Source organism: Methylocystis sp. sgz306128, assembly GCF_056032725.1.
In genome coordinates, this window is record NZ_JBVYWO010000001.1 from 1 (window position 1) to 57,671 (window position 57,671).

The 57,671-nt window shown below is 61.5% G+C and carries 48 protein-coding genes and 2 tRNA genes; 25 read left to right on the forward strand and 25 right to left on the reverse strand.

From position 1 onward, the window contains the following. The 3 genes from AC0N03_RS00005 to AC0N03_RS00015 all read left to right on the forward strand — a co-directional run. On the forward strand, window positions 1–119 hold a 119-nt coding region (locus tag AC0N03_RS00005; RefSeq protein WP_474287189.1), incomplete at its 5' end, for an IS3 family transposase. 123 nt (window positions 120–242) lie between these two features. Further along, the gene (locus AC0N03_RS00010; protein ID WP_474286306.1) at window positions 243–1,028 is read left to right on the forward strand and encodes a DUF2924 domain-containing protein; all 786 of its coding nucleotides are present in this window, start codon (window positions 243–245) and stop codon (window positions 1,026–1,028) included. A 347-nt stretch (window positions 1,029–1,375) separates the two neighbouring features. Continuing rightward, a complete protein-coding gene (locus AC0N03_RS00015; RefSeq protein WP_474286307.1) occupies window positions 1,376–2,980 on the forward strand; it encodes a recombinase family protein in 1,605 nt (534 codons plus the stop codon). A 623-nt stretch (window positions 2,981–3,603) separates the two neighbouring features. Here AC0N03_RS00015 and AC0N03_RS00020 read toward each other — a convergent pair. Beyond that, window positions 3,604–3,679, reverse strand: a tRNA-Ala gene (locus tag AC0N03_RS00020). Between the two features lie 157 nt (window positions 3,680–3,836). Beyond that, window positions 3,837–4,208, reverse strand: a complete 372-nt coding sequence (locus AC0N03_RS00025; RefSeq protein ID WP_474286308.1) for a TIGR02300 family protein — start codon at window positions 4,206–4,208, stop codon at window positions 3,837–3,839. A gap of 151 nt (window positions 4,209–4,359) precedes the next feature. On the opposite strand from AC0N03_RS00025, the gene aroA reads away from it, so the two are divergent. Together aroA and cmk are read left to right on the forward strand one after the other, a co-directional pair. Continuing rightward, the gene (aroA, locus tag AC0N03_RS00030) at window positions 4,360–5,703 is read left to right on the forward strand and encodes a 3-phosphoshikimate 1-carboxyvinyltransferase (RefSeq protein WP_474286309.1); all 1,344 of its coding nucleotides are present in this window, start codon (window positions 4,360–4,362) and stop codon (window positions 5,701–5,703) included. A 4-nt stretch (window positions 5,704–5,707) separates the two neighbouring features. After that, window positions 5,708–6,346, forward strand: a complete 639-nt coding sequence (gene cmk, locus AC0N03_RS00035) for a (d)CMP kinase (RefSeq protein ID WP_474286310.1) — start codon at window positions 5,708–5,710, stop codon at window positions 6,344–6,346. A 6-nt stretch (window positions 6,347–6,352) separates the two neighbouring features. Here cmk and AC0N03_RS00040 read toward each other — a convergent pair whose 3' ends face one another. Then, complete coding sequence (locus tag AC0N03_RS00040) at window positions 6,353–7,435, reverse strand: diguanylate cyclase domain-containing protein (RefSeq protein ID WP_474286311.1); 1,083 nt, start codon at window positions 7,433–7,435, stop codon at window positions 6,353–6,355. 402 nt (window positions 7,436–7,837) lie between these two features. On the opposite strand from AC0N03_RS00040, the gene rpsA reads away from it, so the two are divergent. The 11 genes from rpsA to AC0N03_RS00095 all read left to right on the forward strand — a co-directional run bounded on the left by rpsA (window position 7,838) and on the right by AC0N03_RS00095 (window position 18,625). Continuing rightward, window positions 7,838–9,571, forward strand: coding sequence for a 30S ribosomal protein S1 (gene rpsA, locus AC0N03_RS00045; protein WP_474286312.1), 1,734 nt, complete (start codon window positions 7,838–7,840; stop codon window positions 9,569–9,571). A 211-nt stretch (window positions 9,572–9,782) separates the two neighbouring features. Next, window positions 9,783–11,048: an Hsp70 family protein gene (locus AC0N03_RS00050; protein ID WP_474286314.1), complete on the forward strand. Its 1,266-nt coding sequence runs from the start codon at window positions 9,783–9,785 to the stop codon at window positions 11,046–11,048. A 68-nt stretch (window positions 11,049–11,116) separates the two neighbouring features. Next, window positions 11,117–12,079, forward strand: a complete 963-nt coding sequence (gene sppA / locus AC0N03_RS00055) for a signal peptide peptidase SppA (protein WP_474286315.1) — start codon at window positions 11,117–11,119, stop codon at window positions 12,077–12,079. Between the two features lie 19 nt (window positions 12,080–12,098). Further along, window positions 12,099–12,395 (forward strand): integration host factor subunit beta, encoded by a 297-nt coding sequence (gene ihfB, locus AC0N03_RS00060; protein WP_474286316.1) that lies wholly within the window; start codon window positions 12,099–12,101, stop codon window positions 12,393–12,395. 41 nt (window positions 12,396–12,436) lie between these two features. Next, window positions 12,437–12,754, forward strand: coding sequence for a LapA family protein (locus AC0N03_RS00065; RefSeq protein ID WP_474286317.1), 318 nt, complete (start codon window positions 12,437–12,439; stop codon window positions 12,752–12,754). Beyond that, window positions 12,751–13,695 carry a bifunctional Delta(1)-pyrroline-2-carboxylate/Delta(1)-piperideine-2-carboxylate reductase gene (gene lhpI / locus AC0N03_RS00070; RefSeq protein ID WP_474286318.1) on the forward strand — a complete coding sequence of 315 codons (945 nt, stop codon included), beginning with the start codon at window positions 12,751–12,753 and terminating at the stop codon, window positions 13,693–13,695. The genes AC0N03_RS00065 and lhpI overlap by 4 nt, the downstream gene beginning before the upstream one ends. A gap of 31 nt (window positions 13,696–13,726) precedes the next feature. Continuing rightward, window positions 13,727–14,413: a phosphoribosylanthranilate isomerase gene (locus AC0N03_RS00075; protein ID WP_474287190.1), complete on the forward strand. Its 687-nt coding sequence runs from the start codon at window positions 13,727–13,729 to the stop codon at window positions 14,411–14,413. Next, window positions 14,410–15,621 carry a tryptophan synthase subunit beta gene (gene trpB, locus AC0N03_RS00080; protein ID WP_474286319.1) on the forward strand — a complete coding sequence of 404 codons (1,212 nt, stop codon included), beginning with the start codon at window positions 14,410–14,412 and terminating at the stop codon, window positions 15,619–15,621. The genes AC0N03_RS00075 and trpB overlap by 4 nt, the downstream gene beginning before the upstream one ends. Then, entirely contained in the window at window positions 15,621–16,448 is an 828-nt protein-coding gene (trpA, locus tag AC0N03_RS00085) for a tryptophan synthase subunit alpha (RefSeq protein WP_474286320.1), read from the forward strand. Before trpB ends, trpA begins: the two co-directional genes overlap by 1 nt. A 9-nt stretch (window positions 16,449–16,457) precedes the next feature. Next, the gene (gene accD, locus AC0N03_RS00090) at window positions 16,458–17,315 is read left to right on the forward strand and encodes an acetyl-CoA carboxylase, carboxyltransferase subunit beta (RefSeq protein WP_474286321.1); all 858 of its coding nucleotides are present in this window, start codon (window positions 16,458–16,460) and stop codon (window positions 17,313–17,315) included. Beyond that, complete coding sequence (locus tag AC0N03_RS00095; protein ID WP_474286322.1) at window positions 17,312–18,625, forward strand: bifunctional folylpolyglutamate synthase/dihydrofolate synthase; 1,314 nt, start codon at window positions 17,312–17,314, stop codon at window positions 18,623–18,625. The genes accD and AC0N03_RS00095 overlap by 4 nt, the downstream gene beginning before the upstream one ends. Window positions 18,626–18,701: 76 nt before the next feature. Here AC0N03_RS00095 and trxA read toward each other — a convergent pair whose 3' ends face one another. The 7 genes from trxA to ahcY all read right to left on the reverse strand — a co-directional run bounded on the left by trxA (window position 18,702) and on the right by ahcY (window position 32,176). Continuing rightward, window positions 18,702–19,022 (reverse strand): thioredoxin, encoded by a 321-nt coding sequence (gene trxA / locus AC0N03_RS00100; protein ID WP_474286323.1) that lies wholly within the window; start codon window positions 19,020–19,022, stop codon window positions 18,702–18,704. Between the two features lie 121 nt (window positions 19,023–19,143). Beyond that, complete coding sequence (gene addA, locus AC0N03_RS00105; protein ID WP_474286324.1) at window positions 19,144–22,566, reverse strand: double-strand break repair helicase AddA; 3,423 nt, start codon at window positions 22,564–22,566, stop codon at window positions 19,144–19,146. After that, the gene (gene addB / locus AC0N03_RS00110; RefSeq protein WP_474286325.1) at window positions 22,563–25,637 is read right to left on the reverse strand and encodes a double-strand break repair protein AddB; all 3,075 of its coding nucleotides are present in this window, start codon (window positions 25,635–25,637) and stop codon (window positions 22,563–22,565) included. Before addB ends, addA begins: the two co-directional genes overlap by 4 nt. A gap of 17 nt (window positions 25,638–25,654) precedes the next feature. Next, entirely contained in the window at window positions 25,655–26,392 is a 738-nt protein-coding gene (locus tag AC0N03_RS00115) for a nucleotidyltransferase family protein (RefSeq protein WP_474286326.1), read from the reverse strand. Further along, entirely contained in the window at window positions 26,389–27,933 is a 1,545-nt protein-coding gene (tsaE, locus tag AC0N03_RS00120) for a tRNA (adenosine(37)-N6)-threonylcarbamoyltransferase complex ATPase subunit type 1 TsaE (RefSeq protein ID WP_474286327.1), read from the reverse strand. Before tsaE ends, AC0N03_RS00115 begins: the two co-directional genes overlap by 4 nt. Before the next feature lie 44 nt (window positions 27,934–27,977). Next, the gene (locus AC0N03_RS00125) at window positions 27,978–30,551 is read right to left on the reverse strand and encodes an ATP-binding protein (protein WP_474286329.1); all 2,574 of its coding nucleotides are present in this window, start codon (window positions 30,549–30,551) and stop codon (window positions 27,978–27,980) included. 227 nt (window positions 30,552–30,778) lie between these two features. Then, entirely contained in the window at window positions 30,779–32,176 is a 1,398-nt protein-coding gene (gene ahcY, locus AC0N03_RS00130) for an adenosylhomocysteinase (protein ID WP_474286330.1), read from the reverse strand. A gap of 192 nt (window positions 32,177–32,368) precedes the next feature. Here ahcY and AC0N03_RS00135 point away from each other — a divergent pair, with 192 nt between their 5' ends. The 5 genes from AC0N03_RS00135 to AC0N03_RS00155 all read left to right on the forward strand — a co-directional run bounded on the left by AC0N03_RS00135 (window position 32,369) and on the right by AC0N03_RS00155 (window position 38,881). Next, on the forward strand, window positions 32,369–33,238 hold the full coding sequence (locus AC0N03_RS00135; protein WP_474286331.1) for an acyl-CoA thioesterase: 870 nt from the start codon (window positions 32,369–32,371) through the stop codon (window positions 33,236–33,238). 263 nt (window positions 33,239–33,501) lie between these two features. Next, window positions 33,502–33,840, forward strand: a complete 339-nt coding sequence (locus tag AC0N03_RS00140) for a P-II family nitrogen regulator (protein WP_474286332.1) — start codon at window positions 33,502–33,504, stop codon at window positions 33,838–33,840. An 85-nt stretch (window positions 33,841–33,925) separates the two neighbouring features. Next, complete coding sequence (locus AC0N03_RS00145) at window positions 33,926–35,359, forward strand: ammonium transporter (RefSeq protein ID WP_474287191.1); 1,434 nt, start codon at window positions 33,926–33,928, stop codon at window positions 35,357–35,359. A 180-nt stretch (window positions 35,360–35,539) separates the two neighbouring features. Continuing rightward, complete coding sequence (locus AC0N03_RS00150; RefSeq protein ID WP_474286333.1) at window positions 35,540–38,101, forward strand: DNA translocase FtsK; 2,562 nt, start codon at window positions 35,540–35,542, stop codon at window positions 38,099–38,101. A gap of 57 nt (window positions 38,102–38,158) precedes the next feature. After that, a complete protein-coding gene (locus AC0N03_RS00155; RefSeq protein WP_474286334.1) occupies window positions 38,159–38,881 on the forward strand; it encodes a LolA family protein in 723 nt (240 codons plus the stop codon). 50 nt (window positions 38,882–38,931) lie between these two features. Here the strand turns inward: AC0N03_RS00155 and AC0N03_RS00160 are convergent, their stop codons facing one another. After that, the gene (locus tag AC0N03_RS00160) at window positions 38,932–39,438 is read right to left on the reverse strand and encodes an N-acetyltransferase family protein (RefSeq protein WP_474286335.1); all 507 of its coding nucleotides are present in this window, start codon (window positions 39,436–39,438) and stop codon (window positions 38,932–38,934) included. Between the two features lie 70 nt (window positions 39,439–39,508). Between AC0N03_RS00160 and xth the strand changes: the two genes are divergently transcribed. After that, window positions 39,509–40,312, forward strand: a complete 804-nt coding sequence (gene xth / locus AC0N03_RS00165) for an exodeoxyribonuclease III (RefSeq protein ID WP_474286336.1) — start codon at window positions 39,509–39,511, stop codon at window positions 40,310–40,312. A gap of 126 nt (window positions 40,313–40,438) precedes the next feature. Here the strand turns inward: xth and AC0N03_RS00170 are convergent, their stop codons facing one another. Genes AC0N03_RS00170 through AC0N03_RS00180 form a run of 3 tightly spaced genes read right to left on the reverse strand, consistent with a single transcriptional unit; the run spans window position 40,439 to window position 43,801 of the window. Then, a complete protein-coding gene (locus tag AC0N03_RS00170) occupies window positions 40,439–41,425 on the reverse strand; it encodes a bifunctional riboflavin kinase/FAD synthetase (protein ID WP_474286337.1) in 987 nt (328 codons plus the stop codon). Window positions 41,426–41,434: 9 nt separating this feature from the next. Then, the gene (locus tag AC0N03_RS00175; protein ID WP_474286338.1) at window positions 41,435–42,523 is read right to left on the reverse strand and encodes an ATP-dependent DNA helicase; all 1,089 of its coding nucleotides are present in this window, start codon (window positions 42,521–42,523) and stop codon (window positions 41,435–41,437) included. 33 nt (window positions 42,524–42,556) lie between these two features. After that, complete coding sequence (locus AC0N03_RS00180) at window positions 42,557–43,801, reverse strand: TIGR03862 family flavoprotein (protein ID WP_474286340.1); 1,245 nt, start codon at window positions 43,799–43,801, stop codon at window positions 42,557–42,559. Between the two features lie 130 nt (window positions 43,802–43,931). On the opposite strand from AC0N03_RS00180, the gene AC0N03_RS00185 reads away from it, so the two are divergent. Then, window positions 43,932–45,053 carry an RluA family pseudouridine synthase gene (locus tag AC0N03_RS00185; RefSeq protein WP_474286341.1) on the forward strand — a complete coding sequence of 374 codons (1,122 nt, stop codon included), beginning with the start codon at window positions 43,932–43,934 and terminating at the stop codon, window positions 45,051–45,053. 218 nt (window positions 45,054–45,271) lie between these two features. On the opposite strand, the gene AC0N03_RS00190 is transcribed toward AC0N03_RS00185, so the two are convergent. Further along, window positions 45,272–46,519 carry an argininosuccinate synthase gene (locus AC0N03_RS00190; protein ID WP_474286342.1) on the reverse strand — a complete coding sequence of 416 codons (1,248 nt, stop codon included), beginning with the start codon at window positions 46,517–46,519 and terminating at the stop codon, window positions 45,272–45,274. Between the two features lie 67 nt (window positions 46,520–46,586). Next, window positions 46,587–47,249, reverse strand: coding sequence for a phosphatase PAP2 family protein (locus AC0N03_RS00195; protein ID WP_474286343.1), 663 nt, complete (start codon window positions 47,247–47,249; stop codon window positions 46,587–46,589). A gap of 175 nt (window positions 47,250–47,424) precedes the next feature. Here AC0N03_RS00195 and AC0N03_RS00200 point away from each other — a divergent pair, with 175 nt between their 5' ends. Continuing rightward, window positions 47,425–48,231, forward strand: a complete 807-nt coding sequence (locus AC0N03_RS00200) for a HesA/MoeB/ThiF family protein (RefSeq protein WP_474286344.1) — start codon at window positions 47,425–47,427, stop codon at window positions 48,229–48,231. Window positions 48,232–48,269: 38 nt separating this feature from the next. Here the strand turns inward: AC0N03_RS00200 and AC0N03_RS00205 are convergent, their stop codons facing one another. The 9 genes from AC0N03_RS00205 to AC0N03_RS00245 all read right to left on the reverse strand — a co-directional run bounded on the left by AC0N03_RS00205 (window position 48,270) and on the right by AC0N03_RS00245 (window position 56,166). Continuing rightward, window positions 48,270–50,090, reverse strand: a complete 1,821-nt coding sequence (locus AC0N03_RS00205; RefSeq protein WP_474286346.1) for a chloride channel protein — start codon at window positions 50,088–50,090, stop codon at window positions 48,270–48,272. A 94-nt stretch (window positions 50,091–50,184) separates the two neighbouring features. Beyond that, a complete protein-coding gene (ptsN, locus tag AC0N03_RS00210) occupies window positions 50,185–50,649 on the reverse strand; it encodes a PTS IIA-like nitrogen regulatory protein PtsN (RefSeq protein ID WP_474286347.1) in 465 nt (154 codons plus the stop codon). Window positions 50,650–50,732: 83 nt separating this feature from the next. Further along, a complete protein-coding gene (gene hpf / locus AC0N03_RS00215; protein WP_474286348.1) occupies window positions 50,733–51,305 on the reverse strand; it encodes a ribosome hibernation-promoting factor, HPF/YfiA family in 573 nt (190 codons plus the stop codon). A 255-nt stretch (window positions 51,306–51,560) separates the two neighbouring features. Next, window positions 51,561–53,072, reverse strand: a complete 1,512-nt coding sequence (gene rpoN / locus AC0N03_RS00220) for an RNA polymerase factor sigma-54 (protein WP_474286349.1) — start codon at window positions 53,070–53,072, stop codon at window positions 51,561–51,563. A gap of 122 nt (window positions 53,073–53,194) precedes the next feature. After that, the gene (gene lptB, locus AC0N03_RS00225; RefSeq protein ID WP_474287192.1) at window positions 53,195–54,049 is read right to left on the reverse strand and encodes an LPS export ABC transporter ATP-binding protein; all 855 of its coding nucleotides are present in this window, start codon (window positions 54,047–54,049) and stop codon (window positions 53,195–53,197) included. A gap of 47 nt (window positions 54,050–54,096) precedes the next feature. Beyond that, window positions 54,097–54,654, reverse strand: coding sequence for an LptA/OstA family protein (locus tag AC0N03_RS00230; protein WP_474286350.1), 558 nt, complete (start codon window positions 54,652–54,654; stop codon window positions 54,097–54,099). Continuing rightward, complete coding sequence (gene lptC / locus AC0N03_RS00235) at window positions 54,651–55,346, reverse strand: LPS export ABC transporter periplasmic protein LptC (RefSeq protein ID WP_474286351.1); 696 nt, start codon at window positions 55,344–55,346, stop codon at window positions 54,651–54,653. The genes AC0N03_RS00230 and lptC overlap by 4 nt, the downstream gene beginning before the upstream one ends. 64 nt (window positions 55,347–55,410) lie before the next feature. Then, on the reverse strand, window positions 55,411–56,025 hold the full coding sequence (locus AC0N03_RS00240) for a ribonuclease D (RefSeq protein WP_474286352.1): 615 nt from the start codon (window positions 56,023–56,025) through the stop codon (window positions 55,411–55,413). 54 nt (window positions 56,026–56,079) lie between these two features. Continuing rightward, a tRNA-Leu gene (locus AC0N03_RS00245) sits at window positions 56,080–56,166 on the reverse strand. 137 nt (window positions 56,167–56,303) lie between these two features. Between AC0N03_RS00245 and AC0N03_RS00250 the strand changes: the two genes are divergently transcribed. After that, window positions 56,304–57,614, forward strand: coding sequence for an ActS/PrrB/RegB family redox-sensitive histidine kinase (locus AC0N03_RS00250; protein ID WP_474286353.1), 1,311 nt, complete (start codon window positions 56,304–56,306; stop codon window positions 57,612–57,614). The last annotated feature ends 57 nt before the right edge of the window (window positions 57,615–57,671 follow it).

Here is a 57,671-nt window from a genome sequence, read left to right on the forward strand (position 1 = left end):
AGGATGTGTTCGACTACATCGAGATGTTCTATAACCCGCAACGTAAGCATGTCAGAAACGGCATGCTGTCACCGGCTGACTTCGAGCAGCAGCAAAAATTGAAACTGCAAGGTGTCTAGAAAACTCGGGGCTATTCAGACGGGTTTACGTAAACGCGGGTTTGTCCTGGAGCGAACCCATGCAGAGGGCCGTGGCACGATCTATCGGATCGCGGGAACTTGTCGTGCCGAAGAGGCCGCCTGATGCGCCGCGACGTCCCTGATCACGATGCGCTGCGCTCCGAATGGTCGCGGATTGCCGGTCTGCCGGCAGACGAGCTGCGGGCGCTCTGGCAGCGCAGCTTCAAACAGCCAGCACCCGCCGCGCTCAAAGGCAATCTGCTGCTGCGGGCCTATGCACAGGCGCTGCAGGAGCAGAGTCATGGTCCCTTGCCGCTCGCCCTCAGAAACAGACTGCAAGCCGCTTTGAAAGGCGGGGGCCAGCGAGGCGGCGGATCAAAGGCAGATGGGCCTGATATTGCAGTTTGCGGAATGAAGGGCCGGTCCGGGATCGAACCGGGCCATCCTTCGAGTGACCATCAGGCTGAGATCAAAGACCGGGGCAACCGGATCCTGCCGGCTGGCACAAGGCTGATCCGCGAATGGCAGGGCATGCATCATGAAGTGATCGTCCTGCCGGATGGGTTTCTCTGGCAGGGGCAGATCCATGCCTCGCTGCCGGTGATCGCCCACAAGATGACCGGTACCCGATGGAACGGCTGGATCTTCTTCGGGCTCAAGCGACGCACGGCTCGGCCGAGGGCCGCAGCCGGTGATACAGCGGCGGCGAAAGACGGGGCAGACGTCAGAGCCGATGATGCCCTCCTGCTCGTATCCGCCAGTCGCACCAGCAAGCGAGGGGAGGTCGGCAGCTCCGCGGCGGCGATTCCCTTGCCGTCGGCCCGCTCCAACTCCCTCACGCGCACAAGCGGGCAGAATACGATGTTGAAGCCTGGCCGGCGGAGAGGGGAGGAGCGTCATGGCGGATAAATCGTGGCCAGCTTCAAAACTGCAACAGGTGGTTCAAGGAGAACGGCCCGTTGTGCTCCAGGCACAGAAGGGCTCTGACAGGCTGTTGGCGCCTGAACATCAAGCCAGGGCAAACGGAGACAACAGCGCGGCGCCGACGCTCCATATGCAGCCCATCAGCGTTCATTCGGCTGGAATCATTTCGAACAGAACCAAGGGTAGAACAACGGCCTCTTACCCTGCACCTCGGATCGGACAGCGTCATGCCGATTAAATCGCGCGGCACATATCCTCATAATTTGGCGCTCCGCAATCCAGAGCGATCGCGAACCTCAGGTCCTGCATCTGGCAAGACTCCCTCGCTTCCTATGCGCCGCTGTGCCATCTACACGCGGAAATCGTCGGATGAAGGCCTCGATCAGGATTTCAACTCGCTGCAGGCGCAGCGAGAAGCCTGCGAAGCCTATGTGGCCTCGCAGCGCCATGAGGGCTGGGTGCTGCATCCCGCGCTCTTCGATGACGGCGGCTATTCGGGCGGCAGCATGGAGCGACCCGGCCTGCAGGCACTGATGGCCGAGGTGGGCAAAGGCCGGATTGATATCGTCGTGGTTTACAAGGTCGATCGGCTGACACGCTCGCTGACCGACTTTGCCCGGATCGTCGATCAGTTCGATACGTTCAATGTGTCGTTTGTTTCGGTGACGCAGGCGTTCAACACCACCACCTCGATGGGACGACTGACACTCAATGTCTTGCTCTCCTTTGCCCAGTTCGAGCGGGAGGTCACGACCGAGCGTATCCGCGACAAGATCGCCGCGTCCAAGCGCAAAGGCATATTCATGGGCGGGCCGGTGCCGCTCGGCTATAAGGTGGAGCAGCGCAAGCTGGTGATTGTCGAAGCGGAAGCCGAAACCGTCCGGCTGATCTTCGCGCTCTATGCCCAATACAAATCCATTCTGGCGGTCAAACGCGAACTCGACGTTCGCCAGATCCGCACCAAGCTCCGACAGGGGAGCAAGGGCGAGGCCTGTGGCGGCATTCCCTTCCGCATCGGCACACTCTCGGCGCTGCTGTGCAACCGCATCTATATCGGCGAGATCGTGCATAAGGGGCAATATTTTGCCGGTGAACATCAGGCCATTCTGACTGAGGAGGAATTCACCTCGGTCCAAGCGATTCTGGCCGCCAATCTGAACGGCAAGATGCGCACCCGCCATCGGATGCAATCTCTGTTGACCGGCAAGATTTATGATTCGAAAGGCAACCGGATGCGGCCGTCGAGTTCGAGCAAGAATGGCTTGCGCTATCAATATTATTGCTCGCGGGCCTTGATCGACAGGACACGCAACGATGTCGGCGATCCGGCCCGAATATCGGCCCCGAAGATCGAGGCTCTTGTTGTGGAGGCGCTGCGCCAACGCCAGCTGCAGTTGCCCAAAAATGCTCTGGGACGAGCTGGAAACGATGCGGCTCTGGTCGAGGTTCTTCTCGATCGGGTCGAGGTCTATCCTCTTCATATCCTGTTGACCTTCACGTCTGATGCCGATCATCCGAACGAGGATTTGCCGCGCCGGATCGAAATCGGATGGACCGCGACAAAGCCTAGCCTGGCGCAGGTGATCGCAGCGCCCGACACAAGCGGACAAACGAGCGGGGCCGAAAGCCATTCGGAGCCAGACCTGCATTATTCGCAGCGCGGCAACGGCGAGCGTCTGATCAAGGCCATTGCCCGGGCCCATGTCTGGGTCGATGATCTCAAGAAGGGCAGGGTGCCGGATCTCGAGACCATTGCCAGAACCGAACAGAAAAGCCTGCGCAACATCCGGATGATGATCAATCTGGCTTTTCTGGCGCCCGACATCGTCAGGGCGGCTTTTGATGGCACGTTGCCCGATTCGCTCAACGCCACCGAGATCGCCCAGACCCTGCCACTCGACTGGAGCGAGCAGCGCCGTCTGGTCGGGCTTGGATAATCGATCCCAAGGATTGCCGGTTGATGGCCATCAGATTGGTCTGTCGAAATAAGCCGAGCAATGAATCACGCGAAGCCGGTAGTAAAATGCATCGGCTGTAAAAATGGCTCCGGGGCGAATCCGTGACATCGTTATCAGGAGCTCAATGACCGGACGTCGAATCTCGTGTCGCCTGGCTCGCCATGGCGATTGGGGTCCAAACTTGTCTGCTCAAAATCACGCCGCAACCCATCGAGACTTGCGCTTCGTCGTTCGCGGATCTGGACGGCGTTCGACGATGTTGCCAGTCCATCTCATCTTCATGGTGAAAGAAACCGAGCCCTTTTGCCTGCGGGAATTTCCCGCGTAAACCCGACGACCGAAGGCCATGAACCCTGCCAGAGACACGGTTGCCTCGTCCGCGTGCCGCCCTCCGGAAATATGCGAACCGGCGTCTGCGCCAAAAAATATCTTCAAAGCACGGAAATTGAAGAAAAGGCCTCAGAGACACCGGCCATACTGGCACTGAAAGAACCGCATAACCTGCGTCTCCGCCAATACTTCTGCCGAACTTACGTCGCAAGCTACGGAAATGACGAGGGAATTTACCCTCATATCAAAATATGGATTTTGCTAGAAAGGAATGGTGGAGCCAAGCGGAGTCGAACCGCTGACCTCTTCAATGCCATTGAAGCGCTCTACCAACTGAGCTATGACCCCATCTTCCTGCCCGTTGGTGGCTGGGCAGTGCGTCTGTTGATGCGCCGCTGAAGGGCAACCGCACCAAAGTGGGCGGTGTATAGCTTCAAGCGCCGGATTGCACAAGCCTCAAAATGAATTCCAAGGCAAAAAATCTTGGCTCCGGCGCCGGTCCCTGTTACGACTCTTCGTCTGTCTCGATATCGCCGTCGATCAGCCCGGCGACATCGTCGTCGCCTTCTTCTTCCTCTTCGAGGAACGTATCGTCCTCGTCGCCATCATCCTCGATTTCGATTTCGTCGTCAGGGATCACAACGGCGGTGGCGTCGGCTGCGTCGGCATCCTCAAGCGGCACCATGGCGGCGGCCACCGGATCAATCTCGATTTCGTCATCCTGCGCGGCGGCGGCGGCGCGGGCGGCGGCGCGCGGCAGGGCCACCTGGAAAATGGTGCCGCAGCGCGGGCAGACGATCGGATCCTTGTTCAGGTCGAAAAACTTAGCGCTGCAGCTTTGGCACTGGCGCTTGTTGCCAAGATCGGGTTTTGCCACGGGTCTGTCCTCGGAGCGAGTTTAAAATTCAGATGGGTTCGGTTAGTCGCGCGCGCGCCACATGTCAAATGGGAAATTGCACTTTCGCCACGCGAAGGGTGACAGGCGGCGCTTTCGCGTGCTACGAGGCAGCAAAAAGGGATTGGATCACATGTCATCTTCCATGCACGCGCCCGCGCAACCTCTGACCTCGCGCCGCTCAGGCGCTCTCAAGGGCCGCCTTAAACCGCCGGGCGACAAGAGCATTTCGCATCGTTCGCTGATTTTTGGCCTTCTGACAGTCGGACGGACGGAAATTGAAGGTTTGCTCGAAGGAGATGACGTGCTGCGCACCGGCGAGGCCTGCCGCGCTCTCGGCGCCCGCGTCACGCGCCATGCCGAGGGACGCTGGAGTGTCGAAGGGGCGGGGCTCGGGTCTCTGCTCCAGCCGGAGCATGTGCTCGATTTCGGCAATGCCGGAACCGGCTCGCGCCTGATGATGGGGGTTGTCGGCGGCCATGGCATAACAGCGACCTTTGATGGCGATGCCTCGCTGCGCAAGCGTCCGATGCGCCGTATCCTCGATCCGCTGCAGCTTATGGGCGTCAGCGTCGTTTCGCAGGCCGAGGGCGGCCGCTGCCCGCTGGTCATCCGCGGCACGTCTGAGCCCGCACCCGTCGAATATCGCACGCCGGTGGCCTCTGCGCAGATCAAATCGGCGATTCTGCTGGCCGGCCTGAACTCGCCGGGCCGCACCGTGGTCATTGAACAGGAGGCCTCGCGCGACCACACCGAAAAAATGCTTGCCTATTTCGGTGCAAAAGTGACGTCCGTTCCGGAAGGTGAGCATGGGCGGCGCATCACGCTCGAGGGGCGTCCCGAACTCAGGCCGCAGCATGTGATTGTCCCGGCCGATCCGTCCTCGGCGGCCTTTCCGATGGTGGCGGCGCTGATCGTCGCCGGCTCGGATATCGTCATTGAAGGCGTGATGATGAACCCGCTGCGCACCGGCCTGCTCACAACGCTGCTGGAGATGGGCGCGGCAATCGAGGTGCTCAATCCGCGTCTTGAAGGCGGCGAGGATGTTGCCGACCTGCGCGTGCGCGCTTCGAATTTGCTCGGCGTCGATGTGCCGGCCAGCCGTACACCCAGCATGATCGACGAATATCCCATCCTCGCGGTGGCGGCGTCATTTGCCATCGGCGAGACGCGGATGCGCGGCCTGCAGGAATTGCGTGTCAAGGAATCTGACCGCCTCGAGGCGGTGGCAGCCGGGCTTCGTGTGGCCGGGGTCGATTGCGCGATCGAAGGCGATGACCTCATTGTCCGCGGCAAGGGCCATGTTCCGGGCGGCGGCACGGTGGAAACGCATCTCGATCACCGCATCGCCATGAGCTTTCTTGTGATGGGCCTTGCCTCAGACGCGCCGATGACAGTGGACGACGAGACGATGATCGCGACATCCTTTCCGACGTTCAAGCCGCTCATGGCCGCGCTTGGCGCCAAATTCGGGTGAGGACATGATCATTGCCATAGATGGGCCGGCCGCTTCCGGCAAAGGCACGCTCGCACGCAGGCTGGCGGCACATTTTGGCATTTCGCATCTTGATACGGGGCTTTTGTACCGGGCAACGGCACGGGCTCTGATGGATGCCGACAAGCCGCTGAGCGACGAGGCTGCGGCCGTTTCCGCTGCACGCGGGCTTGCACTGACGGATTTCGATGAATCGGCCTTGCGCGGCGCCCAGATGGGCGAGGCCGCGTCTGTTGTAGCCGCCATGCCAGCGGTTCGCGCGGCGCTCAACGACATGCAGCGCAGTTTTGCCGGACGTCCCGGCGGCGCAGTGCTGGATGGGCGCGATATCGGCACGGTCATCTGTCCTGATGCCGATGTGAAGATTTTCGTCACGGCCAGCCCCGAGGCGCGCGCCCAGCGCCGGGCGCTTGAACTTCGCCAGCGCGGCGAAAAGGTTGAATATGCGGAGATTCTCGAGGATATCCGCAAGCGCGACGCGCGCGATGCCGCGCGCTCGGCGGCGCCGCTGCGCGCTGCCGACGATGCTGCGATCCTCGACACCACCCATCTGTCGATCGAGGCGGCCTTTGATGCGGCTCTTGATATTGTGGCGGCGCGGCGCGGCGTCTCTTCGCGGGTATAACCGGCCTCAGGCGCTCTTCACCCCGCGCTTGGCGCGATACATGTCCTGATCGGCCATGTCGAGCAGATGCGCTTTATGGCTGACCCGTGTCGGGTAAATCGTATGGCCGATGCTGACGCCGACGTGCAGCGTCTTGCCATCGACAATGATCGGCTCGGCCATGATCTCGCTGAGTCGGTCCATCAGCAAGATGATTTCGTCTTCGCCATGCTGAAGCTCGAGAAGAATGCCAAATTCGTCGCCGCCGAGGCGGCCCACAACATCTTCGATGCGCAAGGCGCTGCGCAGCCGCGAGCCGATAATACGCAGAAGGTTATCGCCTGCAGCATGGCCGAATGTGTCATTGACCAGCTTGAAGTCGTTAAGGTCGAGATAAAGCACGGCGAGCATCCCGCCGTTGCGGTCGATGCGGGCGCAGGCCTGATCGAGCCGGCGCAGGAAATAGCGCGCGTTCGGCAGGCCGGTGACGAGATCCTGATTGGCCTGTGTGGCGAGGCGTTCGCGCTCTTTTTCGAAATATTCGCGCGCGATGCTGTTGGCGCGTGCATAGAGAATGATTGCCATGACCGTTGCCATGTAGATCAGGCCCAGCGCGAATGTATCGTCATAGCGCCGGATCATGCTCGCGCGCAGATCGGGCAGGCGGAGCCAGCCCATATTCGTCAGGAACCATTGCATAAGACACAGAACAGGAAATAAAATGCCGACGGCGACGCTGCCTTTCGTGCCATAGACGATGTAGAACAGTGTCGGCGGGATCATCAGCAGCGGCGCGGCCGGCGATTGAGGAAACCCGCCTGTCAGCACAATTCCCAGAAAGATGATAAGGATCACAATGTTGCAGGCAATGTCGCGCGCAAGATCGAACCGGCCGCGCATCAGCAGCGCCAGCGCACTCATGAAGGCAAGCGAAGCGGCCAGCAGAGCCGCGCTGAAATGCAGGCGATAATCGGAAACGACGAATGAAACTGCGGGATGGGCGCAAGCCAGCATAAGAGCGAAGAAAATTCCTGCAAAGGCCGATAAGGAATAGAACAACACTTGCGCAGGTGCGTCATTATCCGAATCTTCGGGCAAATTCTTGCGCATTTTGATGATGATGCGATTTAACAACAGCCAGCCTTTCGCTATTCCGATATATTTTCTGCCAGAAAAAATATGCGGGCGCCTTAAGCAATTGTCTAAAATTATTCCATATATCTCAAAATTGATTTTCTGCGGGCGCGGGCGCGGAGTGGCTCCGGGCGCAGTCCTCCCGCCGCCGCGACGGCCGCATGTCGCGCGTATAAATCAAGCCTTGCTCAATTTGCGCTGTTCTGATAGGGGAAAGCGGCGTTATGACTGCGTCATGACGTGGTTTCTGTTTGCCGATCCGCGCTGGCCTGCTTCAAGAGCAGGATTTCGGGCAATTTCCCCGAAGACTTGGCAAACCGGGAGCCCTTGTCAACTCAAACCGCCAGCGCTGCCCTACCGGGCTTTTTAGGAGAATAAATGTCCGCAAACGCTAACAAGCTCGCGCCCTCGCGCGAGGATTTCGCCGCTCTTCTGCAGGAAACCTACGGCGATTCAGAAGCATTCGAAGGTTCGGTCGTCAAGGGAACCGTCGTTGCCATTGAAAAAGACATGGCTGTGATCGACATCGGTCTGAAGACCGAGGGTCGCGTTGCCCTGAAGGAATTTGCCGGCCCCAACCGCGACCAGACGATCAGCGTCGGCGATGTGGTCGAAGTTTATCTGGAGCGCGTTGAAAATGCGCTCGGCGAAGCTGTCATCTCGCGCGACAAGGCGCGCCGCGAGGAAAGCTGGGTCAAGCTTGAAAAGGCTTTCGAGGCTCAGGAGAAGGTGGATGGCATCATCTTCAATCAGGTCAAGGGCGGCTTCACTGTCGATCTTGACGGCGCCGTGGCCTTCCTGCCCCGCAGCCAGGTTGATATCCGCCCGATCCGCGATGTTGCTCCGCTCATGGATATCGTCCAGCCCTTCATCATTCTGAAGATGGATCGCCGCCGCGGCAATATTGTCGTTTCGCGCCGCGCCGTGCTTGAAGAGAGCCGCGCTGAGCAGCGTCACGTCATCGTGGCCAACCTTGAAGAAGGTCAGGTCATTGAAGGCACCGTCAAGAATATCACCGATTACGGCGCGTTCGTCGATCTCGGCGGTATTGACGGCCTGCTGCATGTCACGGACATCGCATGGCGCCGCGTCAATCATCCGACCGAAGTGCTCAATGTCGGCCAGACCGTCAAGGTGCGCATCATCAAGATCAACCATGACACGCACCGCATCTCGCTGGGCATGAAGCAGCTTCAGGATGATCCGTGGCAGGCAATCGAAGCCAAATATCCGCTCAACACCACGTTCCACGGCCGCGTGACCAACATCACCGACTACGGCGCGTTCGTTGAACTGGAGCCGGGCATCGAAGGCCTCATCCACGTCTCGGAAATGTCCTGGACCAAGAAGAACGTCCATCCCGGCAAGATCGTCTCCACCAGCCAGGAAGTCGATGTCCAGATTCTGGAAGTCGATGCTTCCAAGCGCCGCATCTCGCTCGGTCTCAAGCAGACCCTGCAGAATCCGTGGGAAGCTTTCGCCGAGAAATATCCGGTGGGCAGCGTGGTCGAAGGCGAGGTCAAGAACAAGACCGAATTCGGCCTGTTCATCGGTCTCGACGGCGACGTCGACGGCATGGTTCATCTTTCCGATCTCGACTGGAACCGTCCGGGCGAGCAGGTGATGGAAGAATACAAGAAGGGCGATACCGTCAAGGCTGTCGTGCTCGACATCGACCAGGAGAAGGAGCGCATCTCGCTCGGCATCAAGCAGCTGGCTTCCGATCCGTTCTCGGCCAAGGCCGGTGCTGAAGAGGGCGGCGACAACCTCAAGAAGGGCGCTGTCGTGACCTGCGAGGTCGTGGCCGTCAATGACGGCGGCATCGAAGTGAAGCTGGCCGGCACCGATCTGACCACCTTCATCAAGCGCAGCGAACTCGCCCGCGACCGCGGCGACCAGCGTCCTGAGCGCTTTGCCGTCGGCGAGAAGGTCGATGCCCGCATCGTCCAGTTCGACCGCCGCGCCCGCAAGGTGGCTGTCTCGATCAAGGCCCTCGAAATGGCCGAAGAGAAGGAAGCCATTGCCCAGTACGGTTCGGCCGACTCGGGCGCTTCGCTCGGCGATATTCTTGGTGCAGCTCTCAAGGCCGCCAAGAAGAAGGAAGCCGAATAAGGCTTTCTGCGCCGCCTTTGGCGCAGTCGTATCATTCTGGCCCGCGCGGGTTCCCTCGCGCGGGTTTTCTTTTGACCGCCGTATGCACAGCCAGCCGGAACAGCAGGTTCCGCCGCCGCGCCGCATCATGCTGGCATGGAGGCGCGCCCGACCGGCCGGGCCCGGATCATGACAGAGTTTTGGAAGGTTTAATTTGTCCAGGATCGTTTCAGTGGGTATCGATTTCGGTACCACCAATTCCGTCGTCGCACTGGTGGACGAGGCAGGCGAAGTGCACAGCCTGACATGGCCGACAGCGGCGGGCGTGACGGATACGTTCCGCACGGCGCTGCTGTTCTGGCCCGAGGGGCGCTCTGTGCGCCATGTCTGCGGCCCGCAGGCGCTGGCGGCGAAGCTGGCGGATGACACGGATCACCGCTTCATTCAGTCGATCAAGACGCATCTGGCCAGCCGGCTTTTCAGCGACACGCGCCTGTTTGGCCATAAATTCACGATTGAACAGCTGATATCGACATTTCTGCAGGATCTGGTCGCGGGCAGGGCGACGGACATCGTCTCCGGCGGCCTGCCGATCGCAGCCGGGCGGCCGGTTGTGTTTGCCGGCGAGCGCCCGGACGAGGAACTGGCGGTGACGCGCCTCAATGCGGCTTTCGCGGCGGCCGGCATGGCCGGGGTGCAACTGGCCTATGAGCCGCTCGGTGCGGCATATTATTACGCGCGCGGTCTGCAGCGCGACGAAACCGTGCTTGTCGCCGATTTCGGCGGCGGCACCAGCGACTTCTCGCTGATACGATTTTCTGTGCAGGGCGGCGCGCTGCAGGCCCGGCCGCTTGCCCACAGCGGCGTCGGTATTGCCGGGGACACGTTCGATTACCGGCTGATCGACAAGCTCGTTGCGCCGCGCCTTGGCAAGGGCTCGCTTTATCGCTCGGGCGACAAGCGCCTGCCGCTGCCCGCCTATTATCATGCGGCCTTTGCACAATGGCATCAGCTTTCCTGGCTGAAAACACCCAGAACGCTGGCGGAACTGCGCAAGCTGGTGCGGGACAGCGAGGCACCGGATGCGCTGGAAGATCTCATCACGATGATCGAATCTGATGCCGGGTTTGACCTCTATCAGGCGATAAGCGGGCTCAAAGCGCGGCTATCCAGCGCCGAGGAGGCCGAATTGCACTTCACGCGCGAGGGCGTGGATATCCGTGCAAAGGTCACACGCGGCGAATTCGAGAGCTGGATCGCGGATGATCTGGCGCGGATCGAGGCCGGCATGCTGCAGGCCCTTGTGCAGGCCGGTTTGTCGGCGCAGGATGTCGATGCCGTCTTTCTTACAGGCGGTACGTCGCTGGTGCCGAGGGTGCAGGCTATGTTCGGCGCGCATTTCGGCGCAGAGAAGCTGCATGTCGGCGACGCGTTCCAATCGGTGGCGGCAGGGCTGGCGCTTTATGCCCGCGACATGACGTCTGAGAAAACAGCTTGAATCTCTTGTTCTCAAGCTTTGCTGAATGATCTAGAGTTGCGCCCGCTTCGTCGACAAAGAGAGAGTCTATGTCGTTTCCTTCTGCAGATTACATAGTGGACCGGCGCAAGTTGCGTCGCTCGGTTACATTCTGGCGTGTTCTCGCCTTTTTGGCTGTTTTTGTCGCCATTCTGGGCTTTGCTGTCAGTTTCTCGAAACGTGACGGCTGGATACCGGGTCGTCCGGCCATTGCTCGGATCGCTATCAGCGGTCTGATTGTCGGAGACAAGGCCACGGTTGATCTGATCAACGACGTTGCAAAGTCCAATGCTGCGGCTGTCATCGTCAATCTCGACAGTCCCGGCGGCACCACGACGGGGTCGGAGCGGATTTATGACGCGCTGCGCAAGCTGGCCGCCAAGAAGCCGGTTGTCGGCGTCGTCGATAATCTGGCCGCATCCGGCGCCTATATAGCCGCGCTCGGCACCGACCACATTGTCGCGAGCGGCAATTCGCTTGTCGGCTCCATCGGCGTGCTGATTCAGTTCCCAAATGTTTCCAGGCTGCTCGATACGATCGGCGTGAAGGTGGAGGAGGTCAAGTCCACGCCTCTGAAGGCCGCGCCGAACGGTCTTGAGCCCACAAGTCCCGAAGCGCGCGCTGCACTTGCCGCGCTTGTTTCCGATTCATATGACTGGTTCAAATCGCTGGTGAAGAACCGGCGCGCCATGAATGACGAAGAACTGGCGAAGGTGGTGGACGGACGTGTCTTCACGGGCCGTCAGGCCATTGATCTCAAGCTCATCGATGAACTTGGCGGCGAAGAGCAGGCCGTGGCCTGGCTCGTCAAGCAGCGCAAGGTTCCCAAGGATCTGCCGATCCGCGACTGGCGTAAGCCTGCGGCCTTCGGGCGGCTGAATATATTTGGCGCCGCCAGCATGGCGGCCGGCTGGTTCGGCTTTGACGCGGTAAGCCGTGCTTTATCGCATCAGGCCGACGCCAGCGAGGCGGCCGCGCTTGACGGATTGGTATCGATTTGGCAAATAGACTAAACTTTTCAGGGGTTCTCACGTGATCAAATCAGAACTGGTGGTGCGTATCGCCGAACGCAACCCGCATCTTTATCAGCGCGACGTCGAAAATATCGTCAATGCGATCCTGGGTGAGATAACTTCGGCCCTTTCCCGCGGTGACAGAGTGGAGCTTCGCGGCTTTGGCGCCTTCTCCGCCAAGGTGCGCCGCGCCCGTCAGGGCCGCAATCCACGCACCGGTACGCAGGTCGCCGTTGACGAAAAGGCCGTGCCTTTTTTCAAGGCCGGCAAGGAAATGCGGATGCGCTTGAACGGCGGCGTCGACTCGGACGCCTGATCGCGCCGGATCGCCGCCGAAACACGTTGCGGGAGCCATGAATGCGCAAAATCCTTCGTTATATCGTTGTTCTGCCGATAGCACTGATCTTGCTGGCACTGGCAGTGGCCAACCGGCAGGCAGTGGGGCTGCACCTCGATCCTTTTGCGGGGCCGGATGATGCGCCCTTCGTGGAGCTGCCGCTGTTTCTGCTGATCATCGGCGTGCTGGTTCTTGGGCTGGCGCTTGGCGGCATCTTTGTCTGGATCGCGCAGGGAAAACACCGCCGTGCGGCGCGCGCCGCCCAGCGGGAGGCCGAACGCCTGCGTCAGGAAGCGGCCCGCATGGCTGCGGCTCCTCCGGCGCGCGTGCATCCATGAAACTGATCGAAGCGGCGGAACTCGGCCAAATCCTTGATTATCCGGCGCTTGTCGCCGCGTTGCGTGCGGCTTTCGCCGGCGATTATGTCGTGCCGGTGCGCCACCATCATGAGATTTCCGGACGCGCCACCCACCTGATCATGCCTGCCTGGAGCAGCAGTGCGCCAAAAGCAGGGGCTTATCTCGGCACCAAACTGGTCAATGTCTTTCAGGATAATGCGGCTCTGGGCCTGCCGGCCATTGCCGGTGTCTATGTCCTCCAGTCGGGTGAAACGGGCGTACCACTCTGCATCATGGACGGGGCGGCGCTCACAGCCATGCGCACGGCGGCGGTTTCGGCGCTGGCTGCGGATTATCTTGCCCGCAAGGATGCCGCCCATCATCTGATGGTGGGCGCAGGCGCGCTTGCGCCCTGCCTCATCCGCGCCCACAGAGCCATTCGCCCCATCACGCGGGTGAGCCTGTGGAACCGCAAGCGCGAAAGCAGCCTGCGTCTGCAGGGCCAGCTTGCGCAAGCCGGAATCGCGGCGGATGTCGCCGACGATCTGGAGAGCGCGGTCCGGGCAGCCGATATCGTCAGCACGGCCACTCTGGCGCGTGAGCCGCTTGTTTTGGGGCGCTGGCTCAGACCCGGCACACACCTCGACCTCGTCGGCGCCTTTAACCTGCACATGCGCGAGAGCGACGACGAAGCCTTGCGGCGCGCGCGCATCTTCGTCGATTCGCCTGCCGCGCGGACGGAAGGCGGCGACGTCGCGGTGGCGCTGCGCGACGGCGCGCTCCCGCAGGATGCTGTTCTGGCGGATCTGTCCGCTCTTGCGCGGGGCCGGCATCCGGGCCGGGGCGGCGCCGATGAAATAACTCTGTTCAAGTCGGTCGGCACGGCTGTCTCTGATCTCGCCGCTGCCGTGCTGGCCTGGCAGCGCGTGCAAAAATCCTAGACATCGGGCGTGGTCTGTGCCAACCAAGCGCATGAATTTCAGTGTGAAGATTTGCGGCCTTTCGACGCCGGAGACGCTTGAGGCGGCGCTCGTCAGCGGCGCGGATATGGTCGGCTTTGTCTTCTTCCCGAAGAGCCCGCGCCACATTTCCTTCGAAGCAGCCAGGACGCTTGGCCTTTTGGCCGACAAGCGCGCGCTCAAGGTGGCGCTCAGCGTCAACGCCGACAACGGCCTGCTGGAAACGATCATCGAACATCTCAGGCCCGACATGCTGCAATTGCACGGCGACGAAACGCCGGAGCGTGTCGCGCAGATCCGCGCGCAATTCGGCCTTCCCGTCATCAAGGCGCTTGGCATCGTCGGCGCGGCGGATCTTGACGCGGCCCGCGCCTATGAGGGCGTGGCTGACTGGCTGCTGTTTGACGCGAAGCCCTCGCCCGATGCCCGGCATCCCGGCGGCAACGGCATTCCCTTTGACTGGAATGTGCTGGCGGGGCGCAGGTTCGCGCGTCCGGTGCTGCTTTCCGGCGGACTTGATCCCGGCAATGTCGCCGAGGCGGTCCGCATTGCGGCGCCCGACGGCGTCGATGTGTCGTCCGGCGTTGAACGCGCGCCGGGCGTGAAGGATATTGACAAGATCACAGCTTTCGTCACACAGGCGCGCATGGCAGCGCTGGCCAATGCGAAGGCGGTCCCCGCAAGGAGTAAGAACCCATGAATGAAGCAACCCCCAATTCCTACCGGACAGGGCCGGACGAAACAGGCCATTTTGGTATTTTTGGCGGTCGGTTCGTCGCGGAAACGCTGATGCCGCTCATTCTCGATCTTGAACAGGCCTATAATCACGCCAAGAGCGACCCCAGCTTCAAGGCAGAGCTCGATGGCCTGCTCAAGCATTATGTCGGGCGTCCGAGCCCGCTCTATTTGGCCGAGCGCATGACGGAGCATCTGGGCGGCGCGAAAATCTATTTCAAGCGCGACGAACTCAACCACACCGGCGCGCACAAGATCAACAATGTGCTGGGCCAGATTCTGCTGGCGCGGCGCATGGGCAAGAAGCGCATCATCGCCGAGACCGGGGCTGGTCAGCATGGCGTTGCCACGGCCACGGCCTGCGCCAAATACGGCCTTGAATGCATCGTCTATATGGGCGCGGTGGATGTCGAGCGCCAGAAGCCGAATGTCTTCCGCATGAAAATGCTGGGTGCCAAGGTTGTGCCTGTCCAGTCCGGCTCGAAAACGCTCAAGGACGCCATGAACGAAGCCCTGCGCGATTGGGTGACCAATGTGGCCGACACATTCTATTGCATCGGCACGGCGGCTGGCCCGCATCCCTATCCGGCCATGGTGCGCGATTTTCAGTGCGTCATCGGCAATGAGGCCAAGGCGCAGATGCTGGAGGCCGAGGGCCGCCTGCCGGATTCGCTGATCGCCTGCATTGGCGGGGGCTCCAATGCCATTGGCCTGTTCCATCCGTTTCTGGATGATCGTTCAGTGCAGATTTTTGGTGTCGAGGCTGCGGGCCACGGGCTGGATAAGGAGCATGCGGCCTCGCTGGCCGGTGGACGTCCGGGCGTGCTGCACGGCAACCGCACCTATCTGCTGATGGATGGCGACGGCCAGATCATCGAGGGCCATTCGATTTCCGCCGGTCTCGATTATCCCGGCATCGGCCCGGAACATGCCTGGCTCAAGGAATCGGGCCGCGTCACCTATCTGTCTGCCACGGACGACGAGGCGCTGAACGCGTTTCAGCTCTGCTGCAGGCTGGAAGGCATCATTCCGGCGCTTGAGCCCAGCCATGCTCTGGCCAAGGTGATCGAGCTTGCGCCCCGACTGCCCAAGGATCATCTGATGGTGATGAACCTGTGCGGGCGCGGCGACAAGGATATTTTCACCGTCGCCGATCATCTGGGGGGAATGTAATGACCCGTATCGATACCCGTTTTGCGGCGCTGAAAGCCGAGGGCCGCGCCGCGCTCGTCACCTTCGTCATGGCCGGCGATCCCGATCCCGCTGCCTCGCTTGAAATCGTCAAGGCTTTGCCCGCAGCCGGCGCCGACATTATCGAGCTTGGCATGCCCTTCACCGATCCGATGGCCGATGGCCCGACCATTCAGGCCGCAGGGCTGCGCGCGCTTCATGCGGGCATGACGCTGAAAAAGACGCTTGATCTGGTTCGCGCCTTCCGGGCAGGGGACAATGAGACGCCGCTGGTGCTAATGGGCTATTACAACCCGATTTATGTTTACGGCGTCGAGCGCTTTCTCACCGATGCGCGCGAAGCCGGCGTCGATGGCCTGATCGTGGTTGATCTGCCGCCCGAGGAAGACGCCGAATTGTGCCTGCCTGCTCTGAAGGCCGGTCTCAATTTCATCCGTCTTGCCACGCCGACAACAGATGACAAGCGCCTGCCAACCGTATTGTCCAATACATCCGGCTTTGTCTATTACGTCTCCATCACCGGCATCACCGGCATGGCCATTCCTGATTACAGCCTTGTCGGCGCGGCGGTGCAGCGCATCAAGCGCCATACGAATCTGCCGGTCGCAGTCGGATTTGGCGTGCGCAATGCCGCCAATGCCGCGTCCATCGCCAGATATGCCGATGGCGTCGTGGTGGGTACGGCGTTGATTGACGTGATCAAGGGCAGCCTTGATATTGACAACAAGGCGACGCAAAAGACGGTGCAGGTTGTCACGAGCCTCGTTTCGGAGCTGGCCTCCGGCGTGCGCACGGCGAAAAGGGTATAGGAGACATTCATGAACTGGATTTCCAATGTCGTTCCGCCGAAGATCCGTTCGTTCCTGCGGCGCGACACGCCTGAGAATCTCTGGGTCAAATGCCCCGAGAGCGGGCAGCTTGTCTTCCACAAGGATCTTGAGGCCAATCTCTATGTCGTGCCGGGCTCAGGCTATCACATGCGCATGGCCACCAAGGATCGTCTGGCGACCACGTTCGACAATGGCAAATGGGATGACGTGGCCGTGCCGGAAGTGCCGCTCGATCCGCTCAAATTCCGCGACGAGAAACGTTATACGGATAAACTGAAGGAAGCGCGCGCCAAGACCGGCCTGCAGGACGCGGTCAAGGTTGCCGCCGGGACCATTGAAGCCGTACCTGTTGTCGTGGCGGTGCAGGATTTTGATTTCATCGGCGGTTCACTTGGCATGGCGGCGGGCGAGGGCATCATTGCCGGTCTTACCGAAGCGCTGAAGCGCAAGACCCCGTTCATTCTCTTTGCCGCTTCGGGCGGCGCGCGCATGCAGGAAGGCATGTTCTCGCTGATGCAGATGCCGCGCACCACTGTGGCCGTGCAGCGTCTGCGCGAGGCAGGCCTGCCCTATATCGTCGTTCTCACCAATCCGACCACCGGCGGCGTCACGGCCTCCTATGCCATGCTGGGCGACATTCATATCGCCGAGCCGGGCGCGCTCATCGGTTTTGCCGGGCCGCGCGTCATCGAGCAGACCGTGCGCGAGAAGCTGCCTGTCGGTTTCCAGCGCGCCGAATATCTCAAGACACATGGAATGGTGGATATGGTGGTGCCGCGCGGTGAGATGCGCGCGACGCTGGCGCGCATCTGCCGCATTCTCACCCATACGCCCGCCGCAGCATGAGCGCGCCAGCCGTTGCGGATTATTTCGCGCGGTTCATGGCGCTGCATCCGAAGAAGATCGACCTTTCGCTGGGGCGGATGGAAGATCTTCTTGCGAAGCTGGGCCATCCCGAGCGCCGCCTTCCGCCTGTCATTCATGTTGCGGGCACCAATGGCAAGGGCTCGACCGTGGCCTTCCTGCGCGCGATGCTGGAGGCTGCTGGCAAAAGCGTGCATGTCTATACATCGCCGCATCTTGTACGGTTCAACGAGCGCATCCGTCTGGCCGGAGCGCTGGTCTCCGACCGGCAGCTGATCGAGGCGTTCGAGGCCTGCGAACAGGCCAATGCCGGCGCACCCATCACCGTGTTTGAAATGACGACCGCTGCCGCCTTTTGGCTGTTTTCGCGCGTTCCGGCGGATATATTGCTGCTGGAGGTCGGACTTGGCGGGCGTCTCGATGCAACGAATGTGATTGAAGCGCCGCTGGTCAGCGTGATCACACCTGTCTCATTCGACCATCCCGAATTTCTTGGAACCGAACTTGCGGGCATTGCCGCTGAGAAGGCCGGAATTATAAAGCCCGGCTGCCCGGTGATTGTCGCGCAGCAATCAGAAGAAACAACCGGCGTGATTGCGCGGCAGGCGGCGCGCCAGCGCGCGCCCATCGCCACGGGCGGGCAGGATTTTGCCGGACGCGCCGAGAACGGTCGCCTGCTCTTCGAAGATGAGGCGGGGCTGCTTGATCTGCCGCTGCCACGCCTGCCGGGGCGGCATCAGATATCGAATGCCGCCACGGCCATTGCCGCCCTGCGCCGGGCATTTCCAGATTTTTCCGCCGATGCGATTGCCGAAGGGTTGCGCAGGGCCGTCTGGCCGGCGCGCCTGCAGCGCCTGTCCCGAGGGGCTTTGCTGGAACATGCGCCAGCAGGCGCCGAACTCTGGCTCGACGGCGGCCATAATGTCGATGGCGGGCGGGTGCTTTCCGAAGCCATGGCCGATTTCGAGGAACATGCGCCGCGTCCGCTGGTGCTGATCTGCGGAATGCTGACCACCAAGGACAGCGCCGCCTTCCTGCGCTGTTTCGAGGGGCTGGCCCAGCGTCTGATCGCCCTGCCCATCGCCCATGCGCCCGAATCTTCGAGGACGCCGGAGGAACTGGCCGGCATTGCCGCGCAGCTTGGCATGAAGGCCGGCATTGCAGGGGATTGCACCTCGGCTCTGGAGGCGCTTGCCCGCGAATCCTGGCCTGTGCCGCCGCGCATTCTGTTTTGCGGCTCGCTCTATCTGGCCGGTGAAATTCTTGAAAAGAACGACACTTTGCCGGATTGAGTTCCTGGCGCGGGCCACAAACGGAAAGGCCGGGCATCAGCCCGGCCAGTTTTGTTTTCAAAGATGATGTGCCAGCTCAGATTGCGCCGTTGATCCAGCTCACCAGAGCGCTCTTCGGCGCGGCGCCCACCTTCTGGGCCGCGAGTTTGCCGTCCTTGAACAGCAGCAGCGCCGGAATTCCGCGAATGCCGAGCTTGGCCGGAACAGACTGGTTCTCATCGACGTTCATTTTCACAATCTTGACCTTGCCGGCCATTTCATTGGAAATTTCTTCGAGCGACGGGCCGATCATCTTGCACGGGCCGCACCATTCCGCCCAGAAATCAACCACCACCGGCTGGCTGGACTTCAGGACATCGGCTTCAAAGCTGGCATCGGTAACTTTTGTAGTGGCCATAATTGCCTCTCTTGCAGCGGGCGGGAAATCTGCGCCCTTTCATGGATGAATAGGTAAGAAGCGCCCGCCCTATCGTCAAGGCGTTTGTGGACATTGAAAACAGGATTGTCACCGCAGGTTCTCAGGCAGGCAGATAAGCCTGCAATGCCTCCTCCAGTCTTTCGGCTGTCAGGAATTCAATGGCGGTCTCGTCCGTCCAGATCAGCGCCACACGGATTTTATGCGCAGGGTAGATCTGGCGCAGCAGCGCCCAGTAGAGCGCCATCTGTCCGGCATAACTCGCTTGTCGCGCGCCGGTCTTGAAATCGACGATCAGAATGTCGCTTCTTGTGACCAGAAGCCGGTCGATGCGGCCCATGACCGGAATAGCTGTTTCCGGTTCAAGCCGGATATCGCCCGCAATCTCGACTTCCGCGCGGCCGTCGGCGCTGAAAAGAGCGGAAAGCTCGGGGTGCTCGAGGATGCCGAAAGCCTGCCGGAGCAGTTCATCGCGTTGGGCGGGGGACAATTGTGCGCCATTCTGGTCGAGATAGCGGATCGCCGCTGACCTGCGGCTTTCGGGCGGCAGATCGGGCAGATATTGCAGCAACTGATGCATCAACGTGCCGCGCAGCAACCCGAGGCGACGCAAGGACGTCTCCGGCGTTGCGGCCTGCGCCGCCGCTCCGGCGGGCTGGCTCGGACGCACGGGTGCCGGGCGCGTCAGCTCGCGCGGTGCGGGCTCATGCAGCCAGCCGGGCAATTCAGGCGCAGCAGGCAATGCGGGTCGGTTCGCAAGGGGCAAGGTCACCGGCGCACTTTGCAGACGGAAAGGGCTTTCCTGCATAATGCAGCCTGCGGGCGGGGTCTTCATGTTCTCGCTCGCCAGAGCGATCATGTCGTACCAGTTGAGATGCACGCCGTCGTTGGTTCCCGGCTCGTGATGTCCGGCAATATAGAGGCGCTGCTCGGCGCGCGTCATGGCGACATAGAGCAGGCGGCGATGTTCCTCAAAGGCCCGCTCCAGCGCTCCGGCCCGCGCGGCAGCCGATGCAGTACAATCCTCATCCTTGCGCGGCGCCCAGATGATGAACGGCGGTGCCTGCACATGCCCGGGCCGCTGGAGCAGGAAGAGCTTTTCCGCCTTTTTGCCGTCCGGCTTGCCGCCTGTGTCCGGCAGGAAGACGATTTTGGCCTCAAGCCCCTTTGCGGCATGCACCGTCATGATGCGCACCATATCGCCTGCCTGATCAAGATCGCGCTTTATGGGCCGCTCGGAGCTTTCCATCTCGGCGATGAAACGCACCAGCGAAGGGGCTCCCCGCGACTCATGGGTGAGTGCGGCGCTGAGGAATTCATCGAGAACGTCGGCGGCCTCCTCGCCGATCCGCGCCAGAATTTTGTGCCGTGCGCGCTCCTCGCTCAGGATTCGCATGTAAAATTCAAAGGGCGACAATGTCCGGGCCATGTCCTGCCAGCCGCGTATCCGCATGGCTGCGGCGCGATGGCTTTCGGTCGCCTCCAGCGCTTCGAGCAGAGAGCCGGTGCGTTGCGGCGCCAGCAGGATGAGATCGTCGTCGTCAAGGCCGAATATCGGCGATTTCAGGACGCAGGCGAGGCTGTAATCGTCGGTGGGCAGCAGCGCGACGCGGCCTATGGCGAGAAGATCCAGCGTGGCGATGTGGTCGTTGAGCTTGAGCCGGTCAGCGCCTGCAACCGGAATATTGCGGCTCTTGAGCGCGCGGTTGAGCGCCACGACAAAATTGTCGCGCGCACGCACCAGCACCAGAATATCGCCTGCGCGAATGGCGCGCGCCTCGGTGCCTTTGCGGTTTGTGACGGTTTCGCCCGAGTCCGGACGCAGCCAGTCCTCGATCTGGCTGGCGATCCGTTCGGCGAGGCGCATCTTCGGATCGCGTGCGGACATCGTATCGACCGGCAGGCGCCAGTCCTGCGGTTCGGGGGTTTCGTCCTTCTCCGGCAGGGGCCATATCTCGACCAGCCCGGGCATATTGTTGTGCAGCGCCGTATGTGCAGCGGCCTTTTCGTTTGCGTCGGAGGAGAGCCCGCGGCGGTTGACGCCGCTCTCGAACACGGCATCGACAAAACTGAGCACCAGCGGGCTTGAGCGGAACGACAGATCGAGATTCACTTCATGAAACTGATGCTCCGCGCTCCGGAGTTTTTCCCTGAAAGCTTGCCGGTTCGAGGCAAAGAGGTGCGGCGCAGCGCCCTGAAATGAAAAGATCGATTGTTTTTCGTCGCCCACGGCAAAGAAACTCCGTTCTTTGCTGCTCTGGCCGCGCCCGGCGAAAAATTCACCGAGAATGGCGGCAAATACGGCCCATTGCGGCGGCGATGTATCCTGCGCCTCATCGATCAGAACGTGATCGATGCCCTGATCCAGCTTGTAGAGCACCCAGGCGCCCGTTGGCCCCGCAAGCAGTTTCAGCGTCCGGTTGATCAGATCGTCAAAATCCAGTCTGGAGCGTTGCGCGTTTATGTGCCGGTAGCGCCGCAGCACGGCATCGACCCACATCAGCAGCGCGATGCTCTGCTCGGCGATGATAGCCGCGCGCTGCTGATCTTCAAGGTGCAACAGCCGTTGCTGCTCCTGCATCAATATTTCGGCGGCGTGCGGATATTTCTGCGCCTGTGCTTCGCTGAAAAAGTCCTTTTTTCGGGCGGCTCCCGTCTTGGTGAGGAAAATATCGCGGTAGCGGGCGGCGGCGGCCTCGCGCGGGATTTCGTCTGTCAGATATTGCCGGATGTTCCGGCCGAGGGCGATGGACGCGAGTTCGCCGGCAAGCTGCGAGAGCGTGTCGCGCGGCAGCGCTTCGTCCAGAATCCGCGCCTTCACACTCTGCACATTTGCCTCGGCGTCAAGCCCAAGCTGGATGTTCAGGCCGCGGCGCAGCACGGAAACGTCCGGCTCGTCGCTCAGCAGCGCGTCAAAATCATCACGCCGTTTCAGCGCCTCGCCGATGAGGCCGTGCAGGCTGTCCTCGCTCTGGCTGGCGGCGAGCAGATCAATCGCCTCACGCAGCGCGCCTTCAGCATGGATCAGCACATAGTCCTGCGCCTGCCGGAGCGCGAGAGCCTGCTCTTCCTCCTCAATGACCGAAAATGCTGCCGAGACATTGGCCTCGAAGGGAAAGAGATGCAGCAGTCGCTCGCAAAAAGCATGAATCGTCTGTATTTTGAGGCCGCCGGGCGTCTCCACCGCTTCGGCGAACAGCGTGCGCGCGCGCCGCAGGCGGGCGGGCCCGGGCTTCGGTTCGCCCAGTTGCATGATCGCCCGAGCGAGCGCAGCATCGTCGAGGCGGGTCCAGAGCGCCAGCGTCTCGAAAATTCGGCCCGACATATTGGCCGCGGCGATTTTGGTATAGGTCAGACAGAGAATGCGTTCAGGCGGCACATCGTTCAGCAGCAGGCGGATCACGCGCGTCGTCAGCACGTGGGTCTTCCCGGAACCGGCATTGGCGGAAACCCAGGCCGAGCCTGCCGGGTTCGAGGCCAGTGCCTGCCTGAGCAGCGTGGACTGCGGAATCTGAATTTCGCTCATGCCTCGTCCGCCTCTTCCGTCACCGACCATTCCTTGAACCGCGAGAGATGGTCATAGGCCGCGTGGCGGCTGACAAATTGCGGATAGGGCCGCGGCGGATAACCGGTTGAGTCCAGCTGATATTGCGCCAGCATATCGACAAGAAAATCATAATGGCGCTGGGCGATCTCATCCAGATCGCCATCCTTGCCGACAGCAGCGCGATCGGTGAGCTTTTTCGAATCGCCCAGTTTGACATAGCGCGCATCGATCTTGCGCACCGGCGGCAGGCCGGCAAAGGCGCCGAGCCGCGCCATATGGGCCTCCAGCGTCAATTGCGGGGAAAATCCGGCAATAACGGCCTTGCCTGAAGGCACCACGCCGGTCTTGTAGTCGATGACCACAAGCGTGCCGTCCGTGAGCAGTTCGATCCGGTCGGCCTCGGCGCTGAGACGGAAGGAGCCGCCGGACAGCGGAATGTTCAGTTCGCCGCGCTTTTCGACAAGGATTTCGGCAATTGTCTCGCGTCGTTCATTTTCCCATTCGATATATTGACGCAGGATGCGCTCTATTTTCAGCCGTTCAAAGGTCTGGAAGCGGGGCGTTTCCCATACCGGGGCAAAGTGTTGCCGGGCAAATTCCAGCGCCTTTGCAAATGCATGGGTGGGCAGGGGTCCATTGGCGAATTCCCGCGCGAATTGTTCCAGAATCTTGTGAATCTTCGTGCCGAATTCCCGCGTCTCCACATCCGGCTCCAGCCTGTCCAGCACAGGCAGGCGCAGGATACGCTCGCCATAGATCGCATAGGGGTCGCGGCGCAGGGTTTCGATTTTGGTGACGCTCAGGCGCGTTGGCCGCAGCGCCAGCGGCGGGCGCGGGCAGGGTCGCGCCGCAGGGGGCATATGTCCGGCGTCAAGGGCGCGCGCAAGGCCCAGCCACATGGCGCCGCGCGCCGCGCACTGCCTGAAGGCATCGCCGCCCAGTGCTTCCATGCGTTGCAGGAAGCGCGAGGCCACGGTTGGCTCGCCGCCGCGCTTTCTGGCGCGGGTCACCACCACCTGCGTCTGGCAGAAGCCCTGCGCAAAATCATGTGCCGTCTGGCCTATGCGACGCTCCGGCGAGGACAGGCCCAGCGCATGGCGCATCGTGCGGTTGAGCAATGAATCGGTGGTGCTGGCGGGCGGCCAGATTTTTTCGTCGCAGGCCGCGAGCAGGATCAGATCGGCGCTGATGAGCCGTGCTTCCAGCAACCCCAGAATAGCGACGCGCGGATGGGTGCGGGCAAAGCGCCGGGACGTGGTCTGCGCCGCAATCTGGGCATAAAACTGGCTGTATCTCAAAGCGTCGAGCGCCAGATCGGCCTGTTCGCTTGACGCAAGCTCGTCAAGAAGGTCGAGCACGGCGGCGCAGGATGTCCCGGCTTCGCCCTCGCCCGTAAAGGCGATTAGGCAGGCGCTGTGCAGCTGCGCCCATTGCCGCAACTCACGCGTCCCGTCCTGCAGGATGTCCAGAGCGGAGCCGCACAGCCCGGCAAGCTCGGACAGCGCGTCCCAGTCCTGCTCCGCAATGGCCTTGACAGGGGCGATGGCATGTGGTCCGGCGGCAAGCACGCGCGCCGCTGCGACGGCATCGGCAAGGCTGGCATGCAGATTGAAATCAAGCTGCCGCAGCACGGCAAGTTCAAGCAGATGAACGAGCTGACGCAGGCGCTCCGGCGCAAGGCCAAGCCGGCAGAGCGGATGCGAAAGCAGCGCAAGGAAGGCCACCGCACCAGGCTCGCGCGCGCAATCGAGCAGATTTTGCGCAAAGGCCCCCTCCGGAGAGCGGCTCAGCGACTGCCCGCCCGAATCATCGGCCATGATGCCCCAGCGCGCCAGTTCCGCTGCCACGCGCTGCGCCAGAGTGCGCTCGGGCGTCACCATGGCGACGGTGGTTTGCGGATTTTCCAGCGCGGCGCGAATGACCAGCGCCATGGCTATGGCCTCTTCGCGTTCGTTCTCGGCCTCGATCAGGCTGACGCCGGCGAGGCCCTCGGCCAGTTCTGCATCTGTCCAATCCGCGCCATCGTGCCATTGCGCCGTTGTTTCGGCGGGGCGCAGGGCAGCGCTGGCAAAGCGGCTGCGCAGCTGCCGGGCGCCGGGCAAGCTGCCGCCCAGTTGCCGCACATTGGCACGCGGCAGGTTCATCCGCTGCAGCAGGCGGGCCAGCGCGGCCTGCGGGTGTCCGGCCAGTTTGGGATTGTCGGCCAAAGTCCGCCAGCTGGCCTCATCGAGATCGAGATCGAGCCCCGGCAGGATCACCGCGCCTTGCGGGCTGGCGGCTATGGCCTGCAACAGCCGCGCGGTGGCGGCATTGGTGCCGGTGGAGCCGGCCGCCAGCACCGGCCCGCGGCGCCCGCCGCCGCGCAGCCGCTCCACTTCCCGCGTGATGAGTTCGTTGCGCCGCGTTACGGCGTCAACCTTGCCGCATTCGCGCAATATTTCGGGCCATTGCAGAAAGGCAATTTTCAGAAAATCGAAGGTGATGCGCCAGTAATCGTCATAATCTCCTTCGCCAATCGTGGCAAAGCGCCTCCAGTCAACACCCTCGATGCTGACTTCGTCCATCAGATCGGCCAATTGTCCGGCAAGCAGCCAGGCATCGGCGGGATTTTGCGCCGCGACGAACATTTCATTCGGCTCCCGCGCAACGGGCGTTCCGTCGGCGCGGATGCTGACCACCGCGTCACGCATGGCCGTACCCCATCTCAGGATCAGCTTGGTCAGCAGCAGCTTGCGGTCCAGCGTCGAAATCACCGGAACGGGCGCTTCGATAATTGGCGCGCCGGGCAGATCCTCGTCTTCCTGCGTCAGTCCGCCAAGCGGCAGAACGGCAGGAAGAAACGCCGCCTTGCCCGGTGCGGCATTGGCAAAGGTGATTTGCAGCGCCCGGGCGGCGCGCCGGGTCGGCACATAGATGGTGACATCGGCCAGCCGAAGCGGATCGGCGGCAAAATCAATGCCGAAGCCGAAGGCATCGCTCAGCACCGCACGTACAAGCTCCGGCAGGAAATCCGTTTCGGCGCCGATCGTAAAGACATTCAGTTGCGCCATTGGCCCGCCACCGCTGTTTACAGAATTGAGCGCGCAATGGCGCGTTCGGCCTCTTCAATCGCATCCATTGTGCCGACATGAAGCCAGAAACCGTCAAGCCGCAGACCGAAGAGACGGCCCTTTTCCGCTGCCGCAAAAAACAGCGGCGCGAGGCGGAAGCAGTCCTCGCCGATGCCCTCGAATAGTTCAGGCTTCATCAGACCTATGCCCGAATAGACGAAGGGTGCAACCTGGCCCTCGCGGCGCTTTGCGAGGCGGCCGTCCTGATCCAAGCTGAAATCACCCGGCCAGTCGACGCCGACGCTGTTCGCGGTGCTCGCCACCAGCAGCAATATGTCCATTTTATCCGGGTCCCAGCTCTCTGCTAGCCGCGCAATGTTGGAATGCGGCCCTTCCAGCCAGATGGCGTCGGTATTGCAGATGTAGAATGGCCCGGGGCCGAGCAGCGGCAGAACCTTTTTTATACCCCCGCCCTGATCGAGCAGGCGGGCGCGCTCATCCGAGATGCGGATGCGCGGTGATTTACGCGCCCTGAGATGGGCTTCGATCTGATCCGCGAGATGATGGACGTTGACCACGGCCTCTTCAACGCCGCCTGCTGCCAGCGCATCGAGGATCGTGTCGATCATGGCCTTGCCGGCGATTTTGGCCAGCGGCTTGGGTATGCTGCTGGTCAGTGGCCGCATGCGCGTACCAAGGCCCGCAGCAAACACCATGGCTTTGAACGGCGGCGCGCCGGATCTGTTTTTGGTCATGGCTGTGGCTGGGCGAGAAGTTCCGGCACATAATCCTGATACCAGCTCCGCAGTTCGCGCAGGGCCGGATGGGCGAGATCCTTGGCCAGATAATGTTCGATGCGTGGCAGATGGCGCAGATAATGCGGTTTGGCATCGCGCTTGTCGAGACGGGCGAAGATGCCGAGAATCTTGGTGGCGCGCTGCGCGCCCATCAGCGCATAGGCTTTGGCAAATTCGTTGACGTCAAAATCTGGGTCACGCGCCCGCCGGAAGCCCAGATAGGCCCCGAGCATCTGGATTTCCTGCACATCCGGCACGGTGACGCGCGCATCCTGCAGCAATGAGGCGACGTCATAGGCGGGATGGCCGATCACGCAGTCCTGAAAATCCAGCAAGCCGACGCGGGCGATCCCGCTGCGCCCGGGCAGCCAGAGCAGGTTGGGCGAATGCACATCGCGCAGCACCCATGTCGTCTTGGCGTGGATGAGCGGATGGAGAATGCGCCGCCAGATATTGACGAACTGGGCCTTGGCGGCCGAGGAGAGCGATTTATGCGCCACATGCGGCACATACCAGTCGGTCAGCAGTTCCACTTCCACGGCGAGGGCGTCGACATCGTAGGGCGGGATGACATGCATATCCTCGCCAACGGGAAGTTCCCGCGGCAGTTCGATGCTGTGCAGCATGGCCAGCAATTCGAGTGCAACCGTATAGCGTTCAATGATCGGCGCGTTGTTCTGCGTGAACGGAATGGCGCCAAGATCCTCCAGTATGGCCAGACCTGTCTTGCGGTCGGCGGCATAGATGCGCGGCGTCGAGAGGCCATATTGGCGCAGGCCTTCCGCCATGGCGAGAAAAGCGTCGATATGCTCGGCCCGCCGCACCAGCGTAGAATAGCTCTTGCCCAGCCGGATGGGAATCTTGTCGGTGTGCGGCGGCGAGATCATCAGCACGGCGGTGGAGCCGTCCGGCTTGCGCAGCCGCTCATAGGCCCGCGTCGAGGCATCGCCCAGCATGTGTTCGCGCGTGGCGTTCGACCAGCCGCCCTGAATGAGCAGATCATGGATGGCGCGGGCGCGTTCCAGCCGTTCAGCGAACTTGCCATAGCCCGTGAGAACAGCAACGCGCGCCGTTGCGCCCTGCGCAAGATCCAGCGCAAAGGAAATATCGAGCCGGTCGGCTCTGGTGAATTCGCCGAGGCGCTCGGCCCATTCCACCAGCACCAGCGCGCCTTCGCTGGCTTCATCCCAGCCCAGATCGATAATCTCATCCTCGCTTTTGATCCGGTAGAGATCAGCATGGACAATGGGAAATTTGCCGCCCTCGTACACCTGCATCAGGGTAAAGGTGGGGCTTGGCACTTCAAGGTCCGGGTCCTGCGTCAGACGGCGGATCAGCGCCCGCACGAAGGTGGTCTTGCCCGCGCCCAGATCGCCCGAGAGCGTGACCAGATCATTCGCACCCACGAGCAGCATCACCTCGTCGGCCAGATGGCCGGTTTCGTGCTCGTCGTGGAGCGCAACGGTCCAGCGCGCTTCCTGCCCCGTCTGATCCATCATTCACACCTTTCCTCGACCTGAGGGCTGTTCATGGCCTGCGGCTCTTACAATTGCATGCGGCGCGGCTCTGCCGCCTGGCCGGCAAGGGGCTGTGCCTGCGCCGCGCCCGGCACCGGGAAAATGCAGGTCACGCTCGTGCCTTCATGCGGCGCGGACTGGATCAGAACCCTGCCGCCATGCAATTCGACGAAGGAACGCACGATCGACAGGCCGAGGCCGACGCCGCGATGGCGCGAACCGATGGTATGCGTGGCGAACCGGTCAAAGACCTTGTCGATCACATCCGCCGGAATGCCGCGGCCCTGATCGGATACGCGGATGGCAATGCCCTCTTCAAGGCGCAGCGCGGCAAGAGTGATGGTCTGGCCCGGCGAGGAAAAGCCGATGGCATTGGACAGCAGGTTGAACAGGATCTGGCGTATGCGCCGGCCTTCGGCCATGAACGAGCCGATATCGGGCTGTACCGCCACCTTCAGCTGGAGCGAGGCCTCCGCCAGCCTGTCCTGCACGCCTTCGGCGGCGGCGGCGATGGTCTTGGCAATATCGACGGGCTCACGCTCAATCTCCATCGCTCCGGCATCGATCGAGGCGAGATCAAGAATATCGTCGATGATTGCCATGAGCGCGTCGGAAGACTTGATGACATGGCCGAGATATTCGCGCTGCTTCACGTTCAGCGCGCCGGTATGCTCCTCTGCCAGCAACTGAATGAAGCCGATGATGCTGGTGAGCGGCGAACGGAGTTCATACGAAACGTGATGCACGAAATTGTTGCGCAGGCTTTCGGCCTCGATCAGGGCCTGATTGCGGTCCGTGAGGGCGCGTTCAACCTCGACATTGGCCGTGACATCCGAGAAGGTGACGAGTGTTGCGCCGTCGGGCAGGGGCGCGAGCGTGCAATCAAGCACTTTGCCGTTGTTGCAGACAAGACGCTGCTTCAGGCCGACGCGCGCCTCGTCCAGCCCGGTGATGGCGCTGCGCAGTTGCGCCCAGACATCCCTGTCTGCGAGCAGCGGCGCACAGGCTTCGGCGAAAGCATCAATGTGCGGGCGCTCGTCCAGCAGCGGGCGATCAAGCCGCCAGAGGCTGGCGAGCGAGGGGTTGTACAGGCTCAGGCGACCGTCGGTGCCGAACACGGCCACGCCTTCCTGCAATGTGTCCAGCGTCTCGCTCTGCACCCGGTTGAGGGCATTGAACCGCCACTGCAGATTATAGGCCTGCGTGACATCGTCATAGAGATAGGTGACGCCGCCCTGCGAATTGGGATTGCAGACAACGCGCAGCGTGCGCCCGTCGGGCAGAAACCACGAATAGGATACCGGCTCGATCATCTGATAGGCGGCGAGCAATTCGGCGCGCCAGCTGCGGAAATCGGCCTGTTCCGGCAGACGATGCTCGGCGCGCAGCCGGTCGAGAATTTCACCGTCGGTCGGATTCTGGTCGAGGAAGGCGCTGTCGAGGTTCCAGAGCTGGCGATAGGCCGAATTGTAGAAGATCAGGCGCTTGCTGCCGTCAAATATGGCAACGGCGGTCTGTAATTGATCCAGCGTGCGGGCATGGGCCTCGCTGAGGCGGCGGATATCGGCTTTGGCCGTTTCCAGTTCCAGCAAATCGTCGGCAAAACCCGCGGAAGCGCCGGTCGCCGGGACATCGGTGACAAGCAGCGGGCGTCTCTCGCCGGCGATAACGGCTGTCACGCGCTGGCGCCATGGCTTCTGCGCGTTCAGGCTTTCGCGGGCCTGATCGCGCGCGGGTTCGTCGAGCAGTTCCAGATGACGGTTGAGGGCATCGGCTGCGTCCTTGGCCTCGACGGCGGCGGCATAGGTCTTATTGACCCAGGTGAGCTTGCCGGCGGAATCACGCAGCCAGGCCGGTTGCGGCAGCTGATCCAGCAGGGCGCGAAAGGCGTTGAGGTCCGCCAGTATCCGCGCATGACGGTCGCGCAGGCGGGTCAGTTCGAGCCGGTCGCCCGACACATCGCGGATACGCAGGATAGCGCGGCCCGCCATGGCGCGGCCGTCGGCCTCGAGATGGCGGCCTTGCACGCTCTGCAGCGCAAGGCGAAAGCCCTCTCCGCGGCTGCGGAGCCGGTCGACGGCGGCTTCCATATCCTGCGCGGCGGCTGGCGGCAGCCAGGAGCCGAAGCCAAGCACGCGCCGCGGAATGGGGATTTCGCTGACAAGAGTGATATCGCCCTCGATTTCCGGCTCGCCGGACGAACTGCTCCAGGCGATGACGATCTGAGGTTCGGAGGCCAGAAACACATTGGCCCGGTCTAGCTTGAGGCGCAGTTCGTTGTTTTCTTTCGCAAGGCTGGCCTCGCGCCGGAGCCAGCGCTCACGTCCGGCGATGTGCAGGATCGACGTGACCGCCGCAAACAGCACCATGCCGATAAAAATCGTCAGCCCCGCGAAGCCCTGACTTTCCATATAGAGGCGCACGGGCAGGATGGGGGATTCGGCAGCCTGAAGATTGACCGGCGTCAGGCATGTGCCCATGGCCGCAAGCACAGCAATGCGCCGCAGGAAGGAGCGACCGGGCAGACGCGCATTTTCCGGGCGCGCCGCGGGCTCCAAAGAGCAGGACTCAGCGTCAGCCTTGTGCCTGTTCCGGTTCATGAAACGTCTTTCCTGTTTATCTTTAAAATCAATTCATTGCTTCAGGACGCATCACACCACACGCCGTCCGGAGCCGGCCAGATCAGCCCCGAATCACTGCACTTTAACCCCGTTTTGAGTCAGGCAGGAAGTGGTTAATAAAATGAAAATGCCTGCCGGAACGTTATCCGGCAGGCATTTATGAAGTTTACCATATGTAGTGTGCTGCAGGCCGGAAATCCGACTAATCAGTACCGGTAATGTTCCGGCTTGAACGGTCCCTGTCCGGCAATGCCCAGATATTTGGACTGCGTTTCGGTGAGTTCGGTCAGTTTCACGCCGATCTTGCCCAGATGCAGCTTGGCGACCTTCTCGTCGAGGTGCTTGGGCAGAGTATAGACATTGGGGGAATATTGGCCCTGCTTGGTCCAGAGCTCGATCTGGGCCAGAGTCTGGTTGGTGAAGGACGCGGACATCACGAAACTCGGGTGGCCGGTGGCATTGCCCAGATTCACGAGGCGGCCTTCCGAAAGCAGGATGATGCGGCGGCCGTTGGCGAATTCCACCTCGTCCACCTGCGGCTTGACATTGTGCCACTTGAGATTGCGCAGCGCGGCCACCTGAATTTCGGAATCGAAATGGCCGATGTTGCAGACAATTGCGCGGTCCTTCATGGCGCGCATGTGGTCGATGGTGATGACGTCGACATTGCCGGTGGCGGTGACGAAAATATCGGCGCGCGGGGCAGCATCCTCCATTGTCGTCACTTCATAGCCTTCCATGGCGGCCTGAAGTGCGCAGATCGGGTCGATTTCCGAGATCATGACCCGGCAACCGGCATTGCGCAGGGATGCTGCGGAGCCCTTGCCGACATCGCCGAAGCCGGCGACCATGGCGACCTTGCCGGCCATCATCACGTCGGTGCCGCGGCGTATGCCGTCGACGAGCGATTCGCGGCAGCCATAGAGATTGTCGAATTTGGACTTGGTGACGCTGTCGTTGACGTTGATCGCGGGCCAGAGCAGCTTGCCGTCCCGGGCCATCTGGTAGAGGCGGTGCACGCCGGTCGTGGTCTCTTCGGTCACGCCCTTGATGGCCTTGCCGTTGCGGGCATACCAGCCCGGCTTTTCCGCGAGGCGCTTCTTGATGGCGGCGTAAAGCACCTCTTCCTCTTCATTGGATGCCGTATCGAGAAATGCGGTGTCGCCGGCCTCTGCCCGCATGCCGAGGTGGATGAGCAGCGTCGCATCGCCGCCGTCGTCGAGCACCATGTTGGGTGTGCCGCCGTCGGCCCATTCGAAAATGCGGTGGGTATAATCCCAGTAGTCGGTCAGGCTCTCGCCTTTGATCGCGAAGACCGGCGTGCCGCCCGCGGCAATGGCGGCGGCGGCGTGGTCCTGCGTCGAATAAATATTGCACGAGGCCCAGCGCACATCCGCGCCCAGCGCCTTCAACGTCTCGATCAGAACAGCGGTCTGGATCGTCATGTGCAGCGAACCGGCAATGCGCGCGCCCTTGAGCACCTGTGCCGGGCCATATTCAGCCCGCACGGCCATCAGGCCCGGCATTTCGGTTTCGGCTATGTTGATTTCCTTGCGGCCCCAATCGGCGAGGCCGATGTCCTTTACGATATAATCTTGCGCCATATTTTCTGATCCTGCTGAGTGTTCAGGATGTCTCTACCAGCACATGCGTTAAAACACAATAAACATATAAAGAAATCTTTATGTTGAATGCCGCAGCGGCAATGCGCCGAAAGTTTTGCCGCTTCGGACGTGCAGAGCCGTCAGATACAGAGTATTGAGAATCGCATCTTCACAGGGAAACGAAGAACAGTCATGTCGGTCACGCTCAATCTGCTTCTGGATATTCTCGATCTGCGCCCCGACGGGCCGGATCGCTTCGTCGGCGGCTCACATCCGACATGGTGGGGACGGGTGTTCGGCGGTCAGGTGATTGCTCAGTCGCTGCGCGCCTGCGAGCGCACGGTGGGGCAGGGGCGGTTGCCCCATTCGCTCCACGCCTATTTCCTGCTGGAGGGCGACACGTCCCTGCCGATCGTTTTTGAGGTCGAGCGTATCCGCGACGGGCGCAGCTTCGCCACGCGCCGCTGCGTCGCCTCGCAGAACGGGAAGGCCATATTCACGCTGGCCGCGTCCTTTCAGGTGCCTGAAGACGGCTTCGACCACGCCGGGCCGATGCCCGACGTGCCGCAGCCCGATGACCTGCCTTCCATGGCCGATCTTCTTGCACGCTATGGCGACAGCTTCCCGCCGGGCGTGCGCGATTATTTCCGGCAGGACCGCGCCATTGAAATCCGCCCCACGAGTATGGACCGCCATATGGGCCGCATCCCGTCCAGACCGCGACAATCCTTCTGGATGCGGGCCGACGGCAGGATGGGCGACGATCCGGCCGGCCATCGCGCTGTGCTGGCCTATATCTCCGATCTTACGCTGCTCGATGCAGCGCTGATCGCGCACGGACGCAACGTGTTCGATCCTGCGATGATGGTGGCGAGCCTCGATCACGCCTTGTGGCTGCATCGCCCGTTCCGTGCCGATGAGTGGCTTCTGTTCGCGCAGGACAGCCCCAACGCTTCGGGCGGGCGCGGGCTCGCGCGCGGCCTGATATTCAGCCAGGACGGCCGGCTGGTCGCCTCTGTCATGCAGGAAGGCCTGATCCGGATGCGCAAGCCAAAGGCTTGATTAAAAATTAGGCAAAAATATTTGCCTATAAAATAAGCAAATACTAGCTGATGCGGCATATCTGAAATCAGATTGCTTCAAGCTTTGGCATTTTGCCGCGCATGACGCTGTAAAACTGCAAGTTTTTTCTCTTTCCACGACTTGGCACGCATCTTGAAAGGCAGGGCGCAAGCAGCCTCGGGCCATGCCTGCGGCGCGCGAGTGATTGACAGCCGGGCGGGCCGCAAGGGGGCGCCGGGCCGCGTCGATAAGAGGAGTCACAGATGAAAATTGTCATGGCCGTTATCAAGCCATTCAAGCTGGAGGAGGTGCGCGATGCTCTCACCGCCATCGGCGTGCATGGGCTGACCGTTACCGAAGTGAAAGGCTATGGCCGCCAGAAAGGCCATACCGAGATTTACCGTGGTGCCGAATATGCGGTGAGCTTCCTGCCCAAGCTGAAAATCGAAGTGGCGGTGGAATCCGCGCTCGTCGACAAGGCCATTGAGGCCATTACCAGCGCCGCCCGCACGGGCCAGATCGGCGATGGCAAGATTTTCGTCACGCCCCTCGAGAAGGCCGTGCGCATCCGCACAGGCGAGAAGGACGACGACGCTCTTTAAGACACAATTTATTCCGGAGTTATATCACATGAAGCTGACAACCTTCCTCAAGCCGCTGCTGCCCGTTTTGGGAATGGCGGTTCTCATGGGCGCCGCCCATGCGGATGACGCCGCCCCGGCGGCCGCCGCACTTGTCGCCAACAAGGGCGATACGGCCTGGCTGCTTGTCTCCACCGCCCTTGTCCTGATGATGTCCATTCCCGGTCTGGCGCTGTTCTACGGCGGCCTTGTGCGCACGAAGAACATGCTTTCGGTGCTGAGCCAGGTCTTCATGATCGTGTCGCTCGTTGCGATCGTCTGGGTTGTCTACGGCTATTCGCTGGCCTTCAACGGCAGCGCGGATTCGGGCCTCGTCGCCTTCATCGGTGATTTTGGCAAGGCTTTCCTGCGCGGGGTTGACGTGAATTCGACCGCAGCCACCTTCTCCAACGGCGTCGTGGTGCCCGAATTTGCCTATATGGCCTTCCAGATGACCTTCGCCTGCATCACGCCGGCTCTGATCGTCGGCGCATTTGCCGAACGCATGAAGTTTTCGGCGGTTGTGGTGTTCATGCTGCTGTGGGTGACATTCATCTATTTCCCGATCGCGCATGCCGTCTGGTACTGGGCTGGTCCGGATGCGATCGGCGATGCCGCAAAAGCTCTCGCCGCCGCCGCCACGCCTGAAGCCAAGAAGACCGCTCAGGCCGCGCTCGACGCCGTCAACGGCAATGCGGGATATCTGTTCCAGATGGGCGCGCTTGATTTTGCCGGCGGCACCGTCGTGCATATCAATGCCGGTATCGCCGGTCTTGTGGGCGCGTTGTTCCTCGGCAAGCGTATCGGCTACGGCAAGGAAGCCCTCTCGCCTCACTCGCTGACCATGACGATGATCGGCGCTTCGCTGCTCTGGGTCGGCTGGTTCGGCTTCAATGCCGGCTCCAACCTTGAAGCCACGGGCACCACGGCGCTGGCCTTCGTCAACACCTTCGTCGCCACGGCTGCCGCCGCATTGTCCTGGTTGTTCGTCGAATGGTCCATCAAGGGCAAGCCTTCGCTGCTCGGCATGGTTTCAGGCGCTGTCGCGGGTCTTGTCGCCGTGACGCCGGCCTCGGGCTTTGCCGGCCCGATGGGGTCTGTCGTGCTTGGCCTGCTGGTCAGCCCGCTGTGCTTCTTCTTCGTCTCGACGGTGAAGACAAAGTTCGGCTATGACGACGCGCTGGACGTGTTCGGCGTGCACTGTGTCGGCGGCATTTTCGGCGCCATCATGACCGGTGTGCTGGTTGCACCCTATCTCGGGGGCGTTGGTCTGGTTGACTACGCTGCCAAGCCCGGCACAGCCGTTGCTGCTGAATATGTGATGTCGGCTCAGGTCTGGATCCAGATCAAGGCTGTGCTTTACACCATCTGCTGGTCAGGCATCGGTTCGGCCATTCTCTACAAGCTGGTTGATCTGGTGATCGGCCTGCGTGTTGCGCCCGATGCCGAGCGCGAAGGCCTCGATATCACCGACCACGGCGAACGCGCCTATCACTATTGATGCCGGATGCGGCGCACGCGCCGCATCCTTTGTTTCCTCCTGTTGAAACTGCGGCGTCCGCTCCCCGGGCGCCGCTTTTTTGCACGCCGGCTTAACGCTCCGTTAACCGTGTCACCCTAGCCTGAATCTGAGATATTTCGCCTGAACCCGCGCCGGTTCAGGTGCAGAAGAGTGGTTTTCATGCGTGCAGCCGCAACTATTGCCATAGACTGGATTCCCGAGCCGATCCGCGATTATCTGCGCCGCAGGGCCGCAGAAGTGACCGGTCTTGTGTTGCTGATCGGCGTGGCGGGCGTCTATGCTTCGCTGATGACATGGTCGGCGGCCGATCCGAGCCTCAATCATGCCGTCGATGGCCCCGTGCATAACGTTCTTGGCCGCGCGGGCGCCTTTATCGCCGATCTGCTGATGCAATTATTTGGTTTGAGCGCGGCGGTCATGCTGGCGCCGCTGGCGGTCTGGGGATGGCAATTGCTGGTGCGCCGTCGTCTCGCGCAGGCGAAATTGCGCATCGTCTTCTGGATTATAGGCTCCGTCGCGGTCGCCGCGACAATCTCCTATCTGCCGGTCACGGACCGCTGGCCGCTGCGCACCGGGCTGGGCGGCGTGCTGGGAGACTACATTCTGCGCCTGCCGCACGCTCTGGCCGGTTCCTCGCGCATTCTCAATCTGGTTCTGGGCGGCTTCATCAGCCTCACGGCGCTGCTCTCGCTCTCGGCCTGCACCGGCTTTGGCCTCGCCGACCAGCCGGACGAGGAGGATGAGGAGGACATGGCCTATGCGCAGAGCCGCCGCGCCCCGGCTGAAATCGAATTCGAGCCGGAGGATGCCGCCGGCGAGCCCGGCCTTGGCCTTGTTTCTCTCGGCGCGCTGTTTCACGTGCTTCTGAGCGCGAAAGCCGCGCTGGGGCGGCTGCTGCAAAAGCGCCTGTCCCGTCAGCCGATGCAGGCTGCGCCCCGCCGCGCGCCCTGGCGCGATGCGCCGGACGGCGGCACCGGCCTTGATGCCCGGCGCTCTGCAGCGCCGGTGCGCCGCGAACCAAGCTTCGAGGCTCCGCCCGCCGCCCGCGCCGCGGCAACGGTCGCCTATGTGGCCGATGAATCGGTTCTGGAAGCCCAGTCCCAGCCGCGTGTTGCTGCGCCGGCGCCCGCCATCCGACCGGGCAGGCGCGCGCTGCAGGAGGCGCAGCCCAACCTGTTCGAGCGGCCGGATTATCAGCTGCCGCAACTGGCCCTGCTGGCCGATGCCCGCAAGCAGACCGTCACCCGCATTTCCGAGGAGGCGCTGGAGCAGAATGCCCGGTTGCTGGAGGGCGTTCTTGAGGATTTCGGCGTCAAGGGCGAGATCATCAACGTGCGTCCCGGCCCTGTCGTGACGCTCTATGAGCTTGAACCCGCGCCGGGAGTCAAATCCTCGCGCGTGATCGGCCTTGCCGACGATATCGCCCGGTCGATGTCGGCCATTTCCGCCCGTGTCGCCGTGGTGCAGGGCCGCAACGCCATCGGTATCGAACTGCCCAACCAGCGCCGCGAAACCGTGTTCCTGCGCGAGCTTCTCTCCTGCGAGGATTTTGAGAAATCCAAGATGAAGCTCACCATCGCGCTGGGCAAGACCATCGGCGGCGAACCGGTGATCGTCGATCTGGCGAAAATGCCGCATCTTCTGGTGGCGGGCACCACCGGTTCGGGCAAATCTGTGGCGATCAACACGATGATCCTGTCCATTCTCTACCGGATGAAGCCGGAAGAATGCCGCATGATCATGGTCGATCCGAAAATGCTCGAATTGTCCGTCTATGACGGCATCCCGCATTTGCTGACCCCGGTCGTCACCGATCCGAAGAAGGCGGTTGTCGCGCTCAAATGGGCCGTGCGCGAGATGGAAGACCGCTACAAGAAAATGTCCAAGGTCGGCGTGCGCAATATCGACGGCTTCAACGCCCGTCTCTCCGAGGCGCGCGCCCGGGGCGAGGTGATCATCCGCACAGTCCAGTCCGGCTTCGACAAGGAAACCGGCCAGCCCACCTATGAGCAGGAGGAAATGAGTCTCGATCCGCTGCCCTATATCGTCGTCGTGGTCGACGAAATGGCCGATCTGATGATGGTGGCGGGCAAGGATATCGAAGGCGCGATCCAGCGCCTTGCGCAGATGGCGCGCGCCGCAGGCATCCATCTCATCATGGCCACGCAGCGCCCGTCGGTCGATGTCATCACCGGCACGATCAAGGCCAATTTCCCGACGCGCATTTCGTTCCAGGTGACTTCGAAGATCGACAGCCGCACCATCATTTCCGAAATGGGCGCCGAGCAGCTCCTCGGACAGGGCGACATGCTCTATATGGCGGGCGGCGGGCGCATCAGCCGCGTTCACGGTCCCTTCGTCTCGGACAACGAGGTGGAAAAGGTGGTGGCGCATCTCAAGCTGCAGGGCCAGCCCGAATATCTTGAATCTATCGTCACCGAGGATGAGGAAGAAACCGACGAGCGCGATCTGCCGTCGCCCGGTTCCATGGACGCCGAGGAGGGCGGCGACATCTACGACCGCGCCGTCAATATCGTGTTGCGCGACCGCAAGTGCTCGACGTCCTACATTCAGCGCCGCCTGTCCGTGGGCTATAACAAAGCGGCATCGCTGGTCGAGCGCATGGAGAAGGAAGGCGTCGTCGGGCCGGCCAATCATGCAGGCAAGCGCGAGATTCTCGTGGGCAATGGCGTGGACAGGGCGCCCTTTGATGAGGATTGACTGCCCATAAAATGACACAGGCTGCTGTCATAAAGAAAAAAATTGAAAGTGACCCGCATGTTTCAACGACTTCTCGCGGCTTGTTGTGTGGCCGCACTTTGTGTTGCACCGGCCCTAGCCCAAAATTCAAAGCCAGCCGCGCCAATTCAGTTGCAGCCCGTTCTGCCGCATACCGCGCCCACCAAGCCGGGCAAGGTGGAGCCTCTGGCGCCGCCCATGCCGTCCATGATTCTCTCGCCGCGCGAGATCGTCGCCAAGGCCAATGCCTATTTCAACAGCCAGACCTCGTTCTCGGCGCAGTTCGTGCAATTATCGGCGGATGGCCAGCGCGCGGAAGGCGAGCTCTATGTCTCGAAACCGGGGCGGATGCGTTTTGAATATACCAAGCCGCCGGTTCTCCAGATTATCGCGGATGGAACCTCTGTCGCCATTCACGATCTGAAACTGCACACGCAGGATGTCTATTTCATTCAGCAGACGCCGCTCAAGTTCCTGCTGTCGAACAAGATTGATCTGGCCCGCGACACCAAGGTTCTGGATGTGCAGAGCGACGCCGACAACATCGCCATCTTCATCGAGGACAAGGCGACGCTTGGCGGCACGTCGCGGATCAAGCTGATTTTTGATCCCGGCACATTTGCGCTCAAGCAGTGGGTTGTCACCGATCCGCAGGGCTATCAGACCGTCGTTTCCCTGTTCAACATCGACAATTCGGCCAAGCCAGATCCCGAATTGTTCAAGATCGAAAACGTGCCGGCCCAGTCCAACATTCGCCGCTGAGGCAACTGCTGCCCGTTTGGCCGCCCTGAGAGGGTGAGCCTGCCGAAGGATCAGCCAGACGCCAGCATCCGCTGCATGATGACGAGATTGAGCCAGCGGCCAAACTTGAACCCCACTTCGGGCATGAAGGCCACCTGCTTGAAGCCCTGCTGCTCGTGAAAGCGGATGGAGCCGTCATTGTCGCCGTCGATCACGCCCAGCATGGAATGTTTGCCCATCAAGCGCGCGCGCTCGATAAGCGGCGCCATCAGCCGCCCTCCAAGGCCATGCCCGCGGGCATCGGCCCTGACGTGAATGGAATGTTCCACCGTATAGCGATAGCCCGGATAGGGGCGGAAATCGCCGAACGAGGAAAAGCCCGCAACGCCGCTGCCGTCCACAGCGACGAAGATCGGATAGCCCTCCCGCGTGCGCTGCTCGAACCAGCCCATGCGGTTTTCGAGGCTCAGCGGTTCGTCGAAATAAATCGCTGTCGATGTGGCGATGACATGATTGTAAATGGCGAGCAGGCCGGGAATATCGCCGCGTTCGGCTTCGCGGATCGTGATGCTGGACAATTCTGCGCTCCGGTAAAATGAAACGCCATCTTGCCTATTTGCCGGCAAACTGCCAGAGCTAAAACATCAGATGGAGACACACGTGCCGCTCAAACTCGCCACATGGAACATCAATTCGGTGCGCCTGCGCATGAATCTTGTGCAGCACTTTCTGGAGACACATCAGCCCGATGTGCTCTGCCTGCAGGAAACGAAAGTGCGCGATTCCGAATTCCCATTCGGCGATCTGCGCAAGGCGGGCTATGAGCATATCGCCATCAACGGCCAGAAGGGCTATCACGGCGTGGCCGTGGTCTCGCGCCTGCCGCTGGAACTGGTGCAGAAACGCGAATTCTTCGGCAAGGGCGATGCGCGGCACATTCATGTGCATGTCGGCGGCTTTGATCTCCATAATTTCTATGTGCCCGCCGGTGGCGATGAACCCGACCCTGAAATCAACGATAAATTCGCCCACAAGCTCGGCTTTCTGGACGAGATGCGGGACTGGTTCGCTGCAGGAGAGGTGACGCGCGGCCCCGCCATTCTGGTGGGCGACCTGAATATCGCGCCTCTCGAAACCGACGTCTGGAGCCACAAGGCTCTGCTCAATGTCGTCAGCCACACACCGGTAGAGGTGGAAAAGCTGGCCGCGGTGCAGGCTGCCGGGCAATGGGTCGATGCCATGCGCGCGCTCATTCCGCCGCAGGAAAAGCTCTACACCTGGTGGTCATACCGCTCGCCGGACTGGGCCGCCGCCGACAAGGGCCGCAGGCTTGACCACATCTGGCTTTCGCCAAGCCTCGCGCCCGATCTGAAAGCCGTGTCTGTGCTCAAAGAGGCCCGCGGCTGGGAGCGCCCCTCCGATCATGCGCCGGTGATTGTGGAACTGGGGTAGACGCCTGCCAGCAAAGCGCTGTAGCAGGCTCGTCCCCCGGGCTCAGCTCTGCCATACAGCCGCGCGCCGGTCATGCCGCGTGATGGCCGGTTTTCGGGTCAGGCCCGCGGATGACGCAGCCGAAGATTAGGCCTGCGCCAGCCGCTCTTTGGCCACGCGGGCATCCTCATGCATCTGCGCCTTCAGGGCAGCGAGCGAGTCGAATTTGAGTTCCGGCCGCAGCCAGTCGATGAAGGCAACCTCGATTTCCTGGCCATAGAGATCGCCGGAAAAGCCAAAGAGAAAGCTCTCCAGCAAGGGCGCGCCATTGTCGACAGTCGGCCGGCGGCCATAGGAGGCGACGCCGTCATAAGTTTTATCGCCCACGCGCACACGCACGGCATAAATGCCCTGACGCAGGCGGCTGGACGGCTCCATCCGCAGATTGGCGGTCGGCATGTCGAGCGTGCGTCCGATCTGCTCGCCCCGGATGACCGGGCCGAGCACGAAGAACGGGCGCCCAAGCAGGCGCGCCGCGGCCTTCACGTCGCCGGCCTCCAGCGCATTGCGTGTCGCGGTTGAGGAAATGGCATCGAGCGGGCCGTCGGCATCCATTCTCACCTCATCGACAATCTCGACGCTGAAGCCGTACCGGCGTCCGGCATCCGCGAGAAAGGCGGGCGAGCCGCCGCGCGCCTTGCCGAAATGGAAATCATAGCCCACCACGGCGGCGGCGATGTCGAGCCGCTGCACCAGAACCTGCGCGACGAATTCCTCGGCTGTCAGGCTGGACAGCGCAGCATCGAAACGCAGAATCACGACCCCGTCGAGGCCGAGAGCCGCCAGTGCCTGCGTCTTGGCGGCTTCCGGCGTCAGGCGGAATACTGGCCCCTTGCCGAAAAAATCCGCCGGATGCGGCTCGAAGGTGAGTACTGCGCAGGGCCGGGCCATTTTTCGTGCCAGTTCCTGCGCCCTTGCGATGACGGCGGCATGGCCCCGGTGCACGCCGTCGAAATTACCGATGGCGACAACGGCGCGCCTGAGGCCGGGCGGCGGGCTTTGCGGATCATGGGCGAGGACGAATTTTGCGTGCGGCATGGCCAGCGATATGGCAAGGATCGGCGCATTACGCAAGCGGCTGCGTCACATAACCAGCGTCAAAGTTTCAGCGGCGCGGGTTATGGCCGTATAAAGCCAGCGATGCGCATGTTCACGGAAGGCAAAACTCTCGTCGAACAGCACCACATTGTCCCATTGCGAGCCCTGCGCCTTGTGCACGGTCAGCGCATAGCCATAGTCGAATTCCTGATAATCCCGGCGCTTGAGATAGGGGATCGCCTCCTCGCCGCCCTCGAAAAATTCCGGCAGACAGGACACCTTAACCACCTTGCCGCCCGTGTCCTCCGGCGCAATGCGCATGGTGACAATACGCGATTTTGACGTGCGCAGCGCCTTGACGCGCCACAAACCGCCGTTCAGCAGGCCTTTCTTGCGGTCGTTGCGCAAGCACACCAGCTTGTCGCCGGTCATCGGCAGGGTTTCGGTGAAGCCGAGCAATTCGCGCAGCCGCCTGTTATAGGAGCGCCGGGTCTTGTTCATGCCCACCAGCACCTGATCGGCGCCCGTCGCCAGTTCGGGAGTGACTTCGCTGCGGCGGATGATGCGCGCCGCGCCATGATCGCCATAATCGAGCGTCTCGCCCGCCCGCACCTGCATGGACAGGCGGATGATCGGGTTGTCGGCGGCCTGCCTGTGCACCTCGGTGAGCATGACATCCGGCTCGCCCTCTGTAAAAAAGCCGCCGCCCGAGACGGGGGGAAGCTGCGCCGGATCGCCCAGAACCAGCACGGGCTTGCCAAAAGACAGCAGATCGCGCCCCAGTTCCGCATCGACCATCGAACATTCGTCGATGATGATAAGATCGGCCTTGGCGGCGCTCGCTTCTTCGTTGAGAACGAAATTCGGCTCCTCGGTGTCAGTGTCGCGCGCCGTATAGATCATCGAATGGATGGTGCGGGCCTCGGCGCAGCCCTTGGCGCGCAGCACCAGTGCGGCTTTGCCGGTGAAGGCGCCGAAGGCCACCTCGCCGCCAAAATCCGCCGCTATATGCTTGGCCAGCGTGGTTTTGCCGGTCCCGGCATAGCCGAACAGCCGGAAGACCTGCGAATCTCCGGCATGGAGCCAATGGGCGACCGCTTTAAGGGCATCTTCTTGTTGTGGGGACCAGGCCAAGGCATATCCGAATCGAAAGAACAGAGAGGGAACTTATACAGGTTTTGCCGGTTGTGCACGTTCTGAATCATGCTTGTGTACCCACTCCGCCATACCTCGCGCTGCCAGCACGCCGGTGCTGAATGCGCCCTGCAGCAGATAGCCGCCGGTGGGTGCCTCGAAATCGAGCATTTCGCCTGCCAGAAAAACGCCCGGCTGCTTGCGGAGCATGAGATGGGCGTCAAGCTCATGCCACATGACGCCGCCCGCCGTGGAAATGGCACGCTCGATCGGGCGCGGGCGTTCCAGTTTCAGCGGCAGATGTTTGATGGCGGCGGCGAGACTGTCCGCGCCCTGTGGCAGATTCTTGCCGAATATTTCGCGCAGCAGGCCGATATGGACTGGGCTGAGCCCCGCCTTGCGCAGGATATTGCTCATGCTCTGGCCTTTGAGCGGACCAAGCTTCGCCGCAAGCCGGGTTTTATCCGTATCGGGCCGCAGATCAATATGGAGAATGGCCGATCCATGCGCGGCAATATCGTCGCGCAGCGCGGCGGAGAGCGCATAGATCGCACTCCCCTCAAGGCCATAGGCCGCAATGACGGCCTCGCCGCGCAGGCTCTGCCCTTGATGGCTGAAATGCAGCGATTTCAGCGGTGTTCCGGCAAATCGCGCGGCAAAATCCGCGCTCCAGCGCACGTCGAAGCCGCAATTGCTGGGGCGCAGGGGCGCTATGTCTATGCCGGCGAGCAGGCCTGTCCACCGGGCGTCCGAGCCCATGCGCGGCCAGCTTGCGCCGCCCAGCGCCAGCAAGGTGGCATCGGCCGCGATATGTTTCTCGTCTTGTGGCGTTGCAAAGACGAGCATGCCGTCTTTCCAGCCTTGCCAGCGATGGCGCGGAAAGAACTTTACTCCGAGGCTTTCCAGCCGCCGCGCGAAGGCGCGCAGCAATGGTGAGGCCTTGAAGCTTTTTGGAAACACCCGCCCGCTGGAGCCGGCGAAGCACGGCTCGCCCAGTTCCGTCGCCCAGTCCTGCAACTGCTGCGGCGAAAAGGCTTTCAGCGCCGGTGCAAGATGCGCAGCGGCTGTGCCATAGGCCCCGAGAAATTCCGGCATGGCGCTGCTGTGCGTGAGGTTGAGGCCGCCGCGTCCGGCCAGCAGAAACTTCCGCGCGAGCGAGGGCATCTGGTCATAGATGGCAATATCGGCCTGCGGCAGGGCATGCGCCAAAGTCTGTGCCGCGATGAGCCCCGCCGGCCCCGCGCCGATGATGGCGATCGTTGGTTTGGTTTTTGACATGCCGCTCTTTCTGGTTGGCCCATCTCTAGGCAATTCGGCGCGGGCGCGCAACACTAAGGGAAAGAGTGCAATCGCGGCCCGTCCGTGCTAGAGGCAACGCTGCAATGAACAACCGGAATGCCCAAGCCTCATGAACCAGCACGCTAAACGCCGCGCTCAGGCCGCCCACTCGCGCGGCTATGATTCCGAAGGGGAGGTTCTGCGCCCGCAGCGCCTGCCAAGGGCCGAGGTCACCGGCATCAATGCTGAAGGGCTTTTCGAGTTTGATATTCCTGAGGGACAGGCTCCCGAGCGGCTGGACAAGGTTCTGGCCGAATTTTTTGCCGGGCGCGGCGAGGTGCTGTCGCGGACGCGGCTGAAAAACCTCATCCAGAATGGCCATGTGCGTGTCAATGGCGCGCTGGCCGCGGACCCGTCGCATAAATTCGGCGCCGCCGCGCATGTCAGCATCGAGGTGCCGCCGTCGGCGCCCGCTGAGCCGGAAGGCGAGAATATTCCGCTGAATATCGTCTATGAGGATGAGCACCTGCTCGTGCTGGACAAGCCGGCAGGTCTGGTTGTTCATCCCGCGGCGGGACATGAGACCGGCACGCTGGTCAATGCGCTGATTGCCCATTGCGGCGCCTCGCTCTCCGGCATCGGCGGAGTGAAGCGGCCCGGTATCGTCCACCGGCTCGACAAGGATACGTCCGGCCTGCTGGTCGTGGCCAAGAACGATGCCGCGCATCAGGGCCTGTCCGACCTTTTCGCCGACCACGGCCGAACCGGCTCATTGCGCCGTGAATATCGCGCCTTTGTCTGGGGCGGCCTCGACCGGCCCTTCGGCACGGTGGATGCGCCGCTGGCCCGCCATCCGCACATGCGCGAGAAAATGGCCGTGCGCCATCATGAGGATGCGCGCGAGGCGGTGACGCACTGGCAGCTGGAAGAATTCTATGGCGCGCCGGATGCCCGCAACGCTGTCGCCAGCCTCATCACCTGCGCCCTGGAGACTGGCCGCACCCACCAGATCCGCGTGCATATGGCGCATATCGGCCACCCGCTGCTGGGCGACCAGATTTACGGCACCGGTTTCAAAACCAAGGCAGTGAAATTGCCCGAAGCGGCACAGGCTGTGCTTGCAAAACTCAGGCGTCAGGCGCTGCACGCCGCCGTGCTGGGCTTTGAACATCCCGTAACAGGCGAAGAACTGCTGTTTGAGAGCGAATTGCCAGCGGATCTGCAGGCGCTCAAGGATGCCTTGGCGGGGTAAAATTCCTCTGTCGTCATCGCGAGCAGCGCGAAGCGATCCAGTTCAAGGTTTGCTTCGCTGCGCTTGCAAGGACTATGCGTCATGCGCAGGCTTGACCCGCGTATCCACGTGGATGGCCGGATCAGATCCGGCCATGACGATTGAGACAGATGCGCAGCGTCGCGCCTTAATCGATGGGTTGCTTGGGCGGCAGAGCCGCTTCGCAATGACGATTAAAATTACTTCTTCGCCTTGGCAATCTTCCGGTCGCGCTTGCCGAGCGTGCGCAGGCGCAGGGCGTTGAGCTTGATGAAGCCGGCCGCGTCGCGGTGGTCATAGGCTACGGCGCCTTCCTCGAAGGTCACCAGATCCTGATCATAGAGCGAATAGGGCGAGGTGCGGCCGATCACCCATGCCGAGCCTTTGTAGAGCTTGAGCGTCACGCGGCCCGTGACCATAGCCTGCGAATGGTCGATGGCGGCCTGCAGCATTTCGCGCTCCGGCGAGAACCAGAAGCCGTTATAGATCAGTTCGGCATATCTGGGCATAAGCTCGTCCTTGAGATGAGCTGCGCCGCGATCCAGCGTGATCGATTCAATGCCGCGATGGGCGGCGAGCAGGATCGTGCCGCCGGGCGTTTCATACATGCCGCGCGATTTCATGCCGACAAAGCGGTTCTCGACAAGATCGAGGCGGCCTATGGCATGGTCATGGCCAAGCTTGTTGAGATGGGTGAGCAGGGTGGCTGGCGACATGCTCACGCCGTCCACGGCAACAGGATCGCCCTTTTCGAAGTCGATGGTGATGATCTGCGGGGTGTTTGGGGCATTTTCGGGCGAAATTGTGCGCGAATAGACGTAGTCCGGCACTTCATTGGCCGGATCTTCCAGCACCTTGCCTTCGGAGGAGACATGCAGCAGGTTGGCGTCGGTCGAGAACGGCGCTTCGCCGCGCTTGTCCTTGGCGATCGGAATCTGATGGGCCTCAGCAAAGGCGATCAGCGCCTCGCGCGAGCGCATGTCCCATTCGCGCCAGGGTGCGATGACCTTGATGTCGGGCTCGAGCGCATAATAGCCCAGTTCGAAGCGCACCTGATCGTTGCCCTTGCCGGTTGCGCCATGCGCCACGGCATCGGCGCCAACCTTGCGGGCGATCTCGATCTGCTTCTTGGCAATCAGCGGGCGGGCGATGGAGGTGCCAAGCAGGTAGAGCCCTTCATAGACCGCATTGGCGCGGAACATCGGGAAGACATAATCGCGGACAAATTCCTCGCGCACGTCCTCGATGAAAATGTGCTCCGGCTTGATGCCCAGCAGCAGCGCCTTCTGGCGTGCAGGTTCTAGTTCCTCGCCCTGACCGAGATCGGCGGTGAAGGTCACCACCTCGCAGCCATAGGTGGTCTGCAGCCATTTCAGGATGATGGACGTATCCAGACCGCCGGAATAGGCAAGGACGACGCGCTTGATGTCTTTTTTTGAAGAGGACATGGATATACTCGGTAAGTTGAATTTGGCGCGGACTATAGCGGGACGCAAAATGAAGGCAAGCGGCGTTTCATCGCTTTTCCCGGCGGAAAATCCAATGATAGACGCCGAAAATGGCGAGAATCGTCAGAAGGCCGCCAAAAATCACATCCGAAAGGAAATGGCCGCCAAACGCCATGCGCAGCAGGCCGGTCGCTGCGCCGAAAACCAGCGCCGCGCCGACAGCCAGCGGTTTATAGGGCATGGGGGCCAGAACGGCGGGCGCCACAAGCCAGAAGGCGGCGGAAGCCTCGCCCGAGGGGAAGGAGCAATTGCGCGGGCACTGGCCGTCAAACTGGTAGAATTCGCGGAAAGTCCACGGGCCGCCGAATTCCTTTACCTGCACGGGGCGCGGGCGATGCAGATGATCCTTCATGATCAGATTGACCAGCACGCCCGTGCTCAGGGCGAAGGACAGCACCAGAAAGACCATCGATCTGCCGCTGGGTGCGGCGGGCACATTCCAGCCGCGTCGTTTCAATATATAGGCGATCAGCATCACGCCCGGCACGATGAAGGGCATGTCGGCAAAAACATCACGCGCAATGCGTCCTGCCGGCGTGGCCCCGGTAAAGCCGATATGCGGATCATGAAAATAGGCGGCGACATGCAGGTCCAGATCAGGGAGCAGAACGAAAACGAGCGCCGTGATCAGCGTCAATGTCAGGGTCAGCAGAAAATAGGTCCGCGTCACGACTTGATCCTTTGAATGTTCGGCCAATGGCCTACCCGATCCTGCGGCGCATGAGAAGGGTGCATGTAGCGGCAAATCCTGTTCAATGCGCTTTTTTGTTAGGGTCTGGTTGAACTTTGTTCTGATTGAGGCCAAATGCACACTATTATTTTGCCTGACGGAAGGGTGGACGGACATGAGCCTCACGGCTGAGGAAACGGAGCGTTATGCCCGGCACATCGTGCTGGCCGGCGTCGGCGGCCCGGGGCAGAACAAGCTCAAGACGGCGCGTGTGCTCGTCATTGGTGCGGGTGGGCTCGGCAGTCCGCTCCTGCTCTATCTTGCCGCAGCGGGCGTCGGCACGCTGGCCATTGCCGATGACGACACAGTGTCCCTCTCCAATTTGCAGCGGCAGGTTTTGCACGGCACTCCGGATATAGGCCGCCCGAAGGGCGAGAGCGCGCGCGATGCGCTGCTCCGGCTCAACCCGCATGTCGCAATAGAGCTTCTGCCGCGCCTTGACGAAGGCAATGCGCGCGAGATGGTGCGCGGATTCGATATTATCGCCGACGGATCGGACAATTTTGCCACCCGATACGCAGTTTCCGATGCCTGCTTTCACGAAGGGCGCTGTCTGGTGACGGCGGCGGTCGGTCCTTACGACGCGTCGATAACAACGCTCAAGCCTTACGAGACCAGCGACGGCGCACCAAACCCGACCTATCGCTGTCTTTTTCCTGAGCCGCCGCCGGAGGGCATGGTGCCAGCCTGTGTTGAAGCCGGAGTGCTGGGCGCGCTGACCGGCATGGTTGGCTCGATGATGGCGCTGGAGGTCGTGCGGGAAATTCTCGGCGGATTTCGTCCCGGCGATCTGGGGCTTGTGGGCAAACTCCTGCTGATTGACCTGCTGTCGCTGCGGTTCGAAACCCTGAATTATGGCTGGGACCCTGCCAATCCGCTCAACGGCGAGGCAGCGCGCGCCGCCCGCCTCATGCGGTCCTGAACGGCGGCCAGTTCAGCCAGCGGCCAACGGGACATGCGTCAGACTTCGCCCAGCGCCTCGCGCCGGTTGCGCTCCAGTTCGGCCGAATAGCGGCGCAGCATCGAGGTCTCTGACAGAATGCCCTGCACACGCGGAGCTTGCGCGCTGCCGACGACGGCGAGCACGTCGGTATTGGCGCGGTCAAAGGCCAGCGCCGCTTCGCGGGCATTCATGTCGGGCAGCAGAAAATCATGTCTGGTTTCGGCAAGATCGTCGACAACCAGCACATCGTTGAGTTCGTCGAGTTCGGCCGAATGCGCCCGCGCCACATCCAGCAGGCCGATATAGTTCTGATCGGCATCGACGACGATCAGATGCCGGTGCGAGCCCAGCGGATAGTCCTGCCGCAGGCGGCTCAGCGGCGTCGCCTGGCTTATCTGCGGTATATCGCGCCACATCATGCTGGCGACAGTGAGTGAGCGTATCCAGCCGATATCCTGCGCGCTGCGGATGGTTTCGCCGCGCAGATGAAAGCGCCAGGTCGCGAAGGAATAGCCGAAGAAGGTGCGGGCTGTGAGCGAGGCCGTGACCACGGTCAGCATCACCATGCCGGTGATATTGGTTGCGCCCGTCACTTCCAGCGCCAGCAGGATCATGGTCAGCGGCGCGCCGATCACGGCCGCGGCCATGGCCGACATGCCGGCTATGATGAACAGAGACGTATTGCTGTCCGTCATCAGCGCCAGGCCGCCCAGCCCCAGCGCGAAAAGCTTGCCGAGCACGCCGCCCAGAAACAGCGAGGCGAAGAACAGACCGCCGCGAAAACCCGTGCCGATCGAGACGGCTGAAGCGAGGCATTTCAGCAGGAAAATCACCAGCAGCATTTTCCAGCTCTGGTCGATATGGCTCAGAATATGCAGGGCGCCATGGCCAGCGGAGAGAATTTGCGGCGAAACCTGCCCGAGACTGCCGACCACGCAGCCGCCCAGAACCGGGCGCAGGACGGCGGGCAGCCAGGGTTGCCGGATGGCTTCCTCGACATAGGTGACAAGGCGCATCACGGCGATGCCGGCCCCGGCGCACAGGATGCCAAGCAGGATGCCGGAGCCGTAATCCTGCGGGCTGACGTTCTGAACGTTGATCGCAACGACGAAGGGCGGATGATACAGGTTCTGCGCCACATAATTGCCGATGAAGGCGGCCAGAGCCACCGGCGCCAGCGCCGTGATCGTATAGACGCCGATGACGAGTTCAAAGGCATAGGCGGCCCCGGCGAGAGGGGCATCGAAGGCGGCGGCTATAGCGCCGGCCGCGCCGCATCCCACCATGATGCGCAGATCGCCCCGGCGCAGGCTCATCCATTGTCCGATCCGCGACGCCAGACCGGCGCCGATCTGCGAATAGCCGGCCTCCAGCCCGACGGACGCGCCGAACCCGTTCGAGAGCACATTGTGCAGGGCGAGCAGGGTGCTGTCGACCAGCGACATGCGTCCGCCATGCAGGGCGTTTGCTTCGATCGGGTCGACGGGACTGCGCTTGCGCCAGTGCGCCTGCGCCAGAATGAACAGCCCGATCACCACGCCGCCCAGCGCCGGGCCCAGAAAGACCAGCAGGGGGTTGATATGCACCGCGCCGCTGATGCCGGTAAAGGAATTCACCTGAAATATCAGATGGTGGATAAAGCGTACGATTTCCGACATGACGCTGACGCAGACCCCGGCCAGCGCGCCGGAGAAAGCTGCGAGCAGGGCGAGACGAAAATCACTGCGCTGAAACTTGATCCGCCACCGCAGACTCGATCTGCCAAATGGCCAGGCGAAGGCACGCGCAGGCCATGGCGCGGCAGATGGGTTCACCGAGGCAGAGGAAATCGGTTTCATAGGCTTGTTTCAGCAAAAAACAGCCTTGATTAAAAGTAATTTAATTTAATTTTTCGTGTTCATTTTTGCGTGAACGGCAATTTAGTTGTGCCGTTCAGGCTGCATGAGACGTTTCCACCTGCGTGAGAAGGGCATAAAGCCCATCGGCGTCCCGTGTTGCGCGCAGGCGGCCTGTCATGCCGGGATCACGCAGAACGCGGGCGATCCGCGCCAGCGCCTTGAGATGATCGGCGCCTGCATGTTCGGGCGCGATCAGCATGAAGGCCAGATCGACGGGCGCGCCGTCGAGCGATTCAAAATCGATGGCGCGCTCGAACCGCGCGAAAAGGCCGAAAATGCGCTGACAATTGACCAGCTTGCCATGAGGAATGGCAATGCCATTGCCGATGCCGGTCGAGCCGAGGCGCTCGCGCTGCAGCAATGCATCAAAAATTTCGCGCGCGGCTATGCCCGAAACCAGTTCGGCCCGCTCGCTCATTTCCTGCAATGCCTGCTTTTTATTCACTGCCTTGAGAGAAGGCAGGATCGACTCGCGTGTGATCAGGTCGCTGAGGGGCATTTCTATCTCTAAACTCGAATGGTCAGTCCATTCACGCAAGAACCATGCCGGAGCAAAAGCACATCCGGCATGGATGCGCTATGTCAGGTTGACGGAGGATCGATCCAGCCAATATTGTTGTCGCGTCGGCGATATACAACATTGACGCGGCCGTTTCCAGCATGGCGGAAGACAACAACCGGCGCACCGCTGAAATCCAGCTCGGTCACTGCCGCGGAAACGGAGAGAACCTTCAGCTGCCGCGCGCTTTCAGCAATGATCACGGGGTTGAAATCGGCAATCTCCTCGGCCTCGTCGCTCGGGGCTTCGATGACATAGCTCGCCATCATCGTTCCGGCTTCGCCGTTCGCCGCGCCGTTGGGGTGATGATCGCGCAATCGCTGCTTATACCGTCGCAAACGCTTTTCAATGCGCTCTGCCGCGCGGTCGAAGGAGGCATAGACCTCATGGGCCAAGCCATCCGCCTGCAGAGTCATGCCGGAGGCAAGGTGGAGGGTGCAATCAGCGCGAAAACCTGATCCTTCCGGAGTCAAGGTCACGTGTCCGGCGACCTTTCCGTCAAAATGCTTGGCTGTAATCTGGCTGATCTTCTCGATGACGTGGTGGCGCAGGGCTTCGCCGATGTCGATATTCTTGCCTGAAACGCGCAAAGTCATGGGTCGCGCGGTCCTTTCTTTTTTGCGTTCGCTCACGGGAATGGACAGGAGTTTCTCATTCACCGCAGGAAGCACAGGTTAACACAGTTGAACTACGGCTGGAAGGTCTTTTCGTCAATGCCGCCGCGTCCGGCGCAGTGTAAAATCCACATAACTTTAACGATTCGCTGGCGCAGCCTTCGCGCCAAACGTCGGCACGTGCGCAAAATTTTCTTATAATAACAATATCTTGAATTGACGCGGCTTTTGAGGACGTCAAAGGCCGCCAGCCATTTTCTCCCGGCGGCGCTCGGACGAGGAAGCAATGCGCAGGCTCTCCCGGTATTTGGCTACGGTGCGCCGTGCTATATCGATATTCATCGCCTTCAGCTTTTGCACCAGCATGTCGTCGGACAGAATTTCGTCGGGTTTTTCCGCCTCGATCAGCTGCCTGATCTTGAAGCGGACTGCCTCCGCAGAATGCTGATCGGCGCCGGTATTGGCGCTGATCGAGGCGGTAAAAAAATATTTCATTTCGAACAGGCCGCGCGCGCAGGAGATGAATTTGTTCGATGTCACGCGGGAAACCGTTGATTCATGCATGCCGATGGCGTCGGCGACGGTCTTCAGGTTGAGCGGACGCAGATGTTCCACGCCATGCGCGAAAAAGGCGTCTTGCTGGCGGGCAATCTCGCTGGCGACCTTGAGAATGGTGCGCGCGCGCTGCTCGAGGCTTTTGGTCAGCCAATTCGCGGTTTGCAGGCACTGCGAAACGAAAATCCTGTCCGCACCCGAAGGCTGGCGGCGGGCTATGCGGGCATAATAGCTCTGGTTGACGAGAACCCGCGGCAGGGCATCTGAATTCAGCTCCACCCGCCAGCTGCCCTCGGGCTCGGCGAGGATGAACACATCGGGAATGGCCAGTTGCACGGGCGCTGCGCCGAAGGCGCGCCCCGGTTTGGGCTCAAGCCGGCGGATCTCGCGGATCATGTCGTTGAGATCGTCCTGATCCACGCCGCAGAGCTTGCGCAGCGTCTGGAAATTCTTTTTTGCCAGCAATTCGAGATTATCGAGCAGGGCGGCGATCGCGGGGTCGAAGCGGTTGCGCTCCTTGAGCTGCAGCGCCAGGCATTCGGCCAGATCACGCGCGCCGATCCCGGTCGGATCAAGCGATTGCACACAGGCCAAAGCCAGCGCAACGCGATCCGGCGGGCAGGATAATTTTGCCGCGAGATCGTCGATCGAGCCGCGCCAGTAGCCGCTCTCGTCGAGTTCGTCGATGATCATGCCGATGATCAGGCGCTGAACAGGATCCTTTTCGGTGACCTGTGCCATAAGATGATCCTGCAGGCTTGTCTGCGCCGCAACATAAGCCTCAAGATCCGGCGCCTCTTCGGATGGCGCGCCGCTGCCTGACCAACTACCCTGCGCCAGGCCATAATCCGGCATGGACGGCGCATCGCCCGGGTCGCGGTCGAAATCGCTGGAAAGATCGGTGCCGAAATCCTGTTCGATGCCGCTCTGGCTGACGGCCATTTCATCGCCGCTCCAGTCGCCTTCACGGCGGGCATCGTCGGCAGGCGGAGTACCGATTTCACCCGGAAGCTGCGCTGGCCCCTCTGGCTGGGGGTCGTGCCGCTCCAGCAGCGGATTGCGCTCCAGCTCTTCCTCGATGAAGGCCGTGAGTTCCTGCGCGGAAAACTGCAGCAGCTTTATGGCTTGCAGCAATTGCGGAGTCATCACCAGCGACTGACCCTGACGCAGAACGAGCTTGGGAGAAAGCGACATTTATGATCCGATACACGACATTTACAGCCCGCTTATAGCATAGCTATCCGGAAAGGCGACAGGCTGGAATGATTCTTGCTTGAGAAAGCCGTCGAGGCTTGTGCGGAACTGGAGAGGCCCGGTCAGAGCCGGAAATCTTCGCCCAGATAGAGGCGCCTCACGTCGGGGTTGCCGACGATCTCGTCCGGGCTGCCCTCGGTCAGCACGTGGCCGGAGGAAATGATGTAGCCGCGGTCGATCAGGCCGAGGGTCTCGCGCACATTATGATCGGTGATCAGCACGCCGATGCCGCGCGCCGTGAGATGGCGTACCAGCGTGCGGATGTCGCCGACGGCAATGGGGTCAATGCCGGCAAACGGCTCGTCCAGCAGCACGAAGCTCGGATGACCGGCGAGCGCCCGGGCTATTTCGCAGCGGCGGCGCTCGCCGCCCGAAAGCGCGATGGCGGGCGAGGTGCGCAATTTTCTGATTTCAAATTCATCGAGCAGCGAATCAAGCTCTGCAGCGCGCCGGTCGGGGTCTGGTTCGGTCATTTCCAGAATGGCGTTGATGTTCTGCTCGACGGTGAGGCCTCGAAAAATCGATGCCTCCTGCGGCAGATAGCCGATGCCGAGTCGGGCGCGCCGGTACATTGGCAGCGCGGTGACATCGTGGCCATCGAGTTCGATCGTGCCTTTGTCCGGCTTGATCAGGCCGGTGATCATATAAAAACAGGTGGTCTTGCCGGCGCCGTTGGGCCCCAGAAGCCCCACGGCCTCGCCCCGGCGCAGATACAGGCTCACGTCCTTGACCACCTGCCGGGCGCCGTAGGTCTTGCCAAGATGATGCACGCCGAGCGTATTCTCGCCAAAGTTGTCCCGCTCCGAGCCATGCGAGGGCCGATGTTCGACCATGGCCTCCGAAGCCGCACCCGAGCCGCTCTGCCGGGGCCGCAGCTTTTGCCACAGGTCCGCCAGCCGGTTTGCGCCGGATGTCATATTCGCGGGTGCGGGCAATGCGAAAACCGTCATCAGGCGCTGCGATCCTACTGGCTCTGGGTTTTGCCGCCGGAACCGGGTACGAATACGCCCTTGACGCGTCCGCCGATCACCTGAGCCTGCCCGGTGTTGAGATCATAGACGAGCTTCTCGCCGGTGGTGATGTTCTTGCCCTGCATCAGCGTGACATGGCCGATAAGATAAAGCTTGCTTTCGGCTTTGTCATAGGTGCCGTGGTCACCCATGCCGATCTGGTCTTTCTGCGTCACCTTGACCGGGCCATCAGCTTCCATCCGCTTGATCTGGCTGCTTTCCGTCGGTGCCGATGGCGCGCCGCCGCCGTTTTTTTCAATGAAGATGTTCAGGACGGAGCAAGTGAGTGTGCTGTCGCCCTGTTTGGCCACAACGTTGCCGGTGTAGATGGCTTTCTGGTCGCGGTCGAAATAGTCGAGCTTGTCGGCTTCGATAGAAACCGGCTCCTTGGAATTGCCGCCGGGGATCAGCGCCGGCTTTTCGGCCGCAAAGCCCGCGCCGGAGAGACAGAACAAAGCCGCAGCGGCAAGCGGAAGGCGGCGCCTCAGGGCGCGATGTCCGGGCAAATTCATTGTGCGGGCCCTTCCAGCGGGCGGGTTGCGTCCGGTTCAGTCGTGAACTGGCTTCTTACATGGCCCTTAAAGCTGATCATCTTGCCACTGTCCGAAATATTGAGCGAATCTGCAAGTACAGTGCCATTTTTGAATGTCATGGTCACGGGTTCATTCGCAACGAGCGAGCCTGCGCTGAAATTGATCGTGGCATTGTCCATCTTCAATACATAGGCCTTGTCGCTTTTGATCTCAACATCTCCATGCATGATCATGGTCTGTTTGAGATTGTCAAATGTGGCTGTGCGCGCGCTGAACTGCGTCGAGCTGCCGTCATCCATGCCCAGCGACCCCTGCATTTCGGTCAGGTCAACAATATTCTGGATCTTGAGGTCCTGCCGGGCGCTGACGGCCTTGAGGCGATAGGGCTGGCCGTTTTTGTGGTAGCCCGAGAGACGCGGCTGCTCCATCACGATATGTGTGCCGTCAAGCCGGTAGCCGCTGGCGGCGATCTCGCCGGGCAGATGCCGGAAAGGGTTGAAGAAGGCAATGACGATCCACGTCACAATCGCTGCAAGAGAGAACAGAGGCAGTGAAATTTTCAGCCATCTGACGAGGCGGCTGTGGGCCGCGGCCTCATTGAAGGCTTTCTGCCGCTGCTGGGCGAAGTGATCGCGCGATCCTGTCTGTGGCCCTGCTTGTTTTTCCGTCACGCCAGACCTGTCGTTGTCTTTGGCCGCGCCGCCCGCCACAAGGCTTGAGCACTGAGCCGCCCGATTACATATGAGCGAATATATCGCTCTCCGCCCAGCCCATTATATCGAGACGCGCGCGATCGGGAAGAAAATTGAAACAGGCCTGTGCAATCGCCTCACGGCCCTCGCGGCGCAACATTTCGTCAAGCCTGATCTTCAGCGCGTGCAGGTGCAGCACATCCGAGGCGGCATAGATCATCTGGGCTTCGGACAAAGTCTCCGCGCCCCAGTCCGAGGACTGCTGCTGCTTCGAGATTTCCACGCCGAGCAGTTCCCGGACCAGATCCTTGAGGCCATGCCTGTCGGTATAAGTGCGGGTGAGTTTGGAGGCGATCTTGGTGCAATAGACGCTGTTGACCTGCGTGCCGAAGGTTATTTCGAGCATGGCGATATCGAAGCGTCCGAAATGGAACAATTTCGTGACATCCGGGTCGGACATCAGCCGCTGCAGGTTCGGCGCGCTCTTTTGTTCGGGCGCGATCTTGACGAGATCGGCGGTGCCGTCCCCGCGCGAGATCTGGACAAGGCATAGTCTGTCACGGTGAATATTGAGGCCGAGCGTTTCCGTATCCACGGCTACGGAGGTACCGCACGTAAAATCTGCCGGCAAATCTTGGTCATGCAGGCGGATTGTCATATGGGCCTCTCAATACAGAGGTGGTGATATCGTTTCACACACATCTAAAGGGAATGGTGCCCAGGAAAGGACTCGAACCTTCACGACCTTTCGGTCACTAGCACCTGAAGCTAGCGCGTCTACCAATTCCGCCACCTGGGCAACGGCAATGCTCATACGGGCCTTCGCGCCCCTTTGTCAATCGCTCCGCACAAAAATTCGGAACCGATTTGACAGAAATTTGAAAGCGACGCTCCGGCATGGCGTGACAAGCGGCTGCCGCGGCGTTAAGCAGGGACATGAGCGATTTGTCTTCGATGAGCCTTGGCCGTCAGGCGCGCCGCCTGCGTCTGGACACATTGACGCGGCTGCGGTGGCTGGCGGTCATCGGCCAGTTCAGCGCTGTTGCGGGAACCCATTACGGGCTGGGTTTCAAGCTGCCGCTGGTTTCCTGTTTTCTGGTGATTGCGCTTTCGGGTGCGATCAACCTCATGCTGCGGCTGCGTTATCCGGTCAGTTTACGTCTGGGCGATGCGGCGGCCTTCGCGCTGCTGGCCTATGACACGGCCCAGCTCTCGATATTGTTGTTTCTGACCGGCGGATTGCAAAATCCGTTCGCCATGCTCTTTCTGGCGCCGATCATGATTTCGGCCGCTTCGCTGCCGATTCGCTTCACCATTGCTCTGGGCGGACTGATGGTGACATTTGCGAGCCTGCTCACCTTCTTCCACCGGCCGCTGCCCTGGTATCAGGGGGCGGATCTGCAATTGCCCTATCTTTATATCGGCGGAATCTGGCTGGCGGTGGTGCTCGGCGCGGTGTTCATCGGCATTTATGCCGGGCGCGTGGCGCAGGAGGCGCGGCAACTGGCCGACGCTCTTGCCGCCACCGAACTGGTGCTCACGCGCGAGCAGCATCTCTCGCAGCTTGACGGCCTTGCCGCCGCCGCCGCGCACGAGCTTGGATCGCCGCTGGCGACCATGACCATCGTGATCAAGGAACTGGCGCTGCACCTGCCCAAGGACAGCCCGCTGACCGACGATATCGAACTGCTGCGCCAGGAAGCGGCGCGCTGCAAGGCGATTCTCGCCAAGCTCAATTCGCTGGGCGAAGAGGGCAGCGGCCCTCTGGAAGAAATGAGCCTCGAGCATCTGCTTGAGGAAGTGGTGGCACCCCAGCGCGATTTTGGCGTCAGAATGCAGATTTCTGCCGCAGGCGACGGGGCCATGCCCACCTGCCGGCGCAATTCAGGCGTCTTGTACGGCCTTGGCAATCTGATAGAGAATGCTATCGATTTCGCCGCGCATGAGGTCAATGTTTCGGCCCGGTGGACGGCGCAGAAAGTCTCGGTCACCATTCTCGATGACGGCCCCGGCTTTTCTCCCGATGTTTTGGGGCGTATCGGCGAGCCCTATATTTCCACGCGCGACCCCAGCCGCCGGGCTAAAAAGGACGAAGGCGACGGCCTCGGCCTCGGCCTGTTTATAGCCAAGTCGCTGCTGGAGCGCTCCGGCGCGCAGGTGATTGCCAGTAACCGTGCCGATGCCCAAACCGGCGCGCAAATTGAAATAATTTGGGCGAGGCCGGTTTTTGAGGCGATCCGGTCTTGATCCGATTGGGGAAAATGGCGTAACCCACAATCCGGATTGCCAAAAAATGCGTATTTA

Bases quoted from the DNA above. Each gene is read 5' to 3' on its own strand.
- AC0N03_RS00125 (WP_474286329.1), bottom strand. From the start codon at position 30,551: ATGAACCGGAACAGGCACAAGGCTGACGCTGAGTCCTGCTCTTTGGAG.
- AC0N03_RS00040 (WP_474286311.1), bottom strand. From the start codon at position 7,435: ATGCGCAAGAATTTGCCCGAAGATTCGGATAATGACGCACCTGCGCAA.
- AC0N03_RS00010 (WP_474286306.1), top strand. From the start codon at position 243: ATGCGCCGCGACGTCCCTGATCACGATGCGCTGCGCTCCGAATGGTCG.
- ptsN (WP_474286347.1), bottom strand. From the start codon at position 50,649: ATGCCCCTCAGCGACCTGATCACACGCGAGTCGATCCTGCCTTCTCTC.
- AC0N03_RS00230 (WP_474286350.1), bottom strand. From the start codon at position 54,654: ATGAATTTGCCCGGACATCGCGCCCTGAGGCGCCGCCTTCCGCTTGCC.
- AC0N03_RS00185 (WP_474286341.1), top strand. From the start codon at position 43,932: ATGAACCAGCACGCTAAACGCCGCGCTCAGGCCGCCCACTCGCGCGGC.
- addA (WP_474286324.1), bottom strand. From the start codon at position 22,566: ATGAGCGAAATTCAGATTCCGCAGTCCACGCTGCTCAGGCAGGCACTG.
- AC0N03_RS00200 (WP_474286344.1), top strand. From the start codon at position 47,425: ATGAGCCTCACGGCTGAGGAAACGGAGCGTTATGCCCGGCACATCGTG.
- AC0N03_RS00190 (WP_474286342.1), bottom strand. From the start codon at position 46,519: ATGTCCTCTTCAAAAAAAGACATCAAGCGCGTCGTCCTTGCCTATTCC.
- AC0N03_RS00115 (WP_474286326.1), bottom strand. From the start codon at position 26,392: ATGACCAAAAACAGATCCGGCGCGCCGCCGTTCAAAGCCATGGTGTTT.
- AC0N03_RS00180 (WP_474286340.1), bottom strand. From the start codon at position 43,801: ATGTCAAAAACCAAACCAACGATCGCCATCATCGGCGCGGGGCCGGCG.
- rpsA (WP_474286312.1), top strand. From the start codon at position 7,838: ATGTCCGCAAACGCTAACAAGCTCGCGCCCTCGCGCGAGGATTTCGCC.
- hpf (WP_474286348.1), bottom strand. From the start codon at position 51,305: ATGACTTTGCGCGTTTCAGGCAAGAATATCGACATCGGCGAAGCCCTG.
- AC0N03_RS00145 (WP_474287191.1), top strand. From the start codon at position 33,926: ATGGGCGCCGCCCATGCGGATGACGCCGCCCCGGCGGCCGCCGCACTT.
- trpA (WP_474286320.1), top strand. From the start codon at position 15,621: ATGACCCGTATCGATACCCGTTTTGCGGCGCTGAAAGCCGAGGGCCGC.
- AC0N03_RS00135 (WP_474286331.1), top strand. From the start codon at position 32,369: ATGTCGGTCACGCTCAATCTGCTTCTGGATATTCTCGATCTGCGCCCC.
- accD (WP_474286321.1), top strand. From the start codon at position 16,458: ATGAACTGGATTTCCAATGTCGTTCCGCCGAAGATCCGTTCGTTCCTG.
- AC0N03_RS00095 (WP_474286322.1), top strand. From the start codon at position 17,312: ATGAGCGCGCCAGCCGTTGCGGATTATTTCGCGCGGTTCATGGCGCTG.
- AC0N03_RS00150 (WP_474286333.1), top strand. From the start codon at position 35,540: ATGCGTGCAGCCGCAACTATTGCCATAGACTGGATTCCCGAGCCGATC.
- AC0N03_RS00075 (WP_474287190.1), top strand. From the start codon at position 13,727: ATGAATTTCAGTGTGAAGATTTGCGGCCTTTCGACGCCGGAGACGCTT.
- AC0N03_RS00250 (WP_474286353.1), top strand. From the start codon at position 56,304: ATGAGCGATTTGTCTTCGATGAGCCTTGGCCGTCAGGCGCGCCGCCTG.
- lptB (WP_474287192.1), bottom strand. From the start codon at position 54,049: ATGACATCCGGCGCAAACCGGCTGGCGGACCTGTGGCAAAAGCTGCGG.
- AC0N03_RS00015 (WP_474286307.1), top strand. From the start codon at position 1,376: ATGCGCCGCTGTGCCATCTACACGCGGAAATCGTCGGATGAAGGCCTC.
- cmk (WP_474286310.1), top strand. From the start codon at position 5,708: ATGATCATTGCCATAGATGGGCCGGCCGCTTCCGGCAAAGGCACGCTC.
- AC0N03_RS00155 (WP_474286334.1), top strand. From the start codon at position 38,159: ATGTTTCAACGACTTCTCGCGGCTTGTTGTGTGGCCGCACTTTGTGTT.
- aroA (WP_474286309.1), top strand. From the start codon at position 4,360: ATGTCATCTTCCATGCACGCGCCCGCGCAACCTCTGACCTCGCGCCGC.
- xth (WP_474286336.1), top strand. From the start codon at position 39,509: ATGGAGACACACGTGCCGCTCAAACTCGCCACATGGAACATCAATTCG.
- addB (WP_474286325.1), bottom strand. From the start codon at position 25,637: ATGGCGCAACTGAATGTCTTTACGATCGGCGCCGAAACGGATTTCCTG.
- ahcY (WP_474286330.1), bottom strand. From the start codon at position 32,176: ATGGCGCAAGATTATATCGTAAAGGACATCGGCCTCGCCGATTGGGGC.
- sppA (WP_474286315.1), top strand. From the start codon at position 11,117: ATGTCGTTTCCTTCTGCAGATTACATAGTGGACCGGCGCAAGTTGCGT.
- AC0N03_RS00240 (WP_474286352.1), bottom strand. From the start codon at position 56,025: ATGACAATCCGCCTGCATGACCAAGATTTGCCGGCAGATTTTACGTGC.
- rpoN (WP_474286349.1), bottom strand. From the start codon at position 53,072: ATGTCGCTTTCTCCCAAGCTCGTTCTGCGTCAGGGTCAGTCGCTGGTG.
- trxA (WP_474286323.1), bottom strand. From the start codon at position 19,022: ATGGCCACTACAAAAGTTACCGATGCCAGCTTTGAAGCCGATGTCCTG.
- lhpI (WP_474286318.1), top strand. From the start codon at position 12,751: ATGAAACTGATCGAAGCGGCGGAACTCGGCCAAATCCTTGATTATCCG.
- trpB (WP_474286319.1), top strand. From the start codon at position 14,410: ATGAATGAAGCAACCCCCAATTCCTACCGGACAGGGCCGGACGAAACA.
- AC0N03_RS00140 (WP_474286332.1), top strand. From the start codon at position 33,502: ATGAAAATTGTCATGGCCGTTATCAAGCCATTCAAGCTGGAGGAGGTG.
- AC0N03_RS00205 (WP_474286346.1), bottom strand. From the start codon at position 50,090: ATGAAACCGATTTCCTCTGCCTCGGTGAACCCATCTGCCGCGCCATGG.
- AC0N03_RS00065 (WP_474286317.1), top strand. From the start codon at position 12,437: ATGCGCAAAATCCTTCGTTATATCGTTGTTCTGCCGATAGCACTGATC.
- tsaE (WP_474286327.1), bottom strand. From the start codon at position 27,933: ATGATGGATCAGACGGGGCAGGAAGCGCGCTGGACCGTTGCGCTCCAC.